Below are 56101 nucleotides of genomic sequence, written 5' to 3' on the forward strand. Positions count from 1 at the left end.
ATGCCATGTTCGAGCAACAAACCGCGCATCTGGTTACCCATTGCGGTGTGCCGCCTCACGTACCCTTGCCGGGCTCGATGCAGGGCCTGCATAGCCAATTGCGCTGTGCTTTTGATCGGCACTGCCGCAATGTTTTGATCTCGGCCTGCGCGCAAGATCGCCAGTACATCGTTGCGATCATTCTTGGCGCCGCTGCGGTGGTCGGCCACGTGTTGCGCCGGCAGAATTCTCGCCAGCTTGCCTTGTGTCTGGAGCAATCGCGCCCAGGCCTGCGCACCAGGGCCTGTTTCCATCAGCACCGTCACGCCGGTCGGCAGCTTGTGGAGAAGCAGCAGAAAGGCTTCGCGTGACTTGATTCGGGCTTCGTAAATGACTTGGCCAAGGGCATCTTCCCCGGCCACCTGGAACACATTCTTGGCAAGATCTACCGCCACAGTCGAACACACAGACACATCGACTGGAGACGGATGAGTTTTGGTCGTATGCTTTTTCATGGGCTCGCCCTCGCTGTCGTTGGCTTCTTAAGAATGCCACCGTGGCGCTACAGACGCCTCGGCTTGGGCGAGTCCATCCAATTACAGAAATCAGGACACACCTCAATCCGTTCCCACAATGGACATCAACCTGATCACCACCGATAGGTAGCACTCGCCTGCACGGTGCGTTGCGAGCCATACCAGCACCAAGAATAGTAATAGCAGGACGCGACGTATTCCTTGTTCGCCAGGTTGGTGACGTTCAATGCCAGGCGCAAGTTATCCATCGGGCTGTTGATGTTCGGGATGTCGTAATGTGCCGCTGCATCGAACAGCGTGTAGCCCGGCACTTTCAACGAGTTGGCCTCATCGCCCCAGCTCGATCCGACATAGCGCGCACCGCCGCCCACACCGACGCCTTTGAGCTGGCCGTCACGGAAGGTGTAATCGACCCAGGCCGAAGCGGTGTGTTTCGGAATGCCCGGCGGCGTGGTGCCTTCTGCCGTCAGCGCCGGGCCATTGGCCACGCCGACAATGCCGGGTGAAACGCGCACCGTGCTGTTGGATTTGCTGACCTGATTATCCAGGTACGCATAGGCCGCGGTGATATCCAGGTTATCGCTCAGGCTCGCCTTGCCTTCGAGTTCAAAGCCACGGGATTGCACTTCGCCAGTCTGCACTTGGCAACGGGCGCCATTGCACAGATTGGTCGGGATCGGGTCCTGGGTCAGCACGTTGCTGCGGCGCAAATCGAAGACTGCCGCAGTGATGAAACTGTTGCTGCCCGGCGGCTGATATTTGATCCCCAGCTCGTACTGCTTGCCTTCGGTGGGATCAAACGGCGTATTGCCAAAGCCCGCACCAGATTGCGGCTCGAAAGATTCGGAATAGCTGATGTACGGCGCCAGACCATTGTCGAACAGATAGACCAGACCCAAGCGGCCGGTGAATGCCTCGCTGTCCGTCGAGCTTTTGCTTTTCACACCAGTGGTCAGACGCTCCGAACTGTTGGTGCTGTCCGCCCAGTCGTAACGACCGCCCGCCAGCAACACCCATTTGTCCCACTTCAGCTGCTCCTGCAAATACAGGCCTTTCTGCTGGCTGCGCGCCGTGGCGTCGGTGCTGTAGGTGATCGGCGTAACAGGACGCCCGTAAACCGGATCGAACAGGTCCAGCGACGGGCCATTGCCGTTGCCGGATTTGGTGTCGGTGCTGGTGTTCTGGTAATCGGCGCCGAACAGAACCGTGTGCTGCAACGGACCGGTATCGAACTTGGCCTGGGCCTGGTTATCCAGCGTGTAGGCATCCAGATTCACATCGCTGCCGATGGTGTAGCGACCCATGGTGCGATAGTCCGGCTGCAACGCGTCGCTGCCGTTGTAGATACTTTGATAAATACCTTCGCTGCGCAGATAACGGGCGTTCTGGCGCAAGGTCCAGACGTCGTTCAGGTGATGTTCGAACAAGTAACCGACGGCGTAATACTTGCGGTCGCTCTTTTCGAAATCCTTCTCGCCATCATAAAAATCCACGTCGATGTCACGACCGGTCGGGCTGTGCAATACCGAGCCATAGGCCGGAATCGACCCGTAGGACGCGCCCTTGGGATCCGCCTGATAGTTCGCCAATAAGGTCAGCGACGTGTCTTCGCTGGGGCGCCAGGTGAAGGCCGAGGCGATGGACTGGCGACGGGTTTCGGTGTGATCGATTTGCCCATCGGCATCGTCGTACAAACCGGAAAGGCGATAGGAATACACCCCTTGATCATCAATCGGCCCGCCAAAATCAAAGGTCGTACGCTTCTTGTCGAAAGTGCCGTAGGTCATGCCGATTTCATGGAAAGGCGTTTCCGTCGGCAACTTGCTGACCATGTTCACCACGCCGCTCGGGCTGGCCTGGCCATACAGCACCGACGATGGACCGCGCAGCACTTCAACGCGTTCCAGATCGAAGGAGTCCTTTTGCGGCGACGCATCACGGCTGCCCGGCATGCGCAGGCCATCAAGGTAAGTCGCCGGGGAAAAACCGCGAATCGTCAACTGATCGAGTCGTGAAGCGGTAGAACCACGGGTTTCCGGAACCACTGCGGCGGTGTAGCGCAGGATCTGATTGAGGCTCTGGGCACCCTGCGCGCGCATCTGATCCTTGGTGACCACGGAAATGGATTGCGGGGTTTCAATCAAGGCCGAATCGGTCTTGGTGCCGACCCGGCTGCGCGTGGCCACATAACCGGAAACCGGGCCGGTCGGACTTTCGTTCTGATACGCGCCGCTGATGGCAGTGGCTTGCAGCTCCACGGTGCCTTCGGCGGCAGCGGGTGCTGCTTCGATTCGATAGCGACTGGCCGAAAGTGTAGTTGCGCGCAAACCGCTGCCAGCGAGCAATCTGGCGATTGCCTCATCCGTGCCGAACGCACCTTGCAAGCCGTTGCTGCGTTTGCCCCGGGTCAAGGCCGGGTCGAATGCCAGAACCAGATTGGCCTGCTCGGCCAGGGCATTGAGCGCCTGGCTCAAATCACCGGCCTGGATGGCGAAGCTGCGCGCCGCGCTGGCGGGCTGGGCTGGCGCAGATTCGGCAGCGTGCAAAGGCGCTACGGCACACGCCATCAACACGGTAAGCGCCAGAGGATGCAACGAATTAACAGGGCGTGACATGAACGATCCTTCACTGTGAAATTAGGTTTTCCATAGCCATGACGGACATGCGCGAAAAACAGACAGTGAATGAGAGCGATTTACATTCAAAACCTGACGATTATTTTTTTGCGGCGAAATATTTCTTTCTTAATGGGGTTGAATTGTTCCTGCGTAGGCGCCAACACTGTGAATGAGCGCAGACGAAATGAACCAGTCAACCGGTCGTGTCGTCCGATCTCATACGAGCAAGCCTTATAAGGGAAGAACTATGCAAATCCAGGTCAATTGCGATAACCACATCGAAAGCAGTATTCGACTGGAGGAGTGGGTACGTACCACCGTTGAAAGCACGCTCGAACGCTATGACGAAGATTTGACTCGCATTGAAGTCCATATTCGCGATGAAAACGGTGACAAGCCCGGCCCGCACGACATGCGCTGCCAGATGGAAGCCCGACCAAAAGGTCATCAACCTATTTCCGTTACCCACAAGGCCGATACGCTGGATCAGGCCGTAGATGGCGCAGCAGTAAAACTCGACCACGCCCTTGAACATCTTTTTGGCAAACTGCGTACCAAACGTCCGGGCGCTCCCGTGATCAATGACGCAGAACAGGAGTCGGTAAACCCGGACGCCCTGCTGCAAGAAGAATTTCTGGAAAAAGAGCAGGCCAAAGACACCGCCCTGCTGGGATGATCCAAACCGTTGGCTGAGCCATTCAGCAACACTATAAAGAAGGGCGGGGTCGCCAAAACGACCCCGCCCTCTTTCGTTCAAAAGCGCGCTTACTCGGCCGGCTTGACCCGTACCAGCAGATCGGTGAAGTGCTCGACCTTGATCGGCAGGTTGTCGGCCAGAGTCGCCAGTGCGGCGTCGGTATCATCCAGTTGAAAGACGCCGGAAACCCGCATTCCTTGCAGGGCCGTCGCATCGAATTGCAACAGCCCATGTCGATAATTCCCCAGCGCCTCCAGCACCTCGGCAAGCGGTCGGTCATCGACCTTGAGCAAACCGCGCGTCCAGGCCGCAGGGTCTTCATTGCCGATCGATTGCGGCGTCTGCACCAGGCCATCCTTGAGCATCGCCCGCTGACCAGCGCTGACCCGGACCGCCACGGAACTGTTGGCATTGGCGGCGATGGCGGATTCCAGCACGCTGACCTGAACCCCGCCGTCCGCCCCACTACGCACCAGAAACCGTGTGCCCAGCGCTGTAATGGTGCCTTGATCGGTGCGCACCACGAACGGTCGCTGCGGGTCCTTGGCGACCTCGACCCACACCTCGCCGCGATGCAAGTCGATCACCCGCCGCCGCTCGTCGAATTCCACATCGACCGCCGAGTCACTGTTGAGCCGCAAATGGCTGCCGTCGGCCAGGGCGATCTCGCGGCGCTCGCCAACGTGGGTGCGCTGATCGGCCATCCAGATGGGTGCCTGATCGAGACTGAACCAGGCCAGAGCCAGGCTGCCGCATAAAGCAATCGTCTGCAGATAGCGCCGCGAAGACTTGCCCGGCGAACGCGCGAAAGCCTGGTCCAGAGCCATCCGCGCCGGAGCCGTCGGCAACTGCTCGAAACTGCCCCACAAGGATTGCATGCGCGCCACGGCCAGGAAGTGTCGTGGATCTTCCTGTCGCCAGGTATTGAAGGCCTGGCGATCCTGCGCAGTGACCCCATCGTCGTGCAGCAACGCCAACCAACTCGCGGCCTGGCCGATCATTGCTTCGGTCGGTTCGTACTCGGTGCTCATGACAGGTGGCCCGAACCATGCAGTGCTTTGTAGCAATGCACCAGCACGCTGGCCATGTACTGCTTGACCATGCTGCTGGAGACACCCAACACCGTGGCGATTTCGCTGTAGGTCAGGCCGTCCAGGCGATTGAGCAAAAATGCCTGACGCGGTTTGGCCGGCAAACCCTCCAGCATCTGGGCGATCCTTTCCAGAATCTCCAAGGCGGCGTGAATCGCTTCCGGGCTCGGAAAAGAGGCTTCATCGGCATGCAGTGCCAGAGCATCAAGGTAAGCGCGTTCGACCTTGCGCCGCCGCCCACCGTCGATCATCAGGCGCGTGGCCGTCGTCGTCAGGAAGGCGCGAGGCTCCTTGAGATTATGCGGCTCGGCCAGGGTAAGCACCCGAATGAACGCATCATGGGCCAGATCGGCAGCGCGCTGCGAGCAACCAAGTTTCTTACGCAGCCAGCCGTGCAACCAGCCGTGATGGTCGGCGTAGAGTTCGGAGATTTGCCGCTGGCGGTTGATCAGGTCGCGATCAGATGCGGAGAAGTCGTGCATGTGTCAATACTTCTCAAACACGAAAAATTATCATTAACGCGAAAGATGCCAGTTTTCAGCACCGACAGCAAGCGTAGGAAATTTCCCATCAATCCACTTGAGCCGAGAACTAAATTGCCAAAAGCCCAGTCAACTTATGCAGCCCCCTAAAGCAGGTAGCCGATAATGGACAATCCTTTTCAACAGATCACTGACGCGTTCCACCCTGATTATCGGGTGAACCTGAGCATTCAAGGGCTCGACGGCAGCATCATGCTGACCCTGTCCAACGAATCCGGCGTTGTCGCCAAACGCTTGATCAGCGCCGCACAGCGCAACGATCCCAAGCGCCTGAACCGTTTGATTGAAAGCGTGCAATTCGGCATCGCGATCGAACAAGGGCACAGCGCGATCAAGATCCTCGCGGCCATGACCGATGGCGACCTCAAGCAACTGGCCCCGCCACCGATACGCAGCAACTGGCTGCGCGATCGCCCACGATTGGCGGTAAGTGTTTAATGGCGTGTCATCGCGGTCGTGATGATGCGCAAGATTTCCACACTCATCTGATGCCAGATTCAGGCCCGACTACCGAACGCTTTCAGCGGGCCTGAATACCTTCCCGGCGATTATCTCGATCAGTTTTCGGCCTTGTCCTTGACCGATGGGTATTTCGACGACGCGTATCGAACCACCAGAATCGAAAACGCCAGCAGCAATATCCCGCCACACAAATAAATGATCCCCAGGTCAGGCGCGTTGTGATGCGATACGTCGCCGATCAAGAGCCGCGTCAGCGCTGTGATCGCCACGTAAAGCAGGAAGCGGATCGGCATGTGGTTGGTCTTGAAATAAATGCCCGTCATGGCACCCAGCTCAAGGTAGATAAACAGCAGCAGAATATCGTCGACGCTGATGCTGCCTTTTTCGAGCATACCGATAAAGGTCGTCACCGCCGCGTAGGCCGTGATCGCGCCGATACCGAACAGCGCCAGATAGTGGAAAGCCTCGACGCAGAGATTGCCGAGCGAGTCGGCCTGGTCGTGCAGGTTCTTGCGCAGCTTTTCAGCCCATTTCAGTTCTGACATATCCAACACATCCTGTACAAAAATTAAGCAGCACGTTCCCGGTCGTATCATGCAGCCGGTGCATGACGCTTTGCGGTGTCTCATTTTCAAGCAGGAACGAGGCCATTAGCTATGGTTGAGAGCGTGGCGGGTTGTCGCAAGGCACATCCATGATTGAAAAAAGAAGCATGAAGGCCACTATCCAGCGCGGAAAAATTCGCCTATGCTAGGCACTGTATAAAAATACAGTAGTCGTTAAAGACAACTATCGTGAAGGCATGTGAGGTGGTGAATGGCCGTCGAAGTGGTATACCGCAGCAGCCGAGATCTGGAGCGTTTGTTCATGGATAAAGCCGAAGCTGATCGTCATGACAAAATGCTCGAACTCGCTGAGTTGCTGGCAGCAGTGTTGAACAAGGCCGTACCTTCCCTGAGCGAAGCCCAGGTCGAGGAAGCCGGGATTTATATGGCGAAGAATCGCGATATTTTTGCCCGCGCATTCAAGAACCAGCCGGATGCGTTGAATGAATTGCTCAACGGTCCAGGTGCAGAGTAAAGCCCGGTCCTCCTGCGTGGGATTAGCTCATCCCAGGTAGATCTGTTGGAGCGAGGCTTGCCCGCGAAGAACGATGACGCGGTGGGATCTGGGTCACCGAGGCGCCTGATTCGCGGGCAAGTCGGAACGCCGCCCGCTCGCTCCAACGGGGCCGGTGTTTGTCGCGTGACAACGCTCAGTCAGGTTTCTCCAGCTCATCCACCAACGCCCGGAAAAACCGCGCCGCTTCGCCGCCGGTAACAGCCCGGTGATCGAAAGTCAGTGACAGCGGCAAAATCGGGTGCACCACCACTTCGCCGTTGACCGCAACCGGCTCATCGCGAATCGCGCCCGCGCCGATGATCGCCACCTGTGGCGGCACCACCACCGGACTGGCGTAGCGGCCGAACAAGGTGCCGAAGTTGGACAGGGTAATCGTCGCGCCCATCATTTCCTTCGGCGGGATCGACCGCGCCTGGACATCCGCCCGCAGGCGGCTCATGCCTTCTTTCAAATCGGCAGACTCGCGATTGCCCACATCGCGCAGGACCGGCACAAACAAGCCGTCCGGCGTGTCCACGGCAATGCCCAGATCAAGCTGCTGATGCTGTTTGATGGACAGGGATTTGCCATCGAACCAGCTATTGAGTACCGGCTCGACTTTGCAGGCAGCCGCCATGGCTTTACCCAGCCTGATCAATGGATCGCGGGCTTGCGACCAGCGGTGCAGATCGGCATCGCCATAAATCGTCACCGGCACGATTTCCGCGTGGGATCGGGCCATATTCAGCGCCATGCTGCGTCTGACGCCGCGCAGCTTTTCGCCGCCAAAACGGTCGCGGTCGGCCTGTGCTGCGCTTTCGACATCGGCGCGGGTGATCAGGCCGTCACTGCCCGAACCGCTTAATGCGCCGATGTCCACGCCCAATTGCCGCGCCAGTTGCCGGACCGCCGGTGTCGCCTTGGCTGCCAGATGCTCGCGGGTCGAAGGCGCGGCGCCAACGAAGAACTGATCGTCCTGACTGCCGCCGCCTTCGAGGCGTCCGACCACGGTTCCCGCATCGCCTTCGCCTTCGAATGCCATCAAGGGTTCGCCCACATGCAGGATGTCGCCATCGCCGCCGTAGACCTTGGCGACCACGCCGTCATAAGGCGCGGGAATATCGACAATGGCCTTGGCGGTTTCCACTGAAACCATCAATTGATCGGCCTTGACCGTATCCCCCGCCTTGACGTGCCATTCGACGATTTCCGCTTCTTGCAAGCCTTCACCCAGATCGGGCAGTTTGAAATATTTCATCGCAAATCTCCTGAATCTGGGCCGTCAGGCAAAATTGAGCACTTGATCGCAGGCGTGAAGAATGTCTTCCACGCCGGGAATGTACAGTTGCTCCAGTCGATACAGCGGCGGCGGAATATCCGGCGCCGTAACTCGCACGATGGGCGCCTGCAAATCCAGCAAAACCCGCTCGTAGAGACTGGCGGCGATCTCCGCACCGACGCCGCAGGAGCGCGGCGCTTCATGCACGATGACGCAGCGTCCGGTCTTGCGCACCGATGCTTCGAGGGTGTCCAGATCCAGCGGCTTGACGCAGGCCACGTCGATCACTTCCGCCGAGATGCCTTGTTCACTCAATGCAGTGGCAGCCTGCAGGGTTTCGTGGACGCTCGCGCCCCAGCTGATCAGTGTGATATCGCTGCCTTCACGCAGGGTGAAACACGTGTCCAGCGGCAAGCGCTTGCCGTCGTCGAGCAGCGGTTGCGGGTTCATGCGGTACAGCCGGGTCGGCTCCAGGAAGATCACCGGATCAGGATCGTCGATGGCCGCCAGCAGCAGGCCGTAAGCCCGGGCGGGCGAGGACGGGATGACCACGCGCAGGCCGGGGATGTGGGCGAACAGCGCCTCGGTACTTTCGCTGTGATGTTCCGGAGCGCGAATGCCCGCGCCCATGGGCGAACGCATGACCATTGGGCAACTCAGGCGTCCGCGAGTCCGGTTGCGCATGCGGCTGGCGTGGGAAACCAGGTGTTCCATGGCGGCATAGATAAAGCCCATGAACTGGATTTCCACCACCGGTTTCAATCCCTGTGCCGCCATGCCGATGACCAGTCCGCCGAGCATGGTTTCCGCCAACGGCGAATCGATCACCCGCTTGAAACCAAAACTGTCGCGCAAGCCTTGAGTGGCGCGGAATACTCCGCCATTGACACCAACGTCTTCCCCCAACACCACGACGTTTTCGTCTTCGGCCATGGCTCGATGCAGGGCAAGGTTGACCGCTTCCAGCAGGCTGACTTTTTCACTGCTCATGATGCTCACCTCCGGCGCGGCGTGCGGCGCGCTCAAGGAACCATTCACGCTGCTCGGCGAGTGCCGCTGGCCATTTGGCGTAGACGTGATCGATCACCGATTCCGGCGGCTGAACACCGGCTGCGTCGAACGCATCAACCGCCTGCTGCACCAGCGCCTGGCATTCAGTGACGAGCGCCTGTTCGCGGCCTTCGTCCCAAACCCCCTGACTGGCCATGAACGATTGCAGGCGTTTGATCGGCTCTTCCAGCCAGGCCTGCTTCACTTCTTCAGCGGCCCGGTAACGTGTGGCGTCATCCGCCGTGGTGTGATCGCCGAGCCGATAGCTCAGGCATTCCAGCAGCACTGGCCCTTTGCCTTTGCGCGCACGTTCCAGGGCAATCTGCATGCGATCGTAGACAGCGAGAATGTCGTTACCGTCGACTTGCTCGCCGTGGAAGCCGGCACCGATGGCTTTTTGCGCCAGCGTCGGCGCGCCGCACTGCATGTGCCGGGGCACGGAGATCGCCCACTGATTGTTATTGATGACGAACACCACCGGCAGTTGCCAGGCACCCGCCACATTCAGTGCTTCGAGAAAATCACCTTTGCTGGTCGCGCCGTCGCCGCAGGTCGTCACCGCGACCCGATGCTCGCCGCGAATCTTGAACGCACTGGCGACGCCGCAGGCATGCAGCGCCTGAGTGGCAATCGGCACACAGAGCGGGAAATCCTCAGCGACGGCCGGTTCGGCAAAGTTGCTGCCGCGCTCGTCACCGCCCCAATACAGGAGGATTTCTTCCATGCGCACGCCACGCATCAACTGCACGGCAGTGTCGCGGTAGTACGGGATAAGCACGTCTTCAGGATGCATGAGGCTGCCGATGGCAACGCCAATGGCTTCCTGACCAAGGGTCGGCGCGTAAGTGCCGATGCGCCCGGTACGTTGCAGCGCTACGGCTTTCTGGTCGAAAAGCCGGGTCAGGACCATTTGCCGGTAGAGACGGGTCAGGAGATTGAAGTCGTCGGCCCAGGCTGGCAGTTCACCTGTCAGACGACCATCCGGGGCAAGGTAACGGGTATACGCAACAGCGAGCCTGGTGCTGGGCATTGCTTTCTCCTTGCACGCGGGATACGCGTGCTACACGAAAACCTCGGCACTTGTGGCGACGAGGTTTCAGGCGTCGGCAATCACCGGGTAAGGCGTGGGCCGACGTTCAAGAGGTGCTCCGCCAACATGTCAGCGACCCGCGCGGGTGAGCGCTTTTCCGCTTGTGCGTGGGCGTAGACCTCAGTCAATCGTTGTCCGATCCTGGCAAGATGGGCGGTGATGGTGGAGAGCGTTTCCCCGCGATGTTGCAGGGCGACGTAGATGAGTCCGCCAGAATTGATCACATAGTCCGGCGCATACAGAATGCCGCGATTCTCCAGTTGGTCGGCGACCTGCAGGCTGGTCAATTGATTGTTGGCCCCGCCCGCCACCGCCGCGCAACGTAGCTGCGCGACACTCTTGCTGTTGAGCACCGCGCCCAGCCCGCAGGGTGCGAGGATGTCGCAGGGCGTGCTGAGCAGAGCTTCGCAGGCAATCGGATGGGCGCCGAACTGCTCCATTGCGAGCTGCACGCGTCCGCTGTCCAGATCGCTGACCAGCAGGTCGGCACCGGCCGCATGAAGTTGTTCGGCCAGGGCGTAACCCACATGCCCCAGGCCTTGAATGGCGATGCGCAGCCCTTCCAGATTGTCGCTGCCCAGACGCGCCATGGCCGTGGTCCGAATCCCGGCAAAGACGCCCATGGCGGTATGCGCCGAAGGATCGCCGGCTTCAGTGGTGCTGGTCACGTGTTGGGTGTGTTGCGCAATGCAGTCCATATCGGCGCTGGAGGTTCCGCTGTCCACTGCCGTGATGTAGCGCCCGTCCAGGCTCTCGACGAAGCGTCCGAAAGACTCGAACAGGGCAGCGCGATCAGGAACATGGGCGGGACGCATGATGACCGCCTTGCCGCCACCTTGCGGCAGACCGGCGAGTACCGATTTGTAGCTCATGTTTCTAGCCAGACGGATGGCGTCCTCGATGGCGCTGTCTTCATCGGGATAGGCAAGGTAACGACATCCGCCCAAGGCAGGACCGCGCTGGCAATTGTCGATAGCGATCACTGCCTTCAGGCCGGTTTCGGGATCGACGACCAGATGCAGTGATTCGATGCTTGAACTGTGCATGAGAGCGAACATCGGCAGTGCTCCCGGAATACTTTTTTTCTAAGGCGATTATAGGCGCTGCTGGGAAAAATGATTGACCGCTGGTGCATGCGGATCAAACACACCCGCACTTACATTCGGCACTGGACGAAATCTGCGACGGAGGCTAAAACAAGTCATCGCTGCCAACATTCCAGTTGCCCGGATTCGGTCGGAGGGGTCGATGACGCCACGCCAGCATTGCCTGTCTAGCCTGCAACAAAGCCCTTGCGATGTGTTCGAGGCTGCGCTGTGGGTTTCGGCCGAACATGACCCGCAGTTTCTGCCCCGGCATCTACGCGCCGAAATGGATCAATTGCAGCGTCAGGTGAACAACGCCCTGCCGTCGCTGCCGCCTTCCGAGCTGGCCCAACCCTTGTTGCGTCAACTCAATGCCATGGGGTTTGCCCAAGACGACTGGAACCCTCCGAAACCTGAATCGGCGCTGTTGCACAAAGTAGTGCAACGTCGTCGCGGTCAACCATTGGCCCTGGCTTTGATCGCCCTGGAAATCGCCAGGCGGCTGGAGATCAAACTCGAAGGGGTAAATTTCCCCGGGCATTTTCTACTGCGGGTTCCCGGCGCCGACCATTTGCTGGACCCTTGTGGTGGGCGGCGGCTCTACCCGCACGACTGCCGAGAGCTGCTGGTTCGCCAGTTCGGGCCAGACATGCAACTGCGCGCGGCGCACATGATTCACGCCACGGACTTGAGCATGTTGCAACGGCTGTCGCGCAATCTACGGCATCTGCACCAACTGAATGACGATCTGCTGGCCTCGCTCAAAGATGCTGATCGCGTGGTGGAACTGGGCCAGGCGACCACTGGGGATCATCTGGTCCGGGCTGGCCTGTATCACGCCCTGGAATGTCCGCAGGCGGAACGATTTGATCTGGAACACGCTCTGCTCTTGAGCGACGATCCGCTTCAGCGCCTCAGGCTCACCGAGCGTTTGAGCCAGCTGCCATCGAGCAAAGCCATACACTGAGCGGCCTGTAGCGACTGTTGCCGTGCATGCAACAGTTAATGTCGCAAACCACTGTTTTCTAATGCAATTAAACACTCTATTCTTGCCGGACTTTAAGCAAGCCGCTCAATTAACTTGTCTTGTTTACCCCATCGATTTTCGCTGGCACGTTGCTGTCCCTGACGTACCGGACTTTCAGAGTGTATCGACGTTGATTTTATAGCTCCTGGATCTACGTCTTGTTTAGCCGCTGTTAATACAGCGGCTTTTTTTTGCCTTCCGCCAAATTATGGCCTTGCGCCACTACACCTTCGATTTCAATTTGGGTGGCAGGAGTTCATCCTTGATCTTTTCGCCATTTTTTATGCGTTTGTTAAGGGCCATCGTCCCGTAACTGTCCCCTGTCGATGCAAACACCTGCAGGTTTTTCATGACATGGACTGTCTTGATGTAATCCGGCAACAACAATTTTGAATATTTATCCCCTGTCAGTACTTTAGTCTGCATTTCATCGATACGTTTGGCGAAGAACTCCAGGGCATTTATCTTGACATCCGGGTGTGAGATTTTGCCGTCCTTGTCGAACTCCAGGGCCGCACGCCCCATTAGATCCGCAGTCAGATTATCGACCAGACCAAAAGCCAGGAGTTGTTTGCCAATGTTTCCCAACTCTTCAGGGCTGACCTTTTCCGCATCAAAGTCTTTGAACAATGGCCGGAGTTTGCTTTGCTCCATGGCCATGGTATTGAGCGCGACGGGGTTCTCGCCGATCTCCAACAAGATACGGTTGGTATTGGCACTGGTTTTTTTAATTGATGGATCCTCAAGCCGTGGCTTGATAATGACTGGCGGCATTTCGCCGTATCGATTAACCATTCCCATGATGCTGCTCCTTTTACGTCGAATGAAGTATTCATCGAACATATCGGGAACTGGCCGGGCGACTTTATAGACAGAACACCCAACGGGTTAAATCCAGACGGGTACTACTTGTCATATGGAATATTCTTACACCGCGCAACGAAGCCTCCTAATTATCAATTATTTAATCAGCCGTTTCGTTGCGCAATTAGATAGTTTTATTTAACCCCTATACCTCTGCAAATTCGCCATCATTTCTTTCAGTGCCTCAACGTTATCCCCAGGATGCACTGCTCCGCCGAAATCACTAATGACTTGCCACTGCGCGGCGACATCTTCCGGGCTGAACCCTGCATGAGGGTCGAAGCCAGCTCCGAGGCTTCGCTCCCAGCGGACTTTGCCGATCCAGCCGCCGCCCACTTCGAACAAACCCGCGCTGTCCTGGCATTGGTCGCTGCCCAGGTACACAACTAACGGGCTGATCAGTTCAGGCTTGAGCAACTCGAAGACATTGGGCGGGATCAGCCCTTCGGTCATTCGCGTGCCACCGGTTGGAGCGATGGCATTGACCAGGATGTTGTTCTTGCGACCTTCCAGGGCCAAGGTGCGCGTCAGGCCATAAAGTCCCAACTTGGCCATGCCGTAATTGGACTGGCCGAAGTTGCCGTAGATACCGGAAGTCGATGAGGTAAATATCACGCGGCCATAGTTTTGCTCTCGCAAGTGAGGCCAGGCCGCGTGCGTCACCTTATAAGCGCCTTCAACGTGCACGCGATAAACCAGATCCCAGTCGGCATCTTCCATTTTGACAAAGGATTTATCGCGCAGGATTCCGGCGTTGTTCACCACGACGTCAACACGGCCGAAAGCGTCCAGGGCGTTCTGGACGATCTTGTCGCCATCGGTTACCGAATCGTGATTGGCCACCGCCGTGCCGCCCGCTTCGCGAATCTCGCTGACCACTCGGTCTGCCGCCGACGAGTTGGCGCCTTCCCCACTGGCGGAACCGCCAAGATCGTTGACCACCACGCGAGCGCCATGGCGGGCAAACAGTAACGCATGAGCGCGACCCAATCCGCCGCCAGCACCGGTGACGATCACTACTTTTTCGTCGAAATGGACAGGTTCACTCATGACTAGCTCCAGGAAAGGTCGGCAGACGCGCTTGCATCAGTGTCGTACACCCGACTTCCAGTCACAATCAAACCAATCTTCACTGAATAGTGCCCGATAATGCCGCTGGATGCGCTGCGTTCCGGATCGCGTCCTCCCCTTCTTGCTCTATGGCAGCCCGGAACGCCAGATAGTGGCGAAGCACTAACGATGGCGCCTCCAATTGCGGGTAGTGACCGATGCCCCCCAGCAGCACGGTATCGGCGTCGGGGATCAGCTGCCGGTAGCGCTCGACCATGTGCGCGCCTGAAATAGGGTCGACCGCCCCGTCAATCACTCTTAACGACACGTCTCCCGTCTGCATGGCGCCCACCCAGCGTTCACGCTGTTCGACGCGCTCCGGGATATAGCGAATCAGGCGATGCAGGATTCGCTCGCCTTTGTTGGCCGCGATCAGGCTCCACAGATCGTCCAGCTCACTTTCACTGGGGCCGGTATTCGGACCAAAGATCCTGCTGAAATTTTTGGCCAAACCGCCTCGATCGAACATCCGGCTGAACATCCAGCCCAGCGGACTCAGCAACAGCTTTTGCGCCAAGACCTTGCGGTGGGTTTCCGGAAACAGGCCGCCATTGAGGAATACGCAACTGGCCATCGCAAAGCGCCCCTCGTGATGACGCGCCAACAGCTCCTGGGCAACGCTGTCACCGTAATCATGGGCCAGTACGTGAATCGGCCGCGCTTCATCCAGGTGCTGCAACAAGGCTTGTTGCAAGTCAGCTTGCTGGATGAGGCTGTAAGGATGGCGCGGCGGTTTGGCCGAATCGCCGAAACCGAGCATGTCGCAGGCAATCACCCGATACCGGGTCGCCAAGGGTTGCCAGAGGAAATGCCAGTCCCAGCTGGCGGTCGGGAAACCGTGAATCAGCAACAAAGGCTCACCCTCGCCCGCCGTCCAATAGCGAATGGCATGGCCTTTGAAGTCGAACGTCTGTCCACGGGTGCGCCAGATACGCAGCGGAATTTCGGTCAGCGGCATTATTGCTTGTAACCCGCATCGGTCAGGTCGAGTTTGCGCAGCAACGCTGGCCAGGCAAGCGCGCCGCCCATGCCCTGGGCGCTTTTCGTCACGCCGGCCACCATGGCTTTCGCGCCCGCGAGAATCTGCCCGTCGATGGTAATCAACTGCGCCCCGCCGCCTTGGGCCATGACCTGGATTTCGCAGGCGCGCTGGAAGATGAACATCATCAGGAAGGTATCGGCGATGCTCGCCGAACAGGTCAACAGACCATGGTTTTGCAGCATCAGAAAATTCGTTTCGCCCAGATCGAACTGCAGGCGGGCTTTTTCCTCATGATTGAGGGCAACGCCTTCGTACGGATGGTAAGAGAGGCTCGACAGAACAAACAGTGATTGCTGACTGATCGGCAAAATCCCCTGCTGCTGCGCCGACACCGCCACGCCTGCAGCGGTATGCGTGTGCAGCACGCAGGCGACGTCATGACGAACCTCATGGATCGCGCTGTGGATGGTGAAGCCTGCGGGGTTGATCTCGTAAGGGCTGGGCATCAGCTTGTTGCCCGCCTGATCGATCTTGACCAGATTCGACGCTGTGATCTCGTGGAACATCAAGCCGTACGGATTGATCAGGAAATCATCGGTGCCCGGCACCTTGGCCGAGATGTGGGTAAAAATCAGATCGTCCCAGCCATGCAGCGCGACCAGACGGTAGCAGGCGGCGAGATCGACGCGGGTCTGCCATTCGGCAGGGCTGACCTGGTCTTTTACATTCAGTGGCGCATCGGGAGTGTGCAGAACTTGGGTAGGGTTCACGGCGGTTCCTCGGCATTCAGGGTTTGCTCTGGATGCAAAGTTTAGCCATACCCGGCAAAACCGTCGGGGACCTGGCGGCCATTCTGACGGCTTAAAAGGCCAATTCGTCTTTACGGACGCTCGTCGCGCAGCTAACACCGACCCGTTGGAGCGAGGCTTGCCCGCGAAGAACGATGACGCGGTGGATCCGGGTCACCGAGGCGCCTGATTCGCGGGCAAGCCTCGCTGCAACGAGTCGCGTTTGATTCGCGTGAGTCAGCGTTTCAACAACTCGACGAACTGCGCGAGCCATGGCTCGGCGTCGGTCTCGGGCGTGACGCTTTCACTGGCATCCAGACGCAGCATCTCCTGGACCTCAATGACCCCCAGTTCCGTGAACAACTCGCGGATCTGCTCGCCGCCGGCACAGAAGGTGTCACCGTAACTGGCATCGCCCAGGCCAATGACACCGCCGGGCAAGCCGCGCCAGGCTGCTGGCAGAACATCGCGGATCTGCGAATAAACCGGCTGGATGTTATCGGGCAGTTCACCCATGCCGGTGGTCGACGTCACGAACAACAAGGCTTGCGGGGCGAAGGATTGCAAGCCTTCGAGGGTCACACGCGGGTCTTGCAGAACGTCGAGACCGGCGTCGCGAAGGATTTTCCCGGCGTGTCGAGCGACTTCTTCAGCCGATCCATAGACAGAACCGGAAACGATGGCGACTTTCATGAATCATCCTGTATCAGCGGAAAAACGTCGGACATTATGCCTCAAGCCAGCCCATGACCTAGAATGCTGTCTTTGCTCCCGGCTTCGGAACTCTCTTCATGATCAATGCAAAACTGCTGCAACTGGTGGTGGACGCTTCCAATGACGGCATTGTCGTCGCCGAGCAGGAAGGTGAAGACAATATTCTGATCTATGCGAACAAGGCATTTGAAATGCTGACCGGCTATCCGGTGGACGACATCCTTTATCAGGATTGCCGCTTCCTGCAGGGCGACGATCGACAACAGCCGGCGCTGGTAGCCATTCGCGAAGCGGTCCACAGCGGCCAGCCTTGCCGCCAGATTCTGCGTAATTACCGCAAGGATGGCACGCCATTCTGGAACGAGTTATCGATAACGCCGGTGCTCAATGAGGCCGATCAGCTGACTTACTTCATCGGCATTCAGAAAAACGTCACCAAACAGGTGGAGGCTCAGCAGCGGGTGGTTGAACTGGAGGTTGAATTGGCTATTGCCAAAGAGGAGATCGCCGCGTTAAAAAAACACCTGAGTGCAACATAATGTTGAATTAATGGTCTGCTTTCCCAATAACCGGTTTTTTCGAGCCCCGTGATGCCCCACGACACCCTTCTCACCCAGGCTGAGCTGGATTTTATCCAGAACATGCAGCACAACCCCAAACTGAACGTGCGCGATGCGACACGCAGTTTGACGGTGAACGGTGGGATACACATCCAGGAATTGCTCACCCGTCTGGCGGCTCATGAGCAGGTGACGATCCAGGCGCAATTCGCCAATCAGCAGATGACGTTCCCACTGCATCTGGTGGAAGACGAATTTCACGCCTTGCACCTCGAATTGGGCGCGCCGAGCATTTTCGAAGAAGGGCCGCGAATACGTCCGTGGCGCCTGACGCTGCAGGAGCCCATGCCGCTGGAGACCGAAAAAGGTACTCCGACGTCGTTATGGGTTCATGAGGTTTCGTTCAAAGGCGTACTGCTGGAAAATCGCCGGTCGATCAAGCCGCCGAAAAACTTCTCCGCCTGGTTCGCGCCTGTCGGGCACGAGCCCATTTCCCTTCGTGGTACGTTCGAACGTCTCACCGAGTCGGGGCTTGCGGCGTATCGTCTGAGCCAGCGCAACAAGGAAGAGACCGAACGTCTGCGCCAGTACATCCTTGAGGAACACCAGCGCGTCTATCCAACCATGCATCGTTGATCGGTGCCGCAAAAACCTTCCTGCACGCAATCACGTATCCAGATGCCCCTCGATAAACTGCCGCAAGCGCCGCTGCATGAAGCTGCCTTCGCTGCCGATACACGCGACCGGGGATCCATCAAGACTTTCCTGCGCCAGATCGGCCCCCTCGCCAGCCAGCACCAGAGGGCAGTCGAGTGCCAACGCCAGGCGTTTGAGTCGGCGCGGCAAATCAAGGGTCGGCGGGTGATTGGTAAACAGCACGACAGCCACCGGACGAACCTTGCCACACACCAGCGTCAGTTCTTCCAGAGGCTGGCCCAACGCCAGGACCTGAATATCGAAGTCAGGACAGCCCAGCAATAATCCCGCAACCCACAGTTCCAGCTCCCGACATTGTCCCGGCACGCCCGCGAGCACGACTTTCCTCTCGGTCAAACCACTCGACAATTGCTGGCGTTGCAAGGTGCGGGCACGCAGGAAGCTGTCCAGAAACAGCCATTCGCTCACCTGGCCGAAACGGTCGTGATGCAGCAACAATTCACGCCAGACCGGCAGCAAAATGTCCTGGAATACCACGGTCATCGGATAGCTGGAAAACACCTGGCCGTAAAGTTGTTCCAGGCGGCGTTCGTCGAAGGAGCCAGCGGCCTGCCGCACTTGTGCCTGCCATTCGCCCCATTCGCCCAGCGCAATATCGCTCTCGGGCGCCACCGCCTGAATGCGCGCGGCCTGGGTCTTGGCGAGAATCTTGCTGACCTTGCTCACCGCCACGCCGCGTTCGATCCAGCTCAGGATGCTGCGCACTTCATCGATATCCGCCTGCGAATACAGACGATGACCACTTTCGGTGCGAGTCGGCTGAATCAGGCCATAGCGCCGCTCCCAGGCGCGCAACGTGACCGGATTGATGCCGGTCATGCGCGACACTTCACGGATCGGGAACAATTCTTCCTGCTTCAGATCTTGCTTAAGGCCGCTTGAAACACGGCGGCCAGTGAGGGATTCAGTCATGACAGGGATCGCATGGAAACAGTGGGGCGCATTGTACCCCTGTGGACCGGTCTTTCGCCAAAACCCCTGCGACTCGCACTGATACAGACGAAGTGATGAAACCCTATGGCTTATTTATGAATTTCAGGAATAATCCTTGCTTGCTAAAACGCGAAGCTGACGCAGCCCACTATCCCGGCGCTCTGTCATGTGACTTCCCTATCCGGGAATCTCACTCGTTTATCGGAGATACACAATGTCTACCACCCCCGTCACCTTGATGGTTGCTCGTCGCGTGGCCCATGGCCGCTACCAGGAACTCATGACCTGGCTGCGTGAAGGCGAACAACTGGCCACCGACTTCCCCGGTTACCTGGGTTCCGGTGTCCTCGCGCCTCCGCCAGACGATAACGAATTCCAGATTATTTTCCGCTTCGCCAACGCTGAAACCATGCACGCCTGGGAGCATTCTGCCTCGCGAAGCTCCTGGTTGGTGCGCGGCAGCGGTCTTTTTGCGCAGCCCTCGGAACATCGGGTCAGCGGTATCGACGGCTGGTTCGGTGCAGTCGGTCAACGCCCGCCGCGCTGGAAACAGGCCGTGGCGATCTGGCTGGCATTTTTCCCGGTCTCGCTGCTGTTCAATTTCGTGCTCAGCCCGCTGCTCAATGAGCTGCAACTGCTGCCGCGCGTGATGATCAGCACCTTGTTGCTGACGCCGCTGATGGTGTTCTGGTTTATCCCGCTGTCGACGCATTTGCTGTCGTCGTGGCTGAACAGCACTCCGGCACCTCGGACGACCACAGAATCGGCTCACTCACGGTGAGCCCTACGCGCACAACATGTACAAGCACCACAGATAATGTACATGTTTTGCATAAGTTTTAGCGCCCTTCCCCCGCGGCCTTCCACGCTGCAACCTCTCTTAGCCTAGGGTTATAGACAGGTGACTGACGCAAGCCTGCATGGACGCAGTTGTACAAGAGTAACCATTGGTATAACTTTGCTGCAGCTAGCGGCCAGCAAAGGCCGACACCCAATGATTCCGACGTGCGAGCGCTCATGGCTTTGTCTCCTGCCCCGATCCTGATCACTGGCGCCAGTCAGCGCGTCGGGCTGCACTGCGCGCAACGCCTGTTGGCGGATGGCCAGCCAGTGATCATCAGCTACCGCAGCGAGCGTCCCGAAGTTGAACAGCTGCGCGCGGCAGGCGCTATTGCGATTCATGGCGATTTTTCATCTGAAGCGGGCGTCCTGCAATTCATCGCCGCACTGAAAAACCAGACTGACAGCCTGCGAGCCATCGTCCATAACGCTTCAGAGTGGTTGGCGGAAACGCCTGGCGACGAAGCACAAGTCTTTACCCGGATGTTTAACGTCCATATGCTCGCGCCCTACCTGATCAACCTGCATTGCGAGCAGTTGTTGCATCGATGCGAGGTCGCGGACATTATCCATATCAGCGATGACGTGACCCGCAAAGGGAGCAGCAAGCACATCGCTTATTGCGCCAGCAAAGCAGGACTCGACAGCCTGACCTTGTCCTTCGCCGCCAGATTTGCGCCGCGGATCAAGGTCAATGGCGTTGCCCCGGCCCTGTTGATGTTTCAACCTCATGACGATTCGGTCTATCGCGCCAAAGCCCTGGCAAAATCAGCCATGGGCATCGAGCCCGGTCCCGAGGTGATTTACCAAAGCCTGCGTTACCTGCTGGATAACCCGTATGTCACCGGCACAACCCTTACCGTAAACGGCGGACGGCACGTCAAGTAAGCTGCCCCGAGGATCCTTTTGATGAGCTCATCCCTGCCACAGCACTACCGCGAGATTCTCGTCGGTCTGGGCGAAAACCCTGACCGCGAAGGTCTGCTGGATACCCCGAAACGTGCCGCCAAGGCGATGCAATACCTGTGTCATGGCTACGCGCAGAGCGTCGAGGAAATCGTCAACGGTGCGCTGTTCGCTTCCGACAACGACGAAATGGTCATCGTCCAGGACATCGAGCTTTACTCGCTGTGCGAACACCATCTGCTGCCCTTCATTGGCAAGGCGCATGTGGCTTACATCCCCACCGGCAAAGTCCTCGGCTTGTCGAAGATCGCCCGTCTGGTAGACATGTTCGCCCGCCGCCTGCAGATCCAGGAAAACCTGACCAGACAGATCGCCGACGCGATTCAGGACGTCACCAACGCCGCCGGCGTGGCGGTGGTCATCGAAGCCAGACACATGTGCATGATGATGCGCGGCGTCGAGAAGCAGAACTCGACCATGAACACCTCGGTGATGCTCGGCGCATTCCGTGATTCGAGCACGACCCGTCTGGAATTCCTGCAATTGATCGGACGGAGCAGAAACTGATGGCAAGACTTGAACCAGGCACCGCGCGCATCCGGGTCAAGGACCTGTGCCTGCGCACCTTCATCGGCATCAACGAAGATGAAATCGTCAATAAACAGGACGTGCTGATCAACTTGACGATTCTTTATGCCGCTCAGGAAGCCGTGCGCGACAACGATATCGGCCACGCCTTGAATTACCGCACCATCACCAAGGCCATCATTCAGCACGTAGAAGGCAATCGCTTTGCCTTGCTCGAACGCCTGACCCAGGAAGTGCTGGATCTGGTGATGAGCTACGAGCCGGTGCTGTACGCCGAAGTCGAAGTCGACAAGCCCCATGCCTTGCGTTTCGCCGAGTCGGTGTCGATCACCCTCGCCGGGCAACGCTGAAACTCTTATCATTGCGTCCTTAATTGCCTGCGAAGAGCCCATCATGACCCCGCAAGAACGCCTCGAACTCGAAGCCGCCGCCTTTCGCCGACTGGTCGCGCATCTGGACAGTCGCAAGGACGTGCAGAACATCGACCTGATGAACCTTTCCGGTTTCTGCCGCAATTGCCTGTCCAAATGGTACAAGGCCGCGGCGGACGAAAAGCACATCGACGTCAGCCTCGACGAAGCCCGCGAAGTGGTTTACGGCATGCCGTACAGCGAGTGGAAAGCTCAATACCAGCAAGAAGCCAGCGCCGAACAGAAAGCGGCGTTCGCCAAGGAACACAAGCATGACTGATCTGAATACCCTGCGCGCCAGCCTGGCGAGTGGCAAACATCTGTTTGCCGACACATTGGCCTTTATCGCGACGGGCTACGACTACCAGCCGCAAGCGTTCAGCAACGGCCCGGTTGAAAACCCCGCCGGGCAAAACGAAGGCTCGTGCAAAACCCTGGGCCTCGCGTTGCTGGAAGGCTTGAACGACGACGAAGCCTTGCTGGCGTTCGGCGAACATTACCGTTCGGTGAAAGCCACGCCAGACGGCAGCGACCACGGCAATATCCGCGCCTTGATCGCCCATGGTCTGGCCGGGGTGAAGTTTGCTGGTGAGCCCCTCAAGCGTAAGGGCTGAGTCGACGCCTTCGCGGGCAAGCCTCGCTCCAACAAGTTCTGCCACAAAAAAACCGGCCTGAGCCGGTTTTTTTTATTGCCGCAAAACGCTGTCAGAACGAGGCGTTAGCCAGGCCGTCCAGATACCGCTCAACGTCCAATGCTGCCATGCAACCAGCACCGGCAGAGGTAATCGCCTGACGGTAAACGTGGTCAGCAACGTCGCCCGCAGCGAATACACCTTCCACACTGGTTGCAGTCGCGTTGCCTTCACGGCCGCCCTGCACAACCATATAGCCATCTTTCAACGCCAGCTGACCTTCAAACAACGAGGTGTTCGGCGTGTGGCCGATCGCGATGAACACGCCATCGACTTTCAGCTCATCGCTGCTGCCATCGTTGTTCTTCAAGCGAGCACCGGTCACGCCCATGTTGTCACCCAGGACTTCGTCCAGCGTGGCATTGAGCTTGAGTACAATCTTGCCTTCGGCAACCCGCGCGTGCAGCTTGTCGATCAGGATCTTCTCGGCGCGGAACGTCTCGCGACGGTGTACCAGAGTCACCTTACTGGCGATGTTGGCCAGATACAGCGCTTCTTCTACAGCGGTGTTACCACCGCCGACCACGGCCACTTCACGGTTGCGATAGAAGAAACCGTCACAGGTTGCGCAGGCGGAAACGCCTTTGCCCATGAACGCCTCTTCGGACGGCAGGCCCAGATAACGAGCGCTGGCACCGGTGGCAATGATCAAGGCGTCGCAGGTGTAAGTAGCGTTATCACCCTTGAGGCTGAACGGCTTGCCAGCCAGATCGACCGCATTGATGTGGTCAAACACGATCTCGGTCTCAAAACGCTCGGCATGCTCACGCATTCGATCCATCAGCGCCGGACCGGTCAGGCCGTGCGGATCGCCGGGCCAGTTGTCGACTTCAGTGGTGGTGGTCAATTGACCGCCAGCCTGCATGCCGGTAATCAGCAAAGGCTTGAGGTTGGCGCGCGCGGCATACACTGCAGCGCTGTAACCGGCAGGGCCGGAGCCGAGAATAATCACTCGGGAATGACGTACATCAGACATGACACACTCCTATCGACCGACCATCTATGCCGTGGTCGGAACGGCTGGAATAAAAAAGGACCACCGAAAGCACTTGGGGAAGGCTCACAACACGGCAGTCCTGAAAAGTCTGTGGCTGCGACCGAAGCCGCAACGACGGATTACAGGCTGGTAGCGTTCTGCGCCAGGTAATCAGCAACGCCTTGAGCGTCGGCTTTCATGCCTTTTTGACCTGGACGCCAGCCGGCAGGGCAAACTTCGCCGTGCTCTTCAGTGAACTGTAGCGCTTCCACCAGACGAACCATGTCATCTACATCACGACCCAACGGCAGGTTGTTGACAACCTGGTGCTGAACCACGCCTTCGCGGTCGATCAGGAACGATGCACGAAGGGCAACGCCGTCATCGTGCTCAATGCCATAGGCGCGAGTGATTTCGTGTTTGACGTCGGCAACCATGGCGAACTGAACTTCACCAATACCGCCCTTCTCGACCGGCGTGCTGCGCCAGGCGTAATGAGTAAACTGCGAATCAATGGAAACGCCAACCACTTCAACACCCAGATCGCGGAATTTAGCGATGCGGTTGTTGTGGGCGATGATTTCCGATGGGCAAACAAAGGTGAAATCCAGCGGCCAGAAAAACAGCACCACGTATTTGCCGCGCAGCGAAGAAAGCTTGAAGCTGTCGACGATGGAACCGTCGCCCAATACGGCCGCCGCGTCGAAGTCCGGTGCCTGTTTGTTAACCAGTACGCTCATGAAGTCTCCCAAGAGGTTCAGATTTAAAAGGAAAGGGTTGATAAGTTGGCGTGCAGCTTATCGAGGGTGCCAAGATTAAGGAAATATCGTTTCACAATCCACCTCATAGCCGGGGTCTATCCAGAGGCGTTGCTGCTTTCACCCCCGCGCCAAAGCCGGTAAGGTCGGCGGGTTTTCTATCGATTGGAGGCTACCAATGCCTGCTCCCGCTCTCTCAGGCCCGCAATACCTGCGCGAAGGCCTGAAACTGGTGCTCAGCCCCGGCTTGCGCCTGTTCGTGCTGCTACCGCTGGGCATCAATTTGTTACTGTTTATTGGCCTGATCTATCTGGCCATGCATCAATTCGGCATGTGGGTAGATGCGTTTATGCCAGAGCTGCCCAGCTGGCTGAGTTTCCTCGATTACATCCTGTGGCCGCTGTTCGTCACGTTAGTGGTGCTGATGGTGTTTTTCACCTTCACCATGATCGCCAACATAATCGCCGCGCCATTCAATGGTTTCCTGGCGGAAAAAGTCGAAGTCGTGCTGCGCGGAACCGACGACTTCCCGGCCTTCAGTTGGGGCGAACTGGTCGCCATGGTGCCGCGCACGTTTGGCCGGGAAATGCGCAAGCTCGGCTATTTCCTGCCACGCGCCATCGGGCTGTTCATCCTGTCATTCATTCCGGTCGTCAACCTCGTCGCCGCACCGCTGTGGCTGCTGTTCGGGGTCTGGATGATGGCAATCCAGTACATCGACTACCCGGCGGATAACCACAAACTGGGCTGGAACGAAATGCTCGCCTGGTTGCGTTCCAAACGCTGGCAGAGCCTGAGCTTTGGCGGGATTGTATATCTGGTGCTGCTGATCCCGGTGGTCAACCTCCTGATGATGCCGGCAGCCGTTGCCGGAGCGACATTGTTCTGGGTGCGCGAGCGCGGGGCCGAGGCGTTGCTTCCCAAGATACGCTGAATGGATAAGAGGCTCTGAACAATCAGGGCCTTCTTAATGTGTGGGGCGAAAATTCTCCGCTGCTGGCAAAAGTTTGCCGCATCTTCGCTGATGAGAGATTTGACAAACGTCACGTTTTCTACCAGACCATACGGATATCCGCGTATATATAAACCAACATTTGCTGACCCTCATATTTAGTAACAATCGAACATCCAACTCTGGCACCCGCCTTGCTTATTGTCACTATCCCACAACAATAAAGTGATATGGCAATGCAAAACACTATAAATTCAGCAACCCTCACTCTTGATAGCTGTATAGGTAAATCTGTATCAGGAACTGCTGTTAACTCAACAAAAATTAGCGATATTGGTAGCAGCTTTGCAGACACACTAAAGAGCATGACGACTGAAGCGCCTCAAACATCACCAATGCGCAATACGAAAGTGACAGACTTGTATGAATGGTTGGTCGAGGGAGGCGCACAAGATCCTGAGTGGGCCAATGAATCTGCCTTTCTGTACGGATGCGAATACATTGATACTCCGATGTTATACGTCGGCGATTGGCCAATCATAAGGATCGCGGCAACCGGAGAAATTTTCACCCCGGAAAAAGAGGCCTACTTCAAACAAATTGCTGATCTTTACCATGAGGGACGGGTAAAGCTATACGAAAACGAATTCGCCAAGGGCACGCCTCTCTCGGAAATCCTCAAGAAAATATTTGAGTACAACGACACCTTACCCGATGAATTCCGAAAAATGTCAGGATGGCTGTAACCCTAAGCCGCGAGTGCATAGGCGGTGCGGGTGCATCCACTCGCACCGCTCTTAACCTCGCCGAGGTATTACCAGTTTACTGTCAAGCTTCCTTTTAAACCCCACTCAGGATTAAATGGACGCCCCCTGCTTGTCACTAAAAAGTAAAATGGCAATGCAGCATCACACGACCGAACCCGCTACTGGAGCCGGAACTCTGCAAGGAAACATCCTTACAGATATTAGTCGCCATTTGACACAACTTAACATTGTATCCTTGACGAGACGGCGTCCAACTCCAGCTCACGCTCTTAACCTTCATACCATCTGGAGCATCAAGGCTAAAGGGAATATTGACCCGATGCGTTTCACCTGACGAATAAATATAAGGAAAATCAACCTCAGAAAAATACTGGCCAGCCATAGAACCTTGGGAGGTCGCCAACAGCGCTATTAACGCTCCTACAGCCAACGCTTTCCGGCTAAAATTATTGTTATCAAATTTCATTTTACGCTTCCTGCTTTGTCAATTCTTGAGAGCAACCTCATTCGCCGCCGCACTTGCATATCGAATGGTTAGATTCGACAAAACTGACGTTATTCAAAAAACAGCCTGCGTCAACGCTTTTTCAATCACAAATACAACTTACGGAAACATCCCACAACCAGCTAGGAATGCTTACTCTCAAAGTAATATTTAATAAATAATTACTGCACACCGCGTCGAATCTCATATTAACTTTCGACCAACCACTTTACGCACCGACTTATTAAAAACTCTATCTATAGTGAAGATTGGCCGCAGGGGGCAACCAATTGATGGCGCGACCTGGTCTGGGTTTGGGATCGCGGGGCTGAGGCCTTGTTGACGCAGAAGAGTTAATTAAAGAAGGCCCTGACAAGGGCCTTTTTTAAATCCATGCCATTAATTACCGAAACATAAATAAAAGACAAGTCCTACAAATAAAACTCTTACATCCTACTTAACTGAAGATAACGGCATTAATAGCCTGCGGCAAACATTTGCCAGCGAGGGCAATAAGTTGCCTCTCAGCATACCCATACTTATTTGCAGGATGTTTGAGCAGGACTTGCATCAGAAATCGCTTCACCCCTGAAAACATTAGCCAAATATCGATAAAACTTTTCTTCGCATAGTATTGGCATCGTTGTTGCTATCTCTCATTTTAAACAACAATGGAGAGATCATGTACATGAACATCAATATCCAGCCCAGTCACACAGCTGTGATTGCGAAATCAGCACCTGTGGCTCGCGGACACTTACCAGTAACGGAATCGATGCCTTTCTCGCAAATACTAAAGGAGGCAACGAGAACGGCGACCCCGATAAAACCAGAACCCGCAAGCTTGTCCCGATTGATCAAACCCCGCTCGCCTCTGGAATTGACCAGTCTTAACCCGACAAACGTCATCCATAAGCCTCAACCCGCAGCACTGGAACGAGCAACTGAATCGCGCCTTCTGCCGTTTGCCTTGAGTGACCATTAAGCAAACTATGGTGCGATGCACATCGGCAAGCTTTGTGAGAGAACACGATGAATATCTACTCAAATAGCCAAGTAGGTTCGGTAGGCGACTCGGCTGCAACCTCAAGGCGCGATCCCGCTGCAAAACTCGCCGGGAACAGCAGTTTGCAATTCGATAAGATTCTGAAAGAAGCTACGGCTTCGGCGCAGCCCCGGAGAAGTCCTGCAGGGGCAGTTACGAATTTAGAGATGAGAAATCGCATGTTAGAGATTGCACGATCTAACCCGACCGACGCATCGGAATTAGCATTCGGCTTCGCCCATAACTCTTTAAACATGGAGCTCCTCGATGTCTCCGACAGGCCCAATATCCGATACTCCGCAACCGGCGAACTCGTCACCTCTAAAACATCTAGATATTTTGCAGAGATCAGATCCGCCATGCAGAAGGAACGGAGCGCACTCTATCAGTCCGAACTAAAAAAGGGCACGTCCCCTTCAGAAATACTCGAAAAGATGTTTGAATTCAATGACACGATGCCAACAAGATTTCTTGAAATGGCTGGTTGGTGAAGCCTGATCGCGCTCAAACACCGCGTGTGTGAGCGCGAGTCAACATTACCAACTAACAGTGATACGTCCCATCTGTGCAGCTACCGGAGCCGGTCCATCCGGAGACAATTGCAACTCATAGTAAAACGGCCTACTGGCAAGTTGACCATTGAACACACGGGAGGAGCCGAGGCGAACTCTTGATAGATCTATACACCGAGTTGGTGTTTGACACAGATTAACCCTCAATCCCCTCGGCCAACCTTGCACGTTCCAATTCCAGGTTACATTTTTAATAATCTGTCCTTCCTTTGGTCCGCCCACTGCGGGGAGGTGAGCCGTATAAACATAGCCTTTTGAATGTAACACAGGCAATCTGACCTCAGAGGTATAGCTACCCGCTGAAGCATTCTGAGAGCCAACTACAACAGTAAGAGCAATTACTGTAGACATGAGAGTACCGTTCAACTTTTTAAAGTTTTTCATTTTTTACTTCCTGAGTAATGGATAACGACTCAAGGCCTGACACTTGTCGCGGCTATGAAGTCGTGAACTATCGCTAGCGATTTGCCTTTCGATAATTCGACGTTACTCAGGAAGCAATCAGCGTCAACACTACAAAGTTATATAAAACCACTTAAGGAAACGTCTTACTCTCGCATCGGAATAAATGCATAGAACCGCGTAGTCCTTTGAATCAAATCACTCACGATCAAATCAATTTTTAACCCTGATAACCGCCATCCCAAGCGATCAAAACCCACCGTCACAAATCCATCATCCCACCGCCACATAACCGAAATCATCGCGGCCGACACTGGCTCTATGAGCACATCCATGCGTATCACCTTCATCACCGAAACCTTCGCTCCCGAAATCAATGGCGTTGCCAATACCCTGGCGCGGTTGTGTGACGGGTTGCGGGTGTTGGGCCACCGAATCGAGTTGGTGCGGCCTCGGCAGAGCCAGGATGAGGGGCCGGCGGCGGAAGATGTGGTGTTGACACGCGGCTGGCCGATTCCGGGCTATCCGGGTCTGCAATGGGGGCATTCGTCGATGCACAAGTTGCTGCGACGCTGGCAGCGGCAGCGGCCGGATGTGCTGTACATCGCCACCGAGGGTCCGCTGGGATTATCAGCGCTCAGGGCTGCGCGGCGGCTGGGGATTGCCGTGGTCAGTGGCTTTCATACCAACTTCGCGCAATACACCCATCAATACGGCCTGGGTTGCATCGCTCGCCTGCTCACCCATTATCTGCGTTGGTTTCACAACCGCTCCCGGGTGACGCTGGTGCCCAGCATCAGTCAGAAAATGGAGCTTGAGCGGCGCGGCTTCGAGCGTATCGAGTTGCTGTCCAGAGGCGTCGACAGCCAATTGTTTCATCCTTCACGGCGTTCCCAGGCCCTGCGCGAACGCTGGGGGCTGCAAGCCGGTGACACAGCGGTGCTGCACGTGGGCAGGCTTGCACCGGAGAAAAACCTGGGGTTGCTCAAGTCGACCTTCGAAGCGCTCAAAACCCGATACCCGCGACGGCATTTGAAGTTGATTGTGGTCGGCGATGGGCCTGAGCGTGGAATGCTTGAAGAGCAAATACCCGAGGCGATTTTTTGCGGCACGCAGCGCGGTGAAGAGCTGGCGACACATTACGCGTCGGCGGATGTGTTTCTCTTTCCCAGCATGACCGAGACGTTTGGCAATGTGGTGCTGGAAGCGCTGGCGTCGGGTCTCGGTGTCGTGGCGTACGACGAAGCGGCAGCCGGCCAGCACATTCGTCACGGCCACAACGGCGCGTTGGCGATGCCGGGGGATGAGGAAGCGTTCATTGATGCCGCCTGCTGGCTGCTCGATGACAGCGAAACCCTGCGCCGCGTGCGCCTGAACGCCCGTCAACATGCCAGTCGCCAAGGCTGGGGCGCGATCATCGATCTGTTCGAGCGCCAACTTCGCAACGCCTGCGCAGCGCCCGAGTTACTAGCCGTCCCGCACGTTCAGCGCTGACGTTACCCGCGCACATCCGGCCGCGTGGCGAACGTCAGCGATCTGCTCAGACCAGCGTGGTCAGCGCCTCGCGACTGAACGGCAGGATGTCCTGCTCGCGGCCGTCACGCACTTTCACGGCCCAGTCAGGGTCAACCAACAAGGCGCGGCCCACTGCCACTAGATCAAACTCGTCGTCACCCAGTCGCTGCAAGAGATTTTCCAGACTCGCCGGCTGCGCGATCTTGTCGGTGTTGACCATAAATTGCAGGAACTCGCCATCAAGCCCGACACTGCCAACAGTGATCGTTGGCTTGCCTGTGAGTTTGCGGGTCCAGCCGGCGAGATTGAGATCAGAACCTTCAAACTCGGGCTCCCAGAAACGGCGTGTCGAACAGTGGAAAATATCCACGCCCGCGTCGGACAGCGGCTTGAGGAATTCCGCCAAAGCTTCGGGCGTCTGCACCAGACGTGCACTGTAATCCTGCTGCTTCCACTGGGAAAAACGGAAGATGATCGGATAGTCGCTTCCTACAGCCGCGCGCACGGCCTCGATCAGTTCGACGGCGAAACGCGAGCGATTGGCCAGGCTGCCGCCGTACTCATCGGTGCGCTGGTTGGTCCCTTCCCAAAAGAACTGATCCACCAGATAACCATGAGCGCCGTGGATTTCCACGCCATCCATGCCAATGGCCTGCGCATCTTTGGCGGCCTGGGCGAATGCGCCGATCACCTCGTCGATGTCCTGTTTGGTCATGCCGTGAACCACGACATTGCCATCCTTGAGTTTTTCCATCGGACCGTACGCCGGAACGCTGCCATCCGGTTCAGTGCCCAAGCGGCGAACAGCGCCCACATGCCAGAGTTGCGGAACGATCTTGCCGCCTTCGGCATGCACCGCTTCGACCACTTTCTTCCAGCCGGCCAAAGGAGCTTCACCAAAAAACTGCGGCACATTCGGGTAGCCGTTGGAGGCCTTGTGGTTGATGGTTGTGCCTTCGGTAATGATCAAGCCAACGCCTGCAGCAGCACGACGGCGGTAGTATTCGATCACCTTGGAGTTGGGCACGTGGCCGGGGGAAAAGGAGCGCGTCATCGGCGCCATGACAACCCGCGACGACAAACTCAAGCTGCCTAACTGAAAGGGTTTGAACAGGGCTTTTACGGGCATGCAAATGTCCTCAGACGAATGAATGGTCTCCAGACGTCGCGTGATTCGGACTATCTGTGGAAACGCAGGCGCTGACATAGAGCGGCGTCTAGCATAGAGCCGTCCAGGAGCGGCAGCCCATTACTATTGATCTGAGTGATTGTGCAACAGAAGGGTCAGGACAGACCCTGAGACAGGAACAATCGGCCGGGTAAACGAAGCTGCCACCCGGCGAGGCGCTTGAGTCAGACCAGGGCTTTTTCAATCGCAGTGATGACCGCAGGATCATCCGGTGCGGTGCGAGGCGAGAAACGTGCAAGCACGCGGCCATCCTTGCCCACCAGGAATTTTTCGAAGTTCCAGGTGATGTCGCCCGGAAACTCCGCACCTTCACCCGCCAACAGACGATACAGCGAATGACGATGCTGACCATTGACTTCAAGCTTGTCAGCCAAGGGGAACGTCACGCCATAGTTGAGGCTGCAGAATTCCTGAATCTCCTGCTGGGTGCCCGGTTCCTGGCCCGCAAACTGGTTGCAGGGCAAGCCCAGCACACTGAAGCCTTTATCCTTGTACTGCTGATAGAGGTTCTCGAGCGCCGCATATTGAGGCGTCAAACCGCATTTGGAAGCCACATTGACGACCAGAACCACTCGCCCCTTGAACGGCGAGAGCGGCAGTTCCTGGCCATCCAGAGCTTTCAGTTTCAAGTCGTGAAAAGCACTCATGACAACTTCCTTATGACAGCGGACTAAAAAGGCGCCTCACCAGGCGGCACAGAACATGATGTTCTCGCTGAACCTGCCAAAGCGCCTTGCCAGCTTTGTGAGCTTAGCAGCACAAATCAGTGGTGATGGCCGCCTTCGCCATGCACGTGACCGTGAGCGACTTCTTCCTGACTGGCGTCACGGATATCAACGATCTTGACGTCGAAGTTCAGACGCTGGCCAGCCAACGGATGGTTGCCGTCAACGGTGACATCGTCGCCATCCAAGTCGCGAATGGTCACGATCTGCATGCTGCCGTCCGGGCCGGAGGCATGGAACTGCATGCCGACTTCAAGTTCGTCGACGCCTTCAAACATGCTGCGGCTCAGAGTGCTGACCAGTTCTGCGGAGTATTCGCCGTAGGCGTCTTCCGGTTCGATGGATACTTTCAGTTCGTCACCGACGTTTTTGCCATCCAGAGCCTTTTCCAGGCCCGGAATGATATTACCTGCACCTTGCAGGTAGACCAGCGGCGCGCCACCGGCGGAGCTGTCGATGACCTCACCAGCGTCGTTGGTCAGGGTATAGTCGATGGAGACAGCCTTATTGGCGGCGATCGGCATGAGGGCAAGACCTTTGCTTAAGATTGAAGAACGAGCAAGTTTAACCAAGCAATCGCTCGAAAGCGAACGCAACTCTGACGGACGGCCCATATTGGAAAACCCGACGGTGATCGGCTTTGGGCAGGACGAGCAAGGCCACTGGATCGCCATGCTGTCCTGCGGCCACACTCAGCACCTGAGGCACCAGCCGCCATGGCAGTCCCGAGCCTGGGTTCTCGATCCGGCGCAACGCGCGCAAAAAATAGGCCAAAGCTTTCGCTGTGGCTGGTGTGCGCAGAGGCCGGATGACGATAATCTTACGCCCCGTTGAGACGCTGCGATTCGACAGCGCCCTGCTTTTCCGGCCGACTGGCTGATCTTCGCCACGGCCCTTGTACTGCTCAAGCGAGAACCCTGAATGCAGACTTTCTTTATTGCCCCCACAGACTTTGGTGTGGGTTTGACATCCATCAGCCTTGGGCTGGTGCGCACCCTTGAGCGTGCCGGGCTGAAAGTCGGCTTTTTCAAACCGATTGCGCAACCGCACCCCGGCGATCTGGGGCCGGAACGCTCCACCGAACTGGTGGCGCGCACCCACGGTTTGAAGCCGCCACGCCCGCTGGCTTTGTCCCATGTGGAACGCATGCTGGGCGATGGTCAGCTCGATGAACTGCTGGAAGAAATCATCGCCCTGTACCAACAGGCGGCTGTCGGCAAGGACGTGCTGATCGTCGAAGGCATGGTGCCAACCCGTCACGCCAGCTATGCGGCGCGAGTGAACCTGCACCTGGCGAAAAGCCTGGATGCCGAAGTGATCCTGGTGTCCACACCGGAAAACGAAGTGCTCAAGGAGCTGTCGGGCCGGGTCGAATTGCAGGCGCAGCTGTTTGGCGGCCCCAAGGACCCCAAGGTGCTCGGCGTGATTCTCAACAAGGTCCACACCGATGAAACCATGGAGGCGTTCGCTGCCCGCCTGAAGGAACATTCGCCGTTGCTGCGCAGCGGTGATTTCCGCCTGCTGGGCTGCATCCCGTACCAAGCCGAGCTCAACGCGCCGCGCACTCGCGATGTGGCCGAGCTGCTGGGCGCGCAAGTGATCAACGCGGGCGACTATGAACAGCGGCGCATGTCGAAAATCATTATCTGCGCGCGTACCGTGCTCAACACCGTGCAGCTGCTCAAGCCAGGCGTGTTGGTCGTAACTCCGGGTGATCGCGACGACATCATTCTCGCCGTCAGCCTTGCGGCCATGAACGGAGTGCCGCTGGCCGGCCTGTTGCTGACCAGCGACACCGTCCCCGACCCACGCATTCTGGAACTGTGTCGAGGCGCCTTGCAGGCCGGTTTGCCAGTGTTGTCGGTAAGCACCGGTTCGTACGAAACCGCCACGCTGCTCAACCAGCTGAACAAAGAAATCCCCATCGATGACCGCGAACGCGCCGAGATCATTACTGATTTTGTCGCCAGCCACCTCGACGCCAACTGGTTGCACCAGCGTTGCGGGACGCCGCGCGAGCTGCGTCTGTCGCCAGCGGTGTTTCGCTATCAGTTGATCCAGCGGGCGCAATCGGCCAACAAACGCATCGTCCTGCCTGAAGGCAGCGAGCCGCTGACCATTCAGGCGGCGGCGATCTGCCAGGCACGTGGCATCGCCCGCTGCGTGCTGCTCGCCAAACCCGAAGAAGTCCACGCAGTGGCCAAGGCGCAAGGCATCGAACTGCCGCCAGGGCTGGAAATTCTCGACCCGGATGTGATTCGCGAGCGCTACATCGCGCCCATGGTCGATCTGCGCAAAAGCAAAAGCCTGAACGCGCCGATGGCCGAGCAACAGCTGGAAGACACGGTGGTGATCGGCACCATGATGCTGGCGCTCGATGAAGTCGACGGACTGGTTTCCGGCGTCATCCATTCCACTGCCAACACCATTCGCCCGGCCTTGCAGCTGATCAAGACCGCGCCGGGCTGTACGCTGGTGTCTTCGGTGTTCTTCATGCTCTTTCCAGAGCAGGTCCTGATGTACGGCGACTGCATCATGAACCCGCACCCAACCGCCAGCGAACTGGCCGAAATCGCCTTGCAGAGCGCCGATTCCGCCCTGGCATTCGGCATTACGCCTCGGGTGGCGATGATCAGCTACTCCAGCGGCAACTCGGCCAGCGGTGAAGAAGTGGAAAAGGTGCGCGAAGCAACGCAACTGGCCCATGAAGCGAAACGCGATCTGCTGATCGACGGGCCGCTGCAATACGATGCTGCCGCCAACGAAAATGTCGCCCGGCAACTGGCGCCGGACAGCTCGGTGGCCGGTCGGGCGAACGTGTTCGTATTCCCCGACCTCAATACGGGCAACACGACCTACAAGGCCGTGCAACGCAGCGCCGATTGCGTCAGTCTTGGGCCGATGCTGCAAGGTCTGCGCAAGCCGGTGAATGACTTGCCACGCGGTGCGCAGGTCGATGACATCGTCTACACCATCGCCCTGACCGCGATTCAGGCTGACACCCTTTCCTGACACACACATTCACCACACTGCAAATGCCGTCGGCGCAATCCGACGGCATTCGAATACCTTTCTGGAGCCTGATCCGTCATGGATTTTTTGCCTGCACCCTTGCGTGGCGTCATCGCCTCGCTGCTTTTGGCGCTGAACACTATCGTTTTGTGCACGACGTTGTTCGTGGTCGCGCTCTTCAAATTCTGCCTGCCCTTCCCTGCCGCACAGCGCGTAACGGACTGGCTGATGAGTCACATCCACGAAGCCTGGATCGGCAACAACAGCCGCTGGATGACTTTGCTGGGACATACCCGCTGGCACCTGAGCGGTCTTGAAGGCCTGGATTATCAACATTCCTACCTGGTAACCAGTAACCATCAGAGCTGGGTCGACATCATGGTTCTGCAACATGTGCTGAACCGACGCATCCGCCCGCTGAAGTTTTTCCTCAAGCAGGAGCTGATCTGGGTGCCGGTGATTGGTCTGGCCTGGTGGGCGCTGGGCTTTCCGTTCATGAAGCGTTACTCCAAGGCTTATCTGGCCAAGCACCCGGAAAAGAAAGGCAAGGATCTGGCAACTACCCGGCGTACCTGTGCCAGGTTTCGTAACAATCCGGTAGGCATCTTCAACTTCGCCGAAGGCACGCGTTTTAACGAAGGCAAGCACGCGGCGCAGAGTTCACCGTTTCGCCATCTGCTCAAACCCAAGGCAGGCGGCATCGCCTTCGTGCTCGATGCCATGGGCGAACAGCTAGAATCGATCATCAACGTGACCATCCACTATCCGGGCGGACGTCCGGGTTATTGGGATCTGCTGTGCGGCAATGTCAAAGAGGTGGTCGCACATTTCGAAGAAATCAAAATCCCGGCGCATTTCATCGGCAAGAACTACGACCAGGACGGCGAGTACCGCCTGGAATTCCAGCAGTGGATCAACAAGCTGTGGGAAGACAAGGATGCGTTGCTGGACCGGATGTACAGCGAGTATCCGCCGACTCGCTGAGCCTTGATTAAAATCCGACCCGTTGGAGCGAGGCTTGCCCGCGAATCAGGCGCCTCNCGCCGACTCGCTGAGCCTTGATTAAAATCCGACCCGTTGGAGCGAGGCTTGCCCGCGAATCAGGCGCCTCGGTGGCCCAGACACTCCGCGTTATCGTTCTTCGCGGGCAAGTCTCGCTCCAACAGATCTCATGCAGGCTTACTGCTGAGGCTGATCATATTGCTGACCAGGAATCGGCTTGAGGTTGACCTCTACCCGACGGTTCTGGGCGCGGCCGTTGACGTCGGCGTTGCTGGCAATCGGTTGATCGGGCCCGGCGCCGCGTACGGTCAAGTGCCCGGCGTCCACGCCCTGGGACGTCAGGTACGTGCTGACGCTTTGTGCCCGTTGCAACGAAAGGTCCATGTTGTGCTGGCGGCTCCCGGTGCTGTCGGTGTAGCCGATGATTTCGATGATGTTCTGGTTGTACTGCTTCAAGGAGCCCGCCAGATTGTTCAGCGGTGAGTAGAAGCTGCTGGCGATGGCGGCCGAGTCCGTGGCGAAGGTGATATTGCCCGGCATGATCAACTTGATCTGATCGCCCTGACGCTGAACCTCGACGCCCGTGTTAGCCATGCTCGCGCGCAACGCAGCTTCCTGCTTGTCGGCGTAATAACCGTAACCAGCCGCACCGACGCCCGCAACGGCCGCGCCGATCAGGGCACCTTTGCCACGGTTGTTGTGATCGATTGCCGCACCGGCGATGGCGCCGGCCAAAGCGCCAATGCCGCCATATTTCGCTGTTTTGCTGAGGCCGCCAGAACTCTCTGCCTGGCCCTGGTTGTCATAAGGATTCTGCGATGCACAACCAGACAGCATGGCCACGGCAGTAGCGACAATGATCAAACGACGCGAGGTAAACATGGAAAAGCTCCTGATTCTATGAACGTCAAGGCTGGCGCCTAATGCGGGAATTAGAGCACGCCAAGCGTCAAAAATTCCTTAACGCTGCCTGAATGGCCTTACGCGCGGACGAAGGGATTCTCACGCATCTCGTCACCCAGACGCGTCTGCGGACCATGGCCAGTGATAACCGTCGCGTCTTCATCCAACGTATAAAGCCGCTGCTGGATCGAGCGCACGATGGTCGCCTGATCACCGCCCCACAAGTCCGTGCGACCAATCCCACGTCGAAACAAAGTATCGCCGGCAATCAGCAACTGGGCGTCGGCAAACCAGAAACTCATCGAACCCGGCGTATGCCCGGGTGTGTGCAAGGCAACCCCACAACCGCAGGCCAGCTCTTCCTCATCCTCCAGCCAACGATCCGGCGACGGCACCGGCGTATACGGCACGCGAAACATCTGGCACTGCATTTCCAGGTTGTCCCACAGAAACTGATCTTCCTTATGCAGATGCAGCGTCGCGCCGGTTTTTTCCTTCAACTGCCCGGACGCCAGGAAGTGATCCAGATGTGCGTGGGTGTGAATGATGCTGACCAGCTTCAAACCCAACGCTTCAAGGCGAGCAATGATCATTTCATGGTTGCCGCCCGGATCGACCACGATGGCCTGCTTGCTGATCGGGTCACCAATGATCGTGCAGTTGCACTGTAAAGGGCCGACGGGGAAAGTTTCGCGGATGAGCGCGGGTTTTGCGGGGTTCATGGGGGTTCCTGGAAAACGATGGCCGTAAGTTGAAATGCGTTTCGTTGCAGCGAGGCGATCAGTCGTAGAACGGTTCCACCCGTTCGCGGCTGCCGACGAAGAAGCTGTCCGCCACGAGACGCAACGGTTGCAGGTCCAGATCGCTGGTTTTATTGCGAATCAGCGTTTCGAAGTGCCGATAGACCGCTGGATATTCTCCCTCTTCACTGACCTGATGGGCAACGCCATCAATGCTCAGGTGGGCGCCGCCGTTATCCAGGCGCAGCGTCCCTTCCTCGCAGCGCACTTCGATGCTCCACAACTCATCATGGCCGTGATCGAAATCGAACTCGGCGCGAACATCCAGATGATTGGAATCCGATAGCCGCAGGGACGCAGCAATCGGCGACTGGCAGTTGCTCGGCACGCGCAGCTCGGCGGATTGCACGAACAACGCTAACGGCAGCAAGTGGGTGGCGATGGACAGCGCGTTGATGCCTGGATCGAAGACCCCAAGTCCACCCGGCTGCCAAATCCACGCCTGACCTGGATGCCACTTGCGCACGTCTTCCTTCCAGTCGATCTGCACCGACTCCAGGGCTCGGCTCGCCAGCCAGTCCCGTGCAACCTCGACCCCCGGGGCAAACCGGGAATGCCAGGCAAACAAGCCACTGATCCCTTGCGCCTTAGCCTGATCAATCAAGGCCATGGCTTCGCCGAGCGTCGCGCATGGCGGCTTCTCCACCAACACGTGTTTACCGGCAGCAATGGCCTCACTGACCAGAGCGAAGCGGCCTTGGGGCGGCGTGCAGAAGACAATGGCGTCCACTTCCGGGCCTTTGGCAAGCATTTCGCCGAGAGAGCTGAAGTTCTCTGCGCCTGGGCATGGTTGCCCGAGACTGGCTACAGCCAATAGCCGGAACGCAGGATTGGCGAGTATCGCCGGTACGTGCTGATCCTGGGCTATCTTGCCGTAGCCGATTAAACCGAGACGAATCGGCTGCATGGTAGGTTCCTTTTTTTGTGCTTGTTGGATGCAGCAAACTAGACGCAAATCAGTGCGCCGACAACCGGTTCGCAGCACGCTGCAGCGAATGTGCGGCAGTGCGCCCGAGCAAAAATCCTGGCGCCGCAAATAGCGTGCGTTTACGAACAATAATGAACATTGATAGGGAACTAACGGCCGACAAACAACTGTTTGATAATTGGCGGAATTGTAAAATCACCAGAACGCAAATAAATTTATTTGCCCAGTGTTTATGGCACTTGAATATTTATCATTTTAACTCTTTGAATCCATTGAATAATTCATAATTACTCAATGTATTAAAAGTTATCTACCGGACTGGTTATTTTTAAATATTTTTTCATATACTGGCGTAACGCAATCAGTACCTCAAGGCGGCAGTCATGCTGAAAAAAATCCTTGTAACCGATCTTGAACTGGGTATGCATATCCATGAATTCTGCCGCACGCCGGGCAACGAGATACCTTGGATAAACCACATCGAGGTGCCGCTCAATGACATTGAAGAGCTGCACAGGATTCAACAATCAACTGTGAGGGAAGTCTGGATCGATACCCATCTGGGCAAACCTGGCTCCGGCCAGTGCCAGCCTCGACCTTCAGCACTGCTTGATGACACTGAACCTGCCAGCCTGGAAAAGGAACTGGCCCGCGCCAGGCTGATCTGCGGCCGGGCGAAGTTGGCCGTGATGACGATATTTACCGAGGCCAAGATGGGCAGAGCGATGAATGTCGCGGATGTCGATCTGCTGGTCGAAGAGATTTCCGATTCAATACTGCGTCATCCCCATGCCCTGATCAGTTTGTCGCGTCTGAAAACCTCAGACGAATACACCTATATGCATTCGGTGGCGGTCTGCGCCTTGATGATCGCCCTTGCGCGGCGCATGGGACTGAGCAGTGACCAGGTTCGTCACGCGGGAGTCGCGGGCCTGATGCACGACGTGGGCAAGATGATGATCGACCCGGAAATCCTCAACAAACCCGACCGGCTCACCCCTGAAGAATTCGCGGTCATGAAGTACCACCCGGAAGCTGGCTTGAAAATCCTCGAGGACAATCAGCAGGTCAACGCCATGGTGCTGGACGTCTGTGTTCACCATCACGAAAAAATCGACGGCAGTGGCTACCCGCATGGACTGGTCGGCGATGAAATCAGCATGTACGCCAAGATGGGTGCGATCTGCGACGTCTATGACGCGGTAACCTCGGAACGGCCTTACAAAAAAGGCTGGGGCGCGGCGCAGTCGATTCGGGAGATGGCCACCTGGAAAGGTCATTTCGACGAAAAAGTGTTTCAGGTCTTTGTCAAGACATTGGGCATTTACCCGGTCGGGGCGCTGGTCAGGCTGGCAAGCGGTCGGTTGGGCATCGTCGTCGAACAGAATGAAAAATCACTGTTGTTGCCCAAGGTCAAAGTGTTCATGTCCACCCGCACCAAACGCCCCATCGAACACCGCGTGGTCAACCTCGCCAATCCCCAGGACCACGACACAATTCTGAAAGTCGAATGCCCGGAAGACTGGGGAATCACCGATGTGGAAGAATTGTGGTCGGGGATGAAATCCGGGTCGTTGACGCAATGATGAAACTCAAAAACGCCTGTTGGCGAGGCTTGCTGTAGGACCGGCTTTAGCCGGGAGGGCAATTGAGGCCTTCGCGACTAAAGTCGCTCCTACGAAATCAGTTGATTCAACACACCAACCCCTCACCCCAATAAACCCAACTCCTTCGCCCGCGCCACCGCCTGAGTGCGACGCTCGACGCCGAGCTTGCTGTTGATGTGGCTGGCGTGGGTCTTCACCGTATGCAGCGAAATGAACAGCTGATCGCTGATTTCCTGATTAGAACAACCTTGGGCGATGAGCTGAAGCACGCTGAACTCCCGGACGCTGAGGGTATCGGTCGTATGCATCGGCTCGACGGGTTCACGCACACGGATCTCAATGGGCAGTTTGCTCATTAGGGTATCGCGTAGCTGGCAAGGCTCGGATTGCAGCAACTGCTCACGCAACCAACACGGATGGCGCTGGATCAATTCGTGGAATGGCAGCACAGCGCCTCCGGAAGCGGCGTGCAGGCAGCGACTGAACAAGAGCCGCGCTCGTCCTTCTTCCGCAGTGCCCAGCAGCAAAAGTATTTGCTGAATCAACGCCGTCAGCACCAGCAGTTGGCCATCGACCTTCTGCGCATAGCTTTCCAGCGCCTGCAACCGCTGGGTACACGCTGCGACATTGCCCTGAATCCGCTCCAGCGCGGCGCGTTGCAACTCGACTTGCTGCGGCAATTGCGGATGACACTCCGGCGCCGCGGCGGGTGCGTCCCCGCTGTAGGTCTGCGTCAGCCGCAAGAGCCAGGCTTCGGCCAGATCGACGCGCCCTTGCGCCAGCCACAGCTCACATTTGACCAACGTGATCATCGCCAGGTAATACACCGGCGGCACGTCCCAGATATGCATCAGCCGTTCGGCTTCACCCAGTTCAGCAAATGCTTCGGCGTAGCGGCCTTCGCGCCCTTCCAGCCCGGCAATCACACAGTGGCCGATCAACACGCTGATGTCGCGACAGGCACGGGCTTCGGCCAGACCGGCAAGCAATTGCACCCGGCCATCTTCGGCCTGCATGCGCAGCGTCAACAGGTAGCCTTCATAAAGCGTCAATCGCGCACGGATCGCATACAAACGTTGCGACGATAGTCCCTTGAGCCGTTGCATGCCCTGATGAACTTCATCGAGGGATCGGTTGATTTCGCCACGCGCTTGCAGCACTCGCGCACGATCGTAATGCGCGAGCGCTTCGAACAGAGGATTGGCAACGCGCTGCGCCAACTCCAGCGCATCACGGTTCAGCGCACGGGCTCGCCACAGATCGCCATCGACAATGGCCAGGCCGGACAAGGTCGACAAGCACAATAACCGCTGGCCGTAGCGTTTTTGCGGCAGGCTGAGCAAAGCCTCGGAGCAATAAAGCTGGGCCCGGGCGCTGTCGCCTCGGCCTCTGGCAATGATGCCGCTGAGCGCCAGCCATTGGGCAAGCATGGAGTTTTGCGCCGTAGACGACGGCGCGGGCAGAAATCGACTCAGGTTGCTGGCCAACTCTTCGGCGGCATCCAGCTGACACGCCAGACCCAAAGCCCAGGCGTACAAGACAATCAGCCGCGGCGTGCTGATCAGCAAGCTATCGGGCAGGTCCATTTTCCAGCGCAACAGCATGCCGACGTTCTGTTCGGCCAGCAATTGCTCTTCGGACAGGCTCTGCACCAGATTGGCGGCGACGTCCAGATGGCCCGCGCGCAAGGCCTGCTCGACCGCTTCGTCCAGCAATCCCTGATCACTGAACCAGCGGCATGCATTCAGGTGCAGCCGGGTTTGCCGCAGCTCGGCATCGGGTCGGGCCCGCAGCAGATCGGAAAACAAATGGTGATAACGAAACCAGCGGCCATGCTCGTCCAGCGGCACGAGAAACACCTGATGGGATTGCAGGAAACGCAGCATTTCCGCGCTGTCGTGGCTGTCGCGAGCGGCATTGCACAACTCACTGCAGAAACGCTCCAGGCACGCGGTCTCGTACAAAAACGCTTGAACTTCAGCGGGCAGGCAATCGATGACTTCTTCGAGCAAGTAGTCGCGGATCAACCCTTCGCCACCGTGCAGCGCCTGAGGCAGCGCGTTGTCACCACCCGCTTCAGACGCGGCCAGCAACCAGAAGCGCAGCCCGGCGACCCAGCCTTCACTGCGCAGAATCAGGCTTTGCAACGCCTCGCTGTCCAGCGAACTGCTGTGCTGATCGAGCAGCGCCCGCGACTCGCAATGGGTCAGGCGCAAATCCTGTTCGGTGAGTTCGAGTAATTGTCGCGAAAGGCGCAAGCGCGCCAGATGCCAGTCCGGTCGTTGCCGGCTGGTGACCATGATGATCAGGCCGGCAGGCAAATGATTGAGGAAAAATTGCAGACAGCGATCCAGCACCGGCCCTTGCGCCAGATGGTAATCATCAAGGACTAACAACAGCGGCTTGCTCAGTAATAGATGCACGGCCAGTTCATCGAGCAGGCCGTCCAGCCATTCTTCAAAGGCAAATGGCTGATGGCGCTGGCGCATCTTCAACAAACCAAGCGCCTGGGCGCCCAGTTGGGGAAAAAACTGCTGCAACCCGGCCATCAAGCGTTCGAGAAAACGCCCTGGATCGCTGTCACGCTGACTGAGTCCAACCCAAACGCTCTGCCATTGAGCCGGAAGACTCTGGCAGAACTCTACCGCCAGTGAACTCTTGCCGAATCCGGCCGGCGCGCTGACCAGCAGCAGCCGTCCAGACAAGCCAGCCGCCAGCCGCTCGCACAAGCGAGGACGGGATATGTATCCGTCAGGTAACGGGGGTCGAAAAAATCGCCCTTCCAGCGCGGGTACCGCGCTGTCTGCGAATCCTTGCATACGGGACAGATCAGTCATGGCCGGCTCTTGTTGTTGAAGCGCTATTAGCGGCTAAGCAGATAGTCCCGAGACTAGCGGTTAAGCGGCGCCTTTTGAAGGCGGTTGCCGAAAAGACTGTAACAAAATTCCTACAATCACCATTGCGAATGCCTGGACATAGAAAAGCCCCGGTTAAGGGGCTTTCAGGTCTATCGATTATCCTACTGGTGCACCAGACCTGTAGGACCGGCTTCAGCCGGGAGAACGTCCTCCCGGCTGAAGCCGGTCCTACAGTTTTCACGCCTGATCAAGCCAGATCAACGCACCCCTTCCTGACGCAGCGCATTCGGGGTGAACTCGCTGGTGGTAGCGGTGAAGCCGAAGTCGTACGCGCTTTTCTCTTCGTTCTTCATACCCAGTGCCAGATAACGGCCCGATTGCAGGTCATACAGGGTTTCCAGGGCGTACCACGGCACTTGCTTGTCGTAGTAGTTCTCGGCGTGAGCTTCCGCCACGCGCCACAGTTGGCCGCGACCGTCGTAGTGGTCGATCACCGCTGCCTGCCAGGTGTCTTCGTCGATGAAGAAATCACGCTTGGCGTAGATATGGCGCTGGCCTTCCTTCAAGGTCGCCGTCACATGCCAGACACGACGCAGCTCGTAGCGCGCCAGGTCCTGATTGATGTGACCGGCCTTGATGATGTCGGCGTACTTGAGCTTCGGATCGTCCAGCTTGTGGCTGTTGGAGGCGATGTACAGTTCCTGCTTGCCGATCAATTTCCAGTCGTAACGATCCGGCGCACCGTTGTACATGTCGAGGTTGTCGGAGGTGCGCAGGCCATCGGCCGCAGTACCTGGACCGTCATAGGACACTTGCGGCGCGCGGCGCACACGACGTTGACCGGCGTTGTAAACCCACGCCGAACGCGGCTCCTTCACCTGATCAAGAGTTTCGTGAACCAGCAGCACGCCACCGGCCAGACGTGCCGGCGCGGTCACTTCCTGCTTGAAGTAGAACAGGATATTTCCAGGGTTCTTCGGATCGAAGTCTTTCATCTTGTCGCGAAATACAAACTGATCGCGGAAATACACCAGGCTGAACGAGCCGTTGGGCTGCGGAGTGGCCTGGGTGACCAGACGCGTCACGCTGCCGCCGCGATAGCGTGTGATGTGGTTCCAGATCACTTCAACGCCCGTTGCCGGAATCGGAAACGGCACCGCGGTCTCGAAGTTTTCCAGACCGTTGCCGCCGCCCACCGACTTGGTGTTGGTGGCGTTTCTCTTGATGGCGGCGAATACGTCATCCGGCACGGTCGCGCCGCGATGGGACGGGTAGACCGGCATCTTGAAGGTTTCCGGGTAGCGCTTGAACATTGCGTACTGCCCAGGAGCAAGCTTGTCCTTGTACTGCTCGACGTTGGCAGCGGTGATCGTGAACAGCGGTTTTTCGCTGGCATACGGGTTGGCCAGGAAACCCTTGCTGTCCACCGCGCCTGCATTTTTCGGCATCGGACTCCAGGCTGGAATCGTATTGGCGGCGTTGCCGGCTTTTTCCGCGCCCATGGGTGTCAATGTGGTTCCAAGCTTCGCGGCTTCCGATTCAGACACTGCGGCCATGACACCGGTTGCCAGCAATGACAGGCTCAAGACACCGATTTGCAACAGACCTTTTGTTATTTTCATTTTCATATTCGTCCTGAAACCGTGTTCTTAGAAATTCATGCCGAAGCTGAGCGCAACGAAATCGCGATCATCAACAGTCGTGTACTTGCCATCGAAGAAGTTGGTGTAAGAGAGGTTCGCCGTGTAGGTGTTCTGGTATTCGGCGTCCAGGCCGAGGCTGACAGCCTTGCGACCTTCCTCGAAGTTACCGCCGGGGCCCGGTGAGTAACCTTCGACGTCATGCGACCAGGCAACGCTCGGACGCAGGTTCACGCCAGCGAATACGCTGTTGTAGTCCCAGATGGCTCGGGCGCGATATCCCCAGGAGTTGGCCGTGGTGAAACCGTCGTCTTCGCAGTAGCGGCTCAGGTTGTTTTGCGCAGCGCCGGTCAAGGTGCTGGCGTTGAGCGTGGTGCATTGACCACCCGGCAGCGGGCCGGGGCCGTAGCTTGGGTCGCGGCCATAACGAACCTTCGAGGTATTTTCCAGACCGCCAACGTGGGTCCAGCCAACTTCACCGACCACGGTCAGACGTTCTGCGCCCATCACCTGATCGAAGAACTGGGTGAAGGTGGTTTGCATCTGGGTGATTTCTTTACGGCGATAGCCCGGCTGATCGGTGTTCGGGCGACCGGTGAGCACCGAAACGTTCGGGTTGAGCGGCGACAGACCCGAATACAGGATGTCCGTGGTATTGACCTGCACCGGAGCGTTTGGACGATAGCTGACCTCGCCGCTCCACGCCGTGCCTGTAGGCAAGGTGGTGGAGAAACTCAGGCCATACAGGTGAATGTCTTCCGGGTATTCGACGTAGTAGCTGGAGTTGCCGGCAACCACGACTGGCAGCAGTGTCGGCGCCAACGCAGTAGCCGTGGCGACCGGAATACCATTACGCGCCAATGAACCCACCAGACCCGCCGCGCTGTAGGCACTGGCCGGGCCGCCCTTGCCGCTGAAGATCGGCGCACGGCTGTGGTAGTTCATGAAATACGCGCCGAACTCGGTGTCCAGCGGTTCGAAGTTGTAGTGCATTGCCACACCGAACTGACCGCTGTCACGGGCGTCACGGTCCGGGCCGCGACGCACGATGGCGCCTTCATCCGGATTGCCGAAGCGCACGCCTTGCTGGCTCAGGGAGTTGAGCACGGCAGCGCGGGCACCGGCAGGCAGACCAGCAGCGGTCAGCGAGCTGTTCAGGCCGTTACGGCTGCGCAATACGGCCAGGTTGTTGTCGCAGCCGTCGGAAATCACGTCCGGCTGGGAGAAGAATGTGCCGCAGTTGTCGGTGACGGTCTGGTCCCATTCCAGCTGGTAGAAGCCTTCAGCCGAGAGGTTTTCGGTAATGCTTTGCGACAGGTAGAACATGTTGACCGGAATCAAGCCTTCCTTGATTTCCGCGCCGGGACGCCGGAATGCCGAAACATCGATCGGGTTGATGCTGTTGATGCCGTTCTGGATGAAGGTACTTTCACCCCAGCTGACCACTTGTTTACCCAGACGTACCGAACCTGGCTCATCGCCAATGCTGTAGTTGTGGTAGACGAACGCATCGAGAATCTGGCCGCCGGAGGATTTGGCGCCCTCTTTGCGGTTGGAGTCGCTGATGTCCTTGAACTGACGCCCTTCGTCCTTGAGCTCGAAGTCATACCAGTACTTGCCACGCACGAACACGCCGGTGTCGCCGTATTTCAGTTCCAGATCGTGGATGCCCTTGAAGATCTTCGAAAACGTCTCCCCACGTTTGAAGTTCAAGTGGCCGTCATCGGACGTTTGCGACAGGCCGTGCCCGCCGTTGTTGGAGCCGATGAGGTTCTTGTTGGCTTTTTCAGTCGACCAACTGGCGCCCACAGAGAGCGACGAGTCGAACTTACCTTCGATTTCGCCGATGTTGAAACTGACGCCGAATGCAGGACCGGCGAGCGTAGAAGCGAGGCTGACGGCCAGGGGCAATCTCGCCCGGCGCCAGAACTGGTTTGCTGATGTCATCGACGCTACTCCATGTGCTTTTATTTTTTTTGGCAGTGGGTACTGCTAAAAACGACCGGACTTCTCGTCGAAATTCCGATTTTGACACTAATCGGGTAACCCAGAGGATTACGACACGACATTGCATCTTTTTGCGCTCTTACCCAGCCCCTGGTGCCGACTATATCCAGCCGGTTGCAGCGCTAGATCCCTCTAAAGTGTGATTTGCAGCATCAAACCCTCTGGCACGCGTATTTCCCCGCGACCGCTGCGGCGAGCCCGGTGAGGAGAGTGGTGTGAAATCGGTTTTTGACAAACCAGGCGCTTGTCTGGGGGCTATCGGCCGGACCTGCCGCACTCGGGGAGCGCGGCAGGTTGGGTATCAGAGAGTCGAGAGGAAGGTACTGTTACTGTTTTGCCATTCGACGATGTCCACCCGCATGCGCTTCTTGTCGAGTTTGCCGACGCTGGTCTTGGGAATTTCAGTAACAAGCGCGATCTGATGCGGAATCGCCCACTTGTTGATGTGCCCCAGTTCCACGAATGGCTTGAGGTGTTCCTTCAAATCCCGCGCGTCAATGCTATGCCCATCGCGGATCACCAGCAGCGCGAACGGCCGCTCGCCCCATTGCGGATCGGCGATACCCACCACGGCCACTTCGCGCACCGCCGGATGGCGACTGCACAGGTCTTCGAGGTCCAGCGACGAGATCCACTCGCCACCGGTCTTGATGACGTCCTTGATGCGATCACGAATATCGATGACGCCCATGCTGTCCAGCGTCGCCACGTCACCGGTATGCATCCAGCCGCCAGCCCAGAGCTCGGCGCCTTTCTGCGGCTCACGGTAATACCCTTCGCTCAGCCAGGGAGCGCGCAACACCAGTTCGCCCTGGGACTCGCCATCGGCGGGCAGAAAATTGCCGTCTTCGTCGACAATTGCCGCGTCCACCAGAATCCCCGGCACTCCGGCCTTGATCCGGTAGGTGATGCGCTCGTCTTCGCTGCCTGCGCGCAGTTCGTCATTCAAGTGAGCAACGGAAATCAGCGGCCCGGTTTCCGACATGCCATAAGCGGCAGTTAGTTGAATGCCACGGGCCTTGGCCGACTCGTACAAGGTGCGATTGAGCGAACTGCCGCCAATGATGATCTTCCAGCCACCAAAATCCATGCCTTGCGCGGCCTTGGCGTTGAGCACCATTTGCATGATGGTCGGCACGCAATGGGAGAACGTGACCTTCTCCTTGCGCCACAACTCGACAAGGAATTCAGGGTCGTAACGTCCCGGATACACCTGCTTGATGCCGAGCATGGTGGCCGCATACGGCATGCCCCACGCATGCACGTGAAACATCGGCGTGATCGGCATGTACACGTCATCGGTGCCCAGCAAGCGTTCGGCACTGCCGACAATGGTTGCCACACCCATGGTGTGCAGGACCAGTTGCCGATGGCTGAAATACACGCCCTTCGGATTACCCGTCGTGCCGGTGGTGTAGAACGTGGTGGCGATGGAGTTTTCGTCGAAGTCTTCGAATTCGTACTGGTTGCTCGCTTGCGCCAGCAGGGTTTCGTATTCGCCGACCAGACCAGGCAAATCAGCGGTCTTTTCCGGCAGATCGGTGAGCAGCAAAGTTTTCTCGACCGTGGTCAGATGCCCGGCAAGTGCCTGATACAGGCCGACAAACTCACTGTTGACCAGCACGAACTTATCTTCGGCGTGGTTCATGGTGTAGAGGATTTGCTCGGGTGACAGGCGCACATTAACGGTGTGGATCACCGCGCCAATCATTGGAATGGCAAACATGCATTCCAGATAGCGATGGCTGTCCCAATCCATGACCGCGACGGTATCGCCAGCCTTGACGCCTGCGGCCGTCAGGACATTGGCCAGCCGACAGACCCGTTCGGAAAGCTCGGGATAGGTATAGCGAACAGTGTCGCGGTAGACGATTTCACGCGTTTTTTCATAGCGACTGCCGGACATCAATAGCCGCTTGATCAACAGGGGGTACTGATAGGCGCCATCGGCTGGTGGAATAACGCGGGTCTGCAGCATAGGAGTTCCTTTTCGAGTGCAAAGTCGAGGCTTGAAAATATGCACTCTAGAGGCCCGGCCCGCCAGCCAAATCAGCCGAAGGGATGATTTGCTGGATGAGCGTCAGGGGAGGCGAATTGCCAGCTTTCTCTCAAAGCCATGGAGGATTCAACCCTGAAGCTGACACCGCGCTATACCGCAGCCGACAAGAGATCCGTAGGACCGGCTTCAGCCGGGAGGGCGAGAGTTCTAACGACGTGGCTGCTGCGCGTGGAATGGCCTCCTCCCGGCTAAAGCCAGTCCTACGCAATGCATTCCAGGTGGTGTGATGGCTTTATCAGCGAATCTCGGTAAACGCCAGTTTCAAGCCCAATGCCACCAGCACGGCGCCCATGGCCCGATCAAACCAGTGGCCCATACGCGCGAAGCCTGCGCGGACACGCTCCTGGCTGAACAGGCGCGCCACCATGCAGAACCACAGGCCGGTTGCCACTGCCAGGTAAACGCCGTAGCCCGCTTGCACCCACAATGGCGTGTGCGGATTGATCACCACGGTGAACAGCGACAGAAAGAACAGCGTCGCCTTGGGGTTCAGACCGTTGGTAACAAAGCCGCTGGTAAAGGCGCCGCGCGCCGTGCGCTCACCCACCGCAACCTTGACCGGAGCATCGCTGGCGTTGGCCGGTTTGGCGCGCAAGGCCTTGAAGCCGATGTACAGCAGATAAGCCGCAGCAGCCCATTTCAAGGCGTTGAACAGCACGATGGACTGGGAAACGATCAGACCGATCCCCAACAACGAATAGCCCACATGCACAAAAATCGCGGTGCCCACGCCCATGGCCGTATACGTCCCGGCTTTGCGGCCGTGGGTCACGCTTTCACGCACCACCACGGCGAAATCCGGGCCGGGACTGGCGACGGCGAGCAGGTGAATCAAGGCAACGGTCAGAAATTCCGCCCAATACATGCGTTTCTCCAAAAATGTAAGCAAGCGTTTCGCTCTGTTAGGCTGACCACATTAAGCCTTCGAAACTTCCAATAACAGGTACAGCTGATGAGCAATCACGGTAAGGCAGTTTTTCTCGACCACACTTCCCTGGATCTGGGTGATCTGGACTTCAGCACGTTGCGCGAATGTTTTACCGATTTGGTGCTGCATGCCAGCACCACGCCCGATCAGGTGATTGAACGTCTGCAAGGCGCAACCGTGGCGATCAGTAACAAGATCATGATTGATGCGGCCACCTTCGCCGCATGTCCCGACTTGAAGCTGGTACTGGTCACTGCGACCGGCACCAACAACGTCGACCTGGAGGCCGCCCGCCAGCACGGCGTCACCGTCTGTAATTGCCAGGGTTACGGCACGCCGTCGGTGGCCCAACACACGCTGATGTTGTTGCTCGCCCTCGCTACCCGGCTGCCGGACTACCAGAACGCCGTGCAACACGGCCAGTGGCAGAAGTCGAAACAGTTTTGCCTGCTGGACTTCCCGATTTTCGAACTGGAAGGCAAAACCCTCGGTTTGTTGGGTCATGGCGAACTCGGCGGCGCGGTGGCCAAGCTGGCTGAAGCCTTTGGCATGCGCGTCCTGCTCGGACAAATCCCCGGCCGCCCGGCCCGCGCTGATCGCTTGCCGCTGGCAGAACTGCTGCCGCAGATCGATGCCTTGACCTTGCACTGCCCGCTCAATGAGCACACGCGCGACATGATCGGCGCGCATGAGTTGAGCCTGCTCAAGCCCCATGCGTATGTGATCAACACCGCGCGCGGCGGGCTTATCAATGAACAGGCGCTGGCTGATGCGTTGCGCAACGGTCATCTGGGCGGCGCTGCATCGGATGTCTTGACCGTGGAGCCGCCAGTTGCTGGCAATCCGCTGCTGGCCGGCGATATTCCGCGCCTGATCATCACCCCGCACAGCGCTTGGGGTGCTCGTGAGGCACGGCAACGGATCGTTACCCAGGTTACGGAAAATGCGCTGGCGTTCTTTGCCGGTAAACCGATGCGGGTGGTGTAGGACCGGCTCGTAGGACCGGCTTCAGCCGGGAGAAAGTTTTACATTAGGCTCCCGGCTAAAGCCGCTCCTACGGACTCGTGCCTCGGCGTAACCGGCTATGACCCAAGCTCTGCTAGACTGCGCCCCTTTTCAAGGAGCCCTTCAATGGACCCGCGCAGTGAAGTGTTACTCCGTCAGGCCGAGCTGTTTCAGGGCTCGTTGCTGCTGGCCGGCTTGCCAGCCGATGATCTGCTTGGCCGTTTGCCAGAGGCACGCGGCTGGTGCTGGCATGCGGGCGATCAGACGGCTCTGGATGCGCGCTTTGAGGGCCGCACGCACTTTGGTGTCGACGCGCCGCACGAAGCTTTCGACACTGCCGTGGTGTTTCTGCCCAAATCCCGTGATCTGACCGATTACATCCTCAATGCCCTGGCCTCCCGCCTGGCCGGCCGCGAGTTGTTTCTGGTCGGAGAGAAACGCAGCGGCATCGAAGCGGCGGCCCGCCAGTTGAGCCCGTTCGGTCGTGCGCGCAAGCTGGACAGCGCGCGGCATTGCCAACTGTGGCAAGTCACCGTCGAGGAAGCTCCGCAAGCGGTAACCCTGGAAAGCCTCGCCCAGCATTACGACGTGGAAATGGATGATGGCCCGCTGAAAGTCGTCAGCCTGCCGGGCGTCTTCAGCCACGGTCGTCTGGATCGCGGTTCGGCGCTTTTGTTGCAGAATATCGACAAGCTGCCCAGCGGCAACCTGCTGGATTTCGGCTGTGGTGCCGGCGTCCTCGGGGCTGCGGTAAAACGTCGCTACCCGCACAACAACGTGATCATGCTCGACGTGGACGCCTTCGCCACGGCCAGCAGCCGTCTGACCCTGGCCGCCAATGGCCTGGAAGCCGAGGTGTTGACCGGCGACGGGATCGACGCAGCGCCCATGGGTTTGAGCACGATTCTGAGCAACCCACCGTTCCATGTCGGCGTCCATACCGATTATCAGGCAACGGAAAACTTGCTGCGAAAAGCACGCCAACATCTGAAATCAGGTGGCGAACTGCGCTTGGTAGCGAATGCCTTCCTCAAGTATCAGCCGCTGATCGAAGAGCATCTGGGCGTGTGCGCAATCAAGGCTCAGGGCAACGGTTTCCGGATCTATCGCGCCAAGCGCGCCTGAAAATAAGCGCTTGCCGAATGCGGTCTGCGTAGGCAGAATCCGCTCCGTCCTAGGGGAGTAGTCTCCCACGAGCGCCATGCTCGTCCGGTACGCATCAACATACTTGGTCCTCAGACCATGGTGCGTACGACCCCGAATCCGCTCAGACGGATTGGTGGTTTGACCAGACCTATGACACGAACACCTTACCCGGGGCGGGGAGGCTGTACGTGTCATAGCCGTGTCGACCCGCCCCTTAGGAAAACCCTGATGCTGGAATCCCTGTTGGTCCCCACCGCTGTCGTGGCACTTGCCGAAATCGGTGACAAGACCCAACTGCTCGCCCTCATTCTCGCCGCGCGCTTTCGCAAGCCCTGGCCGATCATCGCCGGTATTGTCGCGGCCACCCTGGCCAATCACGCTGCGGCAGGTGCAGTCGGTGCCTGGTTTGGCAGTTTCTTCTCTGATGCCACGTTGCACTGGATTCTGGCCGCGAGCTTCACCGCCACCGCGTTGTGGACGCTGGTCCCCGACAAGATGGACGACGACGAAGCCGGCAATGGCCGAAAATTCGGGCCGTTCCTGACCACGCTGATTGCGTTCTTCATCGCGGAAATCGGCGACAAGACGCAAATCGCCACGGTGATGCTGGCGGCGCAATATTCCTACCTTTGGCTAGTGATTATCGGCACGACGCTGGGTATGTTGATCGCCAACGTTCCGGTTGTCCTGGCGGGCAACTTCGCCGCCGACAAGCTGCCATTGACCTTGATCCGGCGCCTGGCGGCCTGCGCCTTCTTCGTGCTGGCGCTGGTCGCGGTGTACAAGGCGATGCAGGTGAGCGGCTGGGTTTGATCAACCTTGACCTCTAGGCAAGGAATGGACCCGTAGGACCGGCCTTAGCCGGGAGGGCAAGCGTTCCGGCAACAGAGCTGCTGCGAATGGACTGGCCTCCTCCCGGCTAAAGCCGGTCCTACGCGATACGCTCCCAAAGTTCCGGGTTTGCTTGATCAGGACTTCTTCGCGGCCTGATACAACGGCATCACCTTGGGAATCGCCGCCTGCAACGAAGCGACCCGAGTGGCCGAGGCCGGGTGAGTGCTCATGAATTCCGGCTGAGAACCACCGGAGTTCTGGCTCATCTTCTCCCACAGCGTGATGGCGGCGTTCGGGTTGTAGCCGGCGCGAGCCGCCAGCTCCAGGCCAAGCAGATCGGCTTCGTTTTCATTGCCGCGACTGTTCGGCAAGGTCAGGCTGTAATTGACCACTGTGTCGGCCAGCGCGAGGCTGTCCTGCCCCAATCCGAGCAAGGCACCCGCGCCTTGCTTGGCCATCGCTACGCCATACGCCTTGGACATCGCTTCGCGGCCGTGTTCGCGCAATGCGTGGGCGATTTCGTGGCCCATGACTGCGGCGATTTCATCGTCGGTCAGTTTGAGTGTGTCGATCAGCCCGCTGTAAACAATGATCTTGCCGCCGGGACCGCAATTGGCATTCAGGTCATCGCTCTTGATCAGATTGACTTCCCACTGCCACTGCGCGGAATCCGGACGCAGCTTCGGCGCCTGGGCAATCAGCCGGTCGGCAATCGCATGCACGCGTTTAGCATTGGCGCTGCTGGTATCGAGCACACCTTTGCCGGACGCTTCGCTCACCGTTTCCTGATAGGACTGGGCGTACATCTTGTTCACTTCGTCAGTCGAAAGCATGCTGAACATGTATTGCTTGCGCTCGACCCCCACCGCATCCCCGCTGGTGGTGTTTACAGACTGGCAACCGCTGAGCAACAGGCTGGTACTCAAGGCACATAAGGCAACTGAACGACGCATGGTGAATCTCCCTGGAAACATGCTGGTGATTCTGGACGGCGAACAGTTTATGCGCCAGAGATCATCCGATAGCCCTTTTGGTCAGCTGATCCGGCTGATGGTTCCCAACAAACGGACATATCCAATAACGACGTACTGGTACGATTTACGTCCATTTGAGGGGATGTAGTTCATGCTTCTGTAGAGCTTAGCCGATAGACAGTTCAGACGTAATGTCACGTCCGGAGCCTCTATGAAGTTCAAATCGATCCAGTCTTCAATCGCTGCACTGGCGGGCGCCATTGTGCTCAGCGTTGTTGTCGCGTTAGTGCTGTATGCGTTGTTTTCTGGAGCGCGGACCCAGGCGATGGTCGAACAACGAACCCTGGCGCAATTCGAACAATCAGTGGAATCGCGTTTAGGTGCACTTGCCCGAACCCAGGCCAGCGATATCAAGCGCGAGCTGGAAACGCCGCTGTTGATCACCGCCGGCCTGGCCAGGACCAACGCCTTGCTGGGGATCAATGACAGTAAGGGCGAAGCGCAGCTGAAAATCAGCCGCGAGCAGATGCTCAATCTGCTGCGCAATACCGTGGAGCAGAATCCGAAGATTCTCGGCGCTTACATTGGTTGGGAGCCGAACGCTGTGGATCATAACGACGCCGCATATGTGGATTCCACCACTGCCGGTGCCGATCCAAAAGATGGCCGCTTCATGCCTTGGTGGTACCGCAAGACTGACGGCAGCCTGGCACTGGAAAAGCTCGCCAGCCTTGAGGACACCAAGCTGTTGTCCACTGGCGTGCGTTCAAGTGAGTATTACTTGTGCTCCCGGGAAACCAGGAAAGCCTGCGTCATCGACCCCGCGCCTTACAGCGTCGGCGGCAAAATGGTCATGCTCTCGTCGTTCATCGAGCCCGTCATGATCAACGGCACCTTCCAGGGCATCGTTGGCGCGGACCTGTCGGTGAACTTCATTCAGGACATGCTTGAAGCCGCTGACAAAAAGCTCTACGACGGCGCGGGCGAAATGGCCTTGATCTCCAGCAACGGCGCACTGGTCGCCTACACCAAAGACCCGTCCAAGCTCGGCGAAAAAGCCACCACCATCCTGGACGCCAGCGAAGTCGCCAACCTTGCCAAAATCAACATTGGCGAGGTGCGCTACGAAACTGACAAGGAACACGGGCACATCGAGGTGTACATGCCGTTTGGCATTGGCGCGACCGATGCGCGCTGGACGTTGATGATTCAGCTGCCTCTCAGCGCCGTCATGGCCGACCTGAACACGCTGCAAAGCGATTTAAGCAAGCAGCACGACACCGACATTCTCGGCATGGCCATGGTCGGTTTGCTGATCGCGGGCGTCGGCTTGCTGGTGATCTGGCTGGTAGGACGCGGGATCGCGCACCCACTCAAACAGATGGTCAGCATGCTCAACGACATCGCCCAGGGCGAAGGCGACCTGACCAAACGCCTGCACAGCGACCGGGCCGATGAAACCGGGCAGATTGCCGAGGGTTTCAACACCTTCCTCGGCAAGTTGCAGGTCATGATCAGCCAGGTGGTGACGTCGGTGCAGAAGGTCAGCGACTCCTCGGAGCACACCGCCGATATCGCCATCCGGACCAATCTGGGCGTGCAGAAGCAGATGTCGGAAATCGATCTGGTCGCCACGGCGGTGCATCAAATGACCGCCACCGCTCAGGACGTCGCCCGCAACGCCACACAGGCAGCGCAAGCGGCAAGCCATGCGGACAGCGCTGCCCATGAAGGCATGCAGATTGTGCAGAACACCTCGAATTCAATCAGCAACCTGGCTGTGGAAATCGGCCGCGCGGTGACTGTCGTGCAGACGCTGGCCAAGGACAGCGAGAACATCAACGCGATCCTGACCACCATTCGCGGGATTGCCGAACAGACCAATCTGCTGGCCTTGAACGCCGCAATCGAAGCCGCCCGCGCCGGCGAGCAAGGGCGCGGCTTTGCGGTGGTTGCCGATGAAGTGCGCAACCTGGCGCAGAAGACGCAGCAGGCGACCCAGGAAATCCAGAGCATGATCCAGCAACTGCAGAGCGGCACCCGCGAAGTGGTTCAGGTCATGGAAGGCAGCCAGAGCAAGACCGCCGAAAGCGTCAGCCATGCCGCCGACGCTGCGCAGGCGCTGGACACCATTACCAAGGCAGTGTCGGTGATCAACGACATGAACACCCAGATCGCCAGCGCCGCCGAAGAGCAAAGCGCGGTCGCCGACGACATCAACCGCAACGTGATCAACATTGGCCAGGTCGCCAATGAAGTCGCCGGCGGCGCCGACGAGTCCAGCCAGGCCAGCGCCGAATTGACCAAGTTGGCCGAGCAGCAGCGGCGGTTGATCAATCAGTTCAAGGTGTA

Annotated in this window: 56 protein-coding genes, 1 pseudogene and 1 riboswitch (1 of these 58 cut by a window edge); of the genes and pseudogenes, 25 read left to right on the forward strand and 32 right to left on the reverse strand. The window is 57.8% G+C overall.

Features of this window, described 5'->3' with window-relative positions; genetic code table 11:
• Window positions 1-494 (reverse strand): IS110 family transposase (locus tag AFK24_RS10670; RefSeq protein WP_430962140.1); only part of this gene is annotated, 494 nt, incomplete at its 3' end.
• 134 nt (window positions 495-628) lie between these two features.
• Complete coding sequence (locus AFK24_RS10675; protein WP_065833213.1) at window positions 629-3130, reverse strand: TonB-dependent siderophore receptor; 2502 nt, start codon at window positions 3128-3130, stop codon at window positions 629-631.
• Window positions 3131-3380: 250 nt separating this feature from the next.
• Between AFK24_RS10675 and AFK24_RS10680 the strand changes: the two genes are divergently transcribed.
• Entirely contained in the window at window positions 3381-3809 is a 429-nt protein-coding gene (locus AFK24_RS10680) for an HPF/RaiA family ribosome-associated protein (protein ID WP_020294411.1), read from the forward strand.
• Window positions 3810-3898: 89 nt separating this feature from the next.
• On the opposite strand, the gene AFK24_RS10685 is transcribed toward AFK24_RS10680, so the two are convergent.
• Window positions 3899-4861, reverse strand: coding sequence for a FecR family protein (locus tag AFK24_RS10685; protein ID WP_065833214.1), 963 nt, complete (start codon window positions 4859-4861; stop codon window positions 3899-3901).
• Entirely contained in the window at window positions 4858-5403 is a 546-nt protein-coding gene (locus AFK24_RS10690; protein WP_065833215.1) for a sigma-70 family RNA polymerase sigma factor, read from the reverse strand. The genes AFK24_RS10685 and AFK24_RS10690 overlap by 4 nt, the downstream gene beginning before the upstream one ends.
• A 165-nt stretch (window positions 5404-5568) precedes the next feature.
• On the opposite strand from AFK24_RS10690, the gene AFK24_RS10695 reads away from it, so the two are divergent.
• Complete coding sequence (locus AFK24_RS10695) at window positions 5569-5901, forward strand: DUF3509 domain-containing protein (RefSeq protein ID WP_065833216.1); 333 nt, start codon at window positions 5569-5571, stop codon at window positions 5899-5901.
• A 119-nt stretch (window positions 5902-6020) separates the two neighbouring features.
• On the opposite strand, the gene AFK24_RS10700 is transcribed toward AFK24_RS10695, so the two are convergent.
• A complete protein-coding gene (locus tag AFK24_RS10700; protein ID WP_020294415.1) occupies window positions 6021-6470 on the reverse strand; it encodes a phosphate-starvation-inducible protein PsiE in 450 nt (149 codons plus the stop codon).
• Between the two features lie 271 nt (window positions 6471-6741).
• On the opposite strand from AFK24_RS10700, the gene AFK24_RS10705 reads away from it, so the two are divergent.
• Window positions 6742-7005, forward strand: coding sequence for a YebG family protein (locus tag AFK24_RS10705; protein ID WP_065833217.1), 264 nt, complete (start codon window positions 6742-6744; stop codon window positions 7003-7005).
• A 175-nt stretch (window positions 7006-7180) separates the two neighbouring features.
• Here AFK24_RS10705 and AFK24_RS10710 read toward each other — a convergent pair whose 3' ends face one another.
• The 4 genes from AFK24_RS10710 to AFK24_RS10725 form a co-directional block, all read right to left on the reverse strand.
• Entirely contained in the window at window positions 7181-8284 is a 1104-nt protein-coding gene (locus tag AFK24_RS10710; protein WP_065833218.1) for a dihydrolipoamide acetyltransferase family protein, read from the reverse strand.
• Between the two features lie 24 nt (window positions 8285-8308).
• Complete coding sequence (locus AFK24_RS10715; RefSeq protein ID WP_065833219.1) at window positions 8309-9295, reverse strand: alpha-ketoacid dehydrogenase subunit beta; 987 nt, start codon at window positions 9293-9295, stop codon at window positions 8309-8311.
• A complete protein-coding gene (gene pdhA / locus AFK24_RS10720; protein WP_065833220.1) occupies window positions 9285-10385 on the reverse strand; it encodes a pyruvate dehydrogenase (acetyl-transferring) E1 component subunit alpha in 1101 nt (366 codons plus the stop codon). Before pdhA ends, AFK24_RS10715 begins: the two co-directional genes overlap by 11 nt.
• A gap of 80 nt (window positions 10386-10465) precedes the next feature.
• A complete protein-coding gene (locus tag AFK24_RS10725; RefSeq protein ID WP_065833221.1) occupies window positions 10466-11503 on the reverse strand; it encodes a Glu/Leu/Phe/Val dehydrogenase family protein in 1038 nt (345 codons plus the stop codon).
• Between the two features lie 190 nt (window positions 11504-11693).
• Between AFK24_RS10725 and AFK24_RS10730 the strand changes: the two genes are divergently transcribed.
• A complete protein-coding gene (locus tag AFK24_RS10730) occupies window positions 11694-12497 on the forward strand; it encodes a SirB1 family protein (RefSeq protein ID WP_065833222.1) in 804 nt (267 codons plus the stop codon).
• Between the two features lie 282 nt (window positions 12498-12779).
• Here the strand turns inward: AFK24_RS10730 and AFK24_RS10735 are convergent, their stop codons facing one another.
• From AFK24_RS10735 to AFK24_RS10755, 5 genes are all read right to left on the reverse strand, one after another.
• A complete protein-coding gene (locus AFK24_RS10735; protein WP_065833223.1) occupies window positions 12780-13358 on the reverse strand; it encodes a hypothetical protein in 579 nt (192 codons plus the stop codon).
• Window positions 13359-13559: 201 nt separating this feature from the next.
• Entirely contained in the window at window positions 13560-14471 is a 912-nt protein-coding gene (locus AFK24_RS10740) for an SDR family oxidoreductase (RefSeq protein ID WP_065833224.1), read from the reverse strand.
• A 79-nt stretch (window positions 14472-14550) separates the two neighbouring features.
• Window positions 14551-15489: an alpha/beta fold hydrolase gene (locus AFK24_RS10745; protein WP_065833225.1), complete on the reverse strand. Its 939-nt coding sequence runs from the start codon at window positions 15487-15489 to the stop codon at window positions 14551-14553.
• Window positions 15489-16265: a class II aldolase/adducin family protein gene (locus tag AFK24_RS10750; RefSeq protein ID WP_065833322.1), complete on the reverse strand. Its 777-nt coding sequence runs from the start codon at window positions 16263-16265 to the stop codon at window positions 15489-15491. Before AFK24_RS10750 ends, AFK24_RS10745 begins: the two co-directional genes overlap by 1 nt.
• Window positions 16266-16538: 273 nt before the next feature.
• The gene (locus tag AFK24_RS10755) at window positions 16539-16994 is read right to left on the reverse strand and encodes a flavodoxin (RefSeq protein WP_065833226.1); all 456 of its coding nucleotides are present in this window, start codon (window positions 16992-16994) and stop codon (window positions 16539-16541) included.
• A gap of 98 nt (window positions 16995-17092) precedes the next feature.
• Between AFK24_RS10755 and AFK24_RS10760 the strand changes: the two genes are divergently transcribed.
• On the forward strand, window positions 17093-17554 hold the full coding sequence (locus AFK24_RS10760) for a PAS domain-containing protein (RefSeq protein ID WP_065833227.1): 462 nt from the start codon (window positions 17093-17095) through the stop codon (window positions 17552-17554).
• Window positions 17555-17605: 51 nt separating this feature from the next.
• Window positions 17606-18211, forward strand: coding sequence for a hypothetical protein (locus tag AFK24_RS10765; RefSeq protein WP_065833228.1), 606 nt, complete (start codon window positions 17606-17608; stop codon window positions 18209-18211).
• 30 nt (window positions 18212-18241) lie between these two features.
• Here AFK24_RS10765 and AFK24_RS10770 read toward each other — a convergent pair whose 3' ends face one another.
• A complete protein-coding gene (locus tag AFK24_RS10770; protein WP_065833229.1) occupies window positions 18242-19204 on the reverse strand; it encodes a MerR family transcriptional regulator in 963 nt (320 codons plus the stop codon).
• 235 nt (window positions 19205-19439) lie between these two features.
• On the opposite strand from AFK24_RS10770, the gene AFK24_RS10775 reads away from it, so the two are divergent.
• The 6 genes from AFK24_RS10775 to AFK24_RS10800 all read left to right on the forward strand — a co-directional run bounded on the left by AFK24_RS10775 (window position 19440) and on the right by AFK24_RS10800 (window position 22583).
• Window positions 19440-20006 carry an antibiotic biosynthesis monooxygenase gene (locus AFK24_RS10775; RefSeq protein ID WP_065833230.1) on the forward strand — a complete coding sequence of 189 codons (567 nt, stop codon included), beginning with the start codon at window positions 19440-19442 and terminating at the stop codon, window positions 20004-20006.
• Window positions 20007-20248: 242 nt separating this feature from the next.
• Window positions 20249-20953: a dihydromonapterin reductase gene (gene folM / locus AFK24_RS10780; RefSeq protein WP_430962154.1), complete on the forward strand. Its 705-nt coding sequence runs from the start codon at window positions 20249-20251 to the stop codon at window positions 20951-20953.
• 21 nt (window positions 20954-20974) lie between these two features.
• Entirely contained in the window at window positions 20975-21538 is a 564-nt protein-coding gene (folE, locus tag AFK24_RS10785) for a GTP cyclohydrolase I FolE (protein ID WP_065833232.1), read from the forward strand.
• Window positions 21538-21909 (forward strand): dihydroneopterin triphosphate 2'-epimerase, encoded by a 372-nt coding sequence (folX, locus tag AFK24_RS10790; protein ID WP_020294433.1) that lies wholly within the window; start codon window positions 21538-21540, stop codon window positions 21907-21909. Before folE ends, folX begins: the two co-directional genes overlap by 1 nt.
• Before the next feature lie 43 nt (window positions 21910-21952).
• On the forward strand, window positions 21953-22249 hold the full coding sequence (locus AFK24_RS10795; protein WP_065833233.1) for a DUF1244 domain-containing protein: 297 nt from the start codon (window positions 21953-21955) through the stop codon (window positions 22247-22249).
• Window positions 22242-22583 carry a HopJ type III effector protein gene (locus AFK24_RS10800; protein WP_065833234.1) on the forward strand — a complete coding sequence of 114 codons (342 nt, stop codon included), beginning with the start codon at window positions 22242-22244 and terminating at the stop codon, window positions 22581-22583. The genes AFK24_RS10795 and AFK24_RS10800 overlap by 8 nt, the downstream gene beginning before the upstream one ends.
• A gap of 91 nt (window positions 22584-22674) precedes the next feature.
• Here the strand turns inward: AFK24_RS10800 and trxB are convergent, their stop codons facing one another.
• Window positions 22675-23637: a thioredoxin-disulfide reductase gene (gene trxB, locus AFK24_RS10805; protein WP_065833235.1), complete on the reverse strand. Its 963-nt coding sequence runs from the start codon at window positions 23635-23637 to the stop codon at window positions 22675-22677.
• Window positions 23638-23777: 140 nt separating this feature from the next.
• On the reverse strand, window positions 23778-24377 hold the full coding sequence (locus AFK24_RS10810; RefSeq protein WP_020294438.1) for a peroxiredoxin: 600 nt from the start codon (window positions 24375-24377) through the stop codon (window positions 23778-23780).
• A 196-nt stretch (window positions 24378-24573) separates the two neighbouring features.
• Between AFK24_RS10810 and cysZ the strand changes: the two genes are divergently transcribed.
• Window positions 24574-25329, forward strand: a complete 756-nt coding sequence (gene cysZ, locus AFK24_RS10815) for a sulfate transporter CysZ (RefSeq protein WP_065833236.1) — start codon at window positions 24574-24576, stop codon at window positions 25327-25329.
• Between the two features lie 254 nt (window positions 25330-25583).
• Window positions 25584-26093: a hypothetical protein gene (locus AFK24_RS10820; protein ID WP_139110491.1), complete on the forward strand. Its 510-nt coding sequence runs from the start codon at window positions 25584-25586 to the stop codon at window positions 26091-26093.
• 136 nt (window positions 26094-26229) lie between these two features.
• Here AFK24_RS10820 and AFK24_RS30710 read toward each other — a convergent pair whose 3' ends face one another.
• Window positions 26230-26580 carry a hypothetical protein gene (locus AFK24_RS30710; RefSeq protein WP_139110492.1) on the reverse strand — a complete coding sequence of 117 codons (351 nt, stop codon included), beginning with the start codon at window positions 26578-26580 and terminating at the stop codon, window positions 26230-26232.
• 1050 nt (window positions 26581-27630) lie between these two features.
• Here AFK24_RS30710 and AFK24_RS31565 point away from each other — a divergent pair.
• Window positions 27631-28134 carry a hypothetical protein gene (locus tag AFK24_RS31565; RefSeq protein ID WP_240500375.1) on the forward strand — a complete coding sequence of 168 codons (504 nt, stop codon included), beginning with the start codon at window positions 27631-27633 and terminating at the stop codon, window positions 28132-28134.
• Between the two features lie 45 nt (window positions 28135-28179).
• Here AFK24_RS31565 and AFK24_RS29885 read toward each other — a convergent pair whose 3' ends face one another.
• Together AFK24_RS29885 and AFK24_RS30715 are read right to left on the reverse strand one after the other, a co-directional pair.
• Window positions 28180-28599, reverse strand: coding sequence for a flagellar protein FlhE (locus AFK24_RS29885; RefSeq protein ID WP_346424278.1), 420 nt, complete (start codon window positions 28597-28599; stop codon window positions 28180-28182).
• Between the two features lie 164 nt (window positions 28600-28763).
• Complete coding sequence (locus tag AFK24_RS30715) at window positions 28764-28952, reverse strand: hypothetical protein (protein WP_139110493.1); 189 nt, start codon at window positions 28950-28952, stop codon at window positions 28764-28766.
• On the opposite strand from AFK24_RS30715, the gene AFK24_RS10830 reads away from it, so the two are divergent.
• Window positions 28951-30111: a glycosyltransferase family 4 protein gene (locus AFK24_RS10830; protein ID WP_430962152.1), complete on the forward strand. Its 1161-nt coding sequence runs from the start codon at window positions 28951-28953 to the stop codon at window positions 30109-30111. The two genes, AFK24_RS30715 and AFK24_RS10830, sit on opposite strands and share 2 nt — an antisense overlap.
• A gap of 46 nt (window positions 30112-30157) precedes the next feature.
• Here the strand turns inward: AFK24_RS10830 and AFK24_RS10835 are convergent, their stop codons facing one another.
• The 3 genes from AFK24_RS10835 to AFK24_RS10845 form a co-directional block, all read right to left on the reverse strand.
• Complete coding sequence (locus AFK24_RS10835) at window positions 30158-31267, reverse strand: NADH:flavin oxidoreductase (protein WP_170826320.1); 1110 nt, start codon at window positions 31265-31267, stop codon at window positions 30158-30160.
• A gap of 218 nt (window positions 31268-31485) precedes the next feature.
• Window positions 31486-31968: a glutathione peroxidase gene (locus AFK24_RS10840; RefSeq protein WP_065833240.1), complete on the reverse strand. Its 483-nt coding sequence runs from the start codon at window positions 31966-31968 to the stop codon at window positions 31486-31488.
• 116 nt (window positions 31969-32084) lie between these two features.
• The gene (locus AFK24_RS10845; protein ID WP_065833241.1) at window positions 32085-32570 is read right to left on the reverse strand and encodes an FKBP-type peptidyl-prolyl cis-trans isomerase; all 486 of its coding nucleotides are present in this window, start codon (window positions 32568-32570) and stop codon (window positions 32085-32087) included.
• Window positions 32571-32583: 13 nt separating this feature from the next.
• Between AFK24_RS10845 and AFK24_RS29890 the strand changes: the two genes are divergently transcribed.
• From AFK24_RS29890 to AFK24_RS10860, 3 genes are all read left to right on the forward strand, one after another.
• Window positions 32584-32880, forward strand: coding sequence for a DUF3565 domain-containing protein (locus AFK24_RS29890; protein WP_170826317.1), 297 nt, complete (start codon window positions 32584-32586; stop codon window positions 32878-32880).
• A gap of 87 nt (window positions 32881-32967) precedes the next feature.
• Complete coding sequence (pta, locus tag AFK24_RS10855; RefSeq protein ID WP_065833242.1) at window positions 32968-35058, forward strand: phosphate acetyltransferase; 2091 nt, start codon at window positions 32968-32970, stop codon at window positions 35056-35058.
• A gap of 78 nt (window positions 35059-35136) precedes the next feature.
• A complete protein-coding gene (locus AFK24_RS10860) occupies window positions 35137-36042 on the forward strand; it encodes an acyltransferase (protein WP_065833243.1) in 906 nt (301 codons plus the stop codon).
• 195 nt (window positions 36043-36237) lie between these two features.
• Here AFK24_RS10860 and AFK24_RS10865 read toward each other — a convergent pair whose 3' ends face one another.
• The 3 genes from AFK24_RS10865 to AFK24_RS10875 form a co-directional block, all read right to left on the reverse strand.
• Window positions 36238-36942 carry an OmpA family protein gene (locus tag AFK24_RS10865; protein ID WP_065833244.1) on the reverse strand — a complete coding sequence of 235 codons (705 nt, stop codon included), beginning with the start codon at window positions 36940-36942 and terminating at the stop codon, window positions 36238-36240.
• A gap of 98 nt (window positions 36943-37040) precedes the next feature.
• Complete coding sequence (locus tag AFK24_RS10870) at window positions 37041-37685, reverse strand: MBL fold metallo-hydrolase (protein ID WP_065833245.1); 645 nt, start codon at window positions 37683-37685, stop codon at window positions 37041-37043.
• Window positions 37686-37743: 58 nt separating this feature from the next.
• Window positions 37744-38670, reverse strand: a complete 927-nt coding sequence (locus AFK24_RS10875) for a Gfo/Idh/MocA family protein (protein WP_065833246.1) — start codon at window positions 38668-38670, stop codon at window positions 37744-37746.
• 404 nt (window positions 38671-39074) lie between these two features.
• On the opposite strand from AFK24_RS10875, the gene AFK24_RS10880 reads away from it, so the two are divergent.
• Window positions 39075-40277 carry an HD-GYP domain-containing protein gene (locus AFK24_RS10880; protein WP_065833247.1) on the forward strand — a complete coding sequence of 401 codons (1203 nt, stop codon included), beginning with the start codon at window positions 39075-39077 and terminating at the stop codon, window positions 40275-40277.
• A 122-nt stretch (window positions 40278-40399) separates the two neighbouring features.
• On the opposite strand, the gene AFK24_RS10885 is transcribed toward AFK24_RS10880, so the two are convergent.
• The 5 genes from AFK24_RS10885 to AFK24_RS10905 form a co-directional block, all read right to left on the reverse strand.
• Window positions 40400-43135, reverse strand: coding sequence for a LuxR C-terminal-related transcriptional regulator (locus AFK24_RS10885; protein WP_065833248.1), 2736 nt, complete (start codon window positions 43133-43135; stop codon window positions 40400-40402).
• A 278-nt stretch (window positions 43136-43413) separates the two neighbouring features.
• Window positions 43414-44778: a DUF1329 domain-containing protein gene (locus AFK24_RS10890; RefSeq protein ID WP_065833325.1), complete on the reverse strand. Its 1365-nt coding sequence runs from the start codon at window positions 44776-44778 to the stop codon at window positions 43414-43416.
• Between the two features lie 27 nt (window positions 44779-44805).
• Window positions 44806-46743: a DUF1302 domain-containing protein gene (locus tag AFK24_RS10895; RefSeq protein WP_065833249.1), complete on the reverse strand. Its 1938-nt coding sequence runs from the start codon at window positions 46741-46743 to the stop codon at window positions 44806-44808.
• Window positions 46744-47104: 361 nt separating this feature from the next.
• Window positions 47105-48781, reverse strand: coding sequence for a fatty acid--CoA ligase (locus AFK24_RS10900; protein ID WP_065833250.1), 1677 nt, complete (start codon window positions 48779-48781; stop codon window positions 47105-47107).
• 316 nt (window positions 48782-49097) lie between these two features.
• Entirely contained in the window at window positions 49098-49727 is a 630-nt protein-coding gene (locus AFK24_RS10905; RefSeq protein ID WP_065833251.1) for a LysE family transporter, read from the reverse strand.
• An 87-nt stretch (window positions 49728-49814) separates the two neighbouring features.
• On the opposite strand from AFK24_RS10905, the gene AFK24_RS10910 reads away from it, so the two are divergent.
• The 3 genes from AFK24_RS10910 (at window position 49815) to AFK24_RS10920 (ending at window position 52754) form a co-directional block, all read left to right on the forward strand.
• Window positions 49815-50777: a 2-hydroxyacid dehydrogenase gene (locus tag AFK24_RS10910; protein WP_065833252.1), complete on the forward strand. Its 963-nt coding sequence runs from the start codon at window positions 49815-49817 to the stop codon at window positions 50775-50777.
• Window positions 50778-50921: 144 nt separating this feature from the next.
• Entirely contained in the window at window positions 50922-51920 is a 999-nt protein-coding gene (locus AFK24_RS10915) for a class I SAM-dependent methyltransferase (RefSeq protein ID WP_065833253.1), read from the forward strand.
• Between the two features lie 39 nt (window positions 51921-51959).
• A riboswitch (yybP-ykoY riboswitch) is annotated at window positions 51960-52099 on the forward strand.
• A gap of 70 nt (window positions 52100-52169) precedes the next feature.
• Window positions 52170-52754 (forward strand): TMEM165/GDT1 family protein, encoded by a 585-nt coding sequence (locus AFK24_RS10920; RefSeq protein ID WP_065833254.1) that lies wholly within the window; start codon window positions 52170-52172, stop codon window positions 52752-52754.
• Between the two features lie 155 nt (window positions 52755-52909).
• Here the strand turns inward: AFK24_RS10920 and AFK24_RS10925 are convergent, their stop codons facing one another.
• Complete coding sequence (locus AFK24_RS10925; protein ID WP_065833255.1) at window positions 52910-53728, reverse strand: M48 family metallopeptidase; 819 nt, start codon at window positions 53726-53728, stop codon at window positions 52910-52912.
• 1321 nt (window positions 53729-55049) lie between these two features.
• On the opposite strand from AFK24_RS10925, the pseudogene AFK24_RS32025 reads away from it, so the two are divergent.
• Together AFK24_RS32025 and AFK24_RS32030 are read left to right on the forward strand one after the other, a co-directional pair.
• Window positions 55050-55244: pseudogene (locus AFK24_RS32025) on the forward strand (HAMP domain-containing protein); the annotation flags it as partial.
• A gap of 114 nt (window positions 55245-55358) precedes the next feature.
• A protein-coding gene (locus AFK24_RS32030; protein ID WP_414705928.1) for a methyl-accepting chemotaxis protein crosses the window boundary here: on the forward strand, window positions 55359-56101 show its 5' portion. 1 nt of this gene lie beyond the right edge of the window; the window shows 743 of its 744 coding nt (coding positions 1-743); it begins with the start codon at window positions 55359-55361; its stop codon straddles the right edge of the window (only 2 of its three bases are visible, at window positions 56100-56101).

Source organism: Pseudomonas syringae (assembly GCF_001698815.1).
Lineage (GTDB): Bacteria > Pseudomonadota > Gammaproteobacteria > Pseudomonadales > Pseudomonadaceae > Aquipseudomonas > Aquipseudomonas syringae_A.

Bases quoted from the DNA above. Each gene is read 5' to 3' on its own strand.
- AFK24_RS10675 (WP_065833213.1), bottom strand. From the start codon at position 3,130: ATGTCACGCCCTGTTAATTCGTTGCATCCTCTGGCGCTTACCGTGTTG.
- AFK24_RS10680 (WP_020294411.1), top strand. From the start codon at position 3,381: ATGCAAATCCAGGTCAATTGCGATAACCACATCGAAAGCAGTATTCGA.
- AFK24_RS10685 (WP_065833214.1), bottom strand. From the start codon at position 4,861: ATGAGCACCGAGTACGAACCGACCGAAGCAATGATCGGCCAGGCCGCG.
- AFK24_RS10690 (WP_065833215.1), bottom strand. From the start codon at position 5,403: ATGCACGACTTCTCCGCATCTGATCGCGACCTGATCAACCGCCAGCGG.
- AFK24_RS10695 (WP_065833216.1), top strand. From the start codon at position 5,569: ATGGACAATCCTTTTCAACAGATCACTGACGCGTTCCACCCTGATTAT.
- AFK24_RS10700 (WP_020294415.1), bottom strand. From the start codon at position 6,470: ATGTCAGAACTGAAATGGGCTGAAAAGCTGCGCAAGAACCTGCACGAC.
- AFK24_RS10705 (WP_065833217.1), top strand. From the start codon at position 6,742: ATGGCCGTCGAAGTGGTATACCGCAGCAGCCGAGATCTGGAGCGTTTG.
- AFK24_RS10710 (WP_065833218.1), bottom strand. From the start codon at position 8,284: ATGAAATATTTCAAACTGCCCGATCTGGGTGAAGGCTTGCAAGAAGCG.
- AFK24_RS10715 (WP_065833219.1), bottom strand. From the start codon at position 9,295: ATGAGCAGTGAAAAAGTCAGCCTGCTGGAAGCGGTCAACCTTGCCCTG.
- pdhA (WP_065833220.1), bottom strand. From the start codon at position 10,385: ATGCCCAGCACCAGGCTCGCTGTTGCGTATACCCGTTACCTTGCCCCG.
- AFK24_RS10725 (WP_065833221.1), bottom strand. From the start codon at position 11,503: ATGTTCGCTCTCATGCACAGTTCAAGCATCGAATCACTGCATCTGGTC.
- AFK24_RS10730 (WP_065833222.1), top strand. From the start codon at position 11,694: ATGACGCCACGCCAGCATTGCCTGTCTAGCCTGCAACAAAGCCCTTGC.
- AFK24_RS10735 (WP_065833223.1), bottom strand. From the start codon at position 13,358: ATGGGAATGGTTAATCGATACGGCGAAATGCCGCCAGTCATTATCAAG.
- AFK24_RS10740 (WP_065833224.1), bottom strand. From the start codon at position 14,471: ATGAGTGAACCTGTCCATTTCGACGAAAAAGTAGTGATCGTCACCGGT.
- AFK24_RS10745 (WP_065833225.1), bottom strand. From the start codon at position 15,489: ATGCCGCTGACCGAAATTCCGCTGCGTATCTGGCGCACCCGTGGACAG.
- AFK24_RS10755 (WP_065833226.1), bottom strand. From the start codon at position 16,994: ATGAAAGTCGCCATCGTTTCCGGTTCTGTCTATGGATCGGCTGAAGAA.
- AFK24_RS10760 (WP_065833227.1), top strand. From the start codon at position 17,093: ATGATCAATGCAAAACTGCTGCAACTGGTGGTGGACGCTTCCAATGAC.
- AFK24_RS10765 (WP_065833228.1), top strand. From the start codon at position 17,606: ATGCCCCACGACACCCTTCTCACCCAGGCTGAGCTGGATTTTATCCAG.
- AFK24_RS10770 (WP_065833229.1), bottom strand. From the start codon at position 19,204: ATGACTGAATCCCTCACTGGCCGCCGTGTTTCAAGCGGCCTTAAGCAA.
- AFK24_RS10775 (WP_065833230.1), top strand. From the start codon at position 19,440: ATGTCTACCACCCCCGTCACCTTGATGGTTGCTCGTCGCGTGGCCCAT.
- folE (WP_065833232.1), top strand. From the start codon at position 20,975: ATGAGCTCATCCCTGCCACAGCACTACCGCGAGATTCTCGTCGGTCTG.
- folX (WP_020294433.1), top strand. From the start codon at position 21,538: ATGGCAAGACTTGAACCAGGCACCGCGCGCATCCGGGTCAAGGACCTG.
- AFK24_RS10795 (WP_065833233.1), top strand. From the start codon at position 21,953: ATGACCCCGCAAGAACGCCTCGAACTCGAAGCCGCCGCCTTTCGCCGA.
- AFK24_RS10800 (WP_065833234.1), top strand. From the start codon at position 22,242: ATGACTGATCTGAATACCCTGCGCGCCAGCCTGGCGAGTGGCAAACAT.
- trxB (WP_065833235.1), bottom strand. From the start codon at position 23,637: ATGTCTGATGTACGTCATTCCCGAGTGATTATTCTCGGCTCCGGCCCT.
- AFK24_RS10810 (WP_020294438.1), bottom strand. From the start codon at position 24,377: ATGAGCGTACTGGTTAACAAACAGGCACCGGACTTCGACGCGGCGGCC.
- cysZ (WP_065833236.1), top strand. From the start codon at position 24,574: ATGCCTGCTCCCGCTCTCTCAGGCCCGCAATACCTGCGCGAAGGCCTG.
- AFK24_RS10820 (WP_139110491.1), top strand. From the start codon at position 25,584: ATGCAAAACACTATAAATTCAGCAACCCTCACTCTTGATAGCTGTATA.
- AFK24_RS30710 (WP_139110492.1), bottom strand. From the start codon at position 26,580: ATGAAATTTGATAACAATAATTTTAGCCGGAAAGCGTTGGCTGTAGGA.
- AFK24_RS31565 (WP_240500375.1), top strand. From the start codon at position 27,631: ATGAATATCTACTCAAATAGCCAAGTAGGTTCGGTAGGCGACTCGGCT.
- AFK24_RS29885 (WP_346424278.1), bottom strand. From the start codon at position 28,599: ATGAAAAACTTTAAAAAGTTGAACGGTACTCTCATGTCTACAGTAATT.
- AFK24_RS10830 (WP_430962152.1), top strand. From the start codon at position 28,951: ATGCGTATCACCTTCATCACCGAAACCTTCGCTCCCGAAATCAATGGC.
- AFK24_RS30715 (WP_139110493.1), bottom strand. From the start codon at position 28,952: ATGGATGTGCTCATAGAGCCAGTGTCGGCCGCGATGATTTCGGTTATG.
- AFK24_RS10840 (WP_065833240.1), bottom strand. From the start codon at position 31,968: ATGAGTGCTTTTCACGACTTGAAACTGAAAGCTCTGGATGGCCAGGAA.
- AFK24_RS10845 (WP_065833241.1), bottom strand. From the start codon at position 32,570: ATGCCGATCGCCGCCAATAAGGCTGTCTCCATCGACTATACCCTGACC.
- pta (WP_065833242.1), top strand. From the start codon at position 32,968: ATGCAGACTTTCTTTATTGCCCCCACAGACTTTGGTGTGGGTTTGACA.
- AFK24_RS10860 (WP_065833243.1), top strand. From the start codon at position 35,137: ATGGATTTTTTGCCTGCACCCTTGCGTGGCGTCATCGCCTCGCTGCTT.
- AFK24_RS10865 (WP_065833244.1), bottom strand. From the start codon at position 36,942: ATGTTTACCTCGCGTCGTTTGATCATTGTCGCTACTGCCGTGGCCATG.
- AFK24_RS10870 (WP_065833245.1), bottom strand. From the start codon at position 37,685: ATGAACCCCGCAAAACCCGCGCTCATCCGCGAAACTTTCCCCGTCGGC.
- AFK24_RS10875 (WP_065833246.1), bottom strand. From the start codon at position 38,670: ATGCAGCCGATTCGTCTCGGTTTAATCGGCTACGGCAAGATAGCCCAG.
- AFK24_RS10880 (WP_065833247.1), top strand. From the start codon at position 39,075: ATGCTGAAAAAAATCCTTGTAACCGATCTTGAACTGGGTATGCATATC.
- AFK24_RS10885 (WP_065833248.1), bottom strand. From the start codon at position 43,135: ATGACTGATCTGTCCCGTATGCAAGGATTCGCAGACAGCGCGGTACCC.
- AFK24_RS10890 (WP_065833325.1), bottom strand. From the start codon at position 44,778: ATGAAAATAACAAAAGGTCTGTTGCAAATCGGTGTCTTGAGCCTGTCA.
- AFK24_RS10895 (WP_065833249.1), bottom strand. From the start codon at position 46,743: ATGACATCAGCAAACCAGTTCTGGCGCCGGGCGAGATTGCCCCTGGCC.
- AFK24_RS10900 (WP_065833250.1), bottom strand. From the start codon at position 48,781: ATGCTGCAGACCCGCGTTATTCCACCAGCCGATGGCGCCTATCAGTAC.
- AFK24_RS10905 (WP_065833251.1), bottom strand. From the start codon at position 49,727: ATGTATTGGGCGGAATTTCTGACCGTTGCCTTGATTCACCTGCTCGCC.
- AFK24_RS10910 (WP_065833252.1), top strand. From the start codon at position 49,815: ATGAGCAATCACGGTAAGGCAGTTTTTCTCGACCACACTTCCCTGGAT.
- AFK24_RS10915 (WP_065833253.1), top strand. From the start codon at position 50,922: ATGGACCCGCGCAGTGAAGTGTTACTCCGTCAGGCCGAGCTGTTTCAG.
- AFK24_RS10920 (WP_065833254.1), top strand. From the start codon at position 52,170: ATGCTGGAATCCCTGTTGGTCCCCACCGCTGTCGTGGCACTTGCCGAA.
- AFK24_RS10925 (WP_065833255.1), bottom strand. From the start codon at position 53,728: ATGCGTCGTTCAGTTGCCTTATGTGCCTTGAGTACCAGCCTGTTGCTC.